This is a genomic window from Algoriphagus sp. AGSA1 (assembly GCF_021390545.1).
GTDB lineage: Bacteria > Bacteroidota > Bacteroidia > Cytophagales > Cyclobacteriaceae > Algoriphagus.
The window spans coordinates 1-52,680 of record NZ_JAJUWR010000034.1; the positions used below are offsets into that span (position 1 = coordinate 1).

General features: G+C 43.7%; 45 protein-coding genes and 1 tRNA gene. 18 read left to right on the top strand and 28 right to left on the bottom strand.

Annotated elements, in window-relative coordinates; genetic code table 11:
• Positions 1 to 345 precede the first annotated feature (345 nt).
• From LZF95_RS21640 to LZF95_RS21680, 9 genes are all read right to left on the bottom strand, one after another.
• On the bottom strand, positions 346 to 1,956 hold the full coding sequence (locus LZF95_RS21640; RefSeq protein ID WP_233757328.1) for a hypothetical protein: 1,611 nt from the start codon (positions 1,954 to 1,956) through the stop codon (positions 346 to 348).
• Complete coding sequence (locus tag LZF95_RS21645) at positions 1,953 to 4,166, bottom strand: hypothetical protein (RefSeq protein ID WP_233757330.1); 2,214 nt, start codon at positions 4,164 to 4,166, stop codon at positions 1,953 to 1,955. The genes LZF95_RS21640 and LZF95_RS21645 overlap by 4 nt, the downstream gene beginning before the upstream one ends.
• Positions 4,163 to 5,338, bottom strand: a complete 1,176-nt coding sequence (locus tag LZF95_RS21650; protein WP_233757331.1) for a BatA domain-containing protein — start codon at positions 5,336 to 5,338, stop codon at positions 4,163 to 4,165. The genes LZF95_RS21645 and LZF95_RS21650 overlap by 4 nt, the downstream gene beginning before the upstream one ends.
• Complete coding sequence (locus LZF95_RS21655) at positions 5,338 to 6,207, bottom strand: DUF58 domain-containing protein (protein WP_233757333.1); 870 nt, start codon at positions 6,205 to 6,207, stop codon at positions 5,338 to 5,340. Before LZF95_RS21655 ends, LZF95_RS21650 begins: the two co-directional genes overlap by 1 nt.
• Positions 6,194 to 7,192 (bottom strand): MoxR family ATPase, encoded by a 999-nt coding sequence (locus LZF95_RS21660; RefSeq protein ID WP_233757334.1) that lies wholly within the window; start codon positions 7,190 to 7,192, stop codon positions 6,194 to 6,196. The genes LZF95_RS21655 and LZF95_RS21660 overlap by 14 nt, the downstream gene beginning before the upstream one ends.
• Before the next feature lie 2 nt (positions 7,193 to 7,194).
• Positions 7,195 to 7,812 (bottom strand): DUF4159 domain-containing protein, encoded by a 618-nt coding sequence (locus LZF95_RS21665; protein ID WP_233757335.1) that lies wholly within the window; start codon positions 7,810 to 7,812, stop codon positions 7,195 to 7,197.
• Positions 7,813 to 7,978: 166 nt separating this feature from the next.
• The gene (locus LZF95_RS21670; protein WP_233757336.1) at positions 7,979 to 9,295 is read right to left on the bottom strand and encodes a TldD/PmbA family protein; all 1,317 of its coding nucleotides are present in this window, start codon (positions 9,293 to 9,295) and stop codon (positions 7,979 to 7,981) included.
• A 16-nt stretch (positions 9,296 to 9,311) separates the two neighbouring features.
• On the bottom strand, positions 9,312 to 10,955 hold the full coding sequence (locus LZF95_RS21675; RefSeq protein ID WP_233757337.1) for a TldD/PmbA family protein: 1,644 nt from the start codon (positions 10,953 to 10,955) through the stop codon (positions 9,312 to 9,314).
• Positions 10,956 to 11,187: 232 nt separating this feature from the next.
• Positions 11,188 to 11,373: a hypothetical protein gene (locus LZF95_RS21680; RefSeq protein WP_233757338.1), complete on the bottom strand. Its 186-nt coding sequence runs from the start codon at positions 11,371 to 11,373 to the stop codon at positions 11,188 to 11,190.
• 373 nt (positions 11,374 to 11,746) lie between these two features.
• On the opposite strand from LZF95_RS21680, the gene LZF95_RS21685 reads away from it, so the two are divergent.
• Together LZF95_RS21685 and LZF95_RS21690 are read left to right on the top strand one after the other, a co-directional pair.
• Complete coding sequence (locus LZF95_RS21685; RefSeq protein ID WP_233757339.1) at positions 11,747 to 14,830, top strand: SusC/RagA family TonB-linked outer membrane protein; 3,084 nt, start codon at positions 11,747 to 11,749, stop codon at positions 14,828 to 14,830.
• A 16-nt stretch (positions 14,831 to 14,846) separates the two neighbouring features.
• Positions 14,847 to 16,355 (top strand): hypothetical protein, encoded by a 1,509-nt coding sequence (locus LZF95_RS21690; RefSeq protein ID WP_233757340.1) that lies wholly within the window; start codon positions 14,847 to 14,849, stop codon positions 16,353 to 16,355.
• 91 nt (positions 16,356 to 16,446) lie between these two features.
• On the opposite strand, the gene LZF95_RS21695 is transcribed toward LZF95_RS21690, so the two are convergent.
• Together LZF95_RS21695 and LZF95_RS21700 are read right to left on the bottom strand one after the other, a co-directional pair.
• Complete coding sequence (locus LZF95_RS21695) at positions 16,447 to 17,055, bottom strand: alpha-ketoglutarate-dependent dioxygenase AlkB (protein WP_233757341.1); 609 nt, start codon at positions 17,053 to 17,055, stop codon at positions 16,447 to 16,449.
• 9 nt (positions 17,056 to 17,064) lie between these two features.
• The gene (locus LZF95_RS21700; protein WP_233757343.1) at positions 17,065 to 17,913 is read right to left on the bottom strand and encodes a methylated-DNA--[protein]-cysteine S-methyltransferase; all 849 of its coding nucleotides are present in this window, start codon (positions 17,911 to 17,913) and stop codon (positions 17,065 to 17,067) included.
• 254 nt (positions 17,914 to 18,167) lie between these two features.
• Between LZF95_RS21700 and LZF95_RS21705 the strand changes: the two genes are divergently transcribed.
• Positions 18,168 to 19,319 carry an FAD-dependent oxidoreductase gene (locus LZF95_RS21705; protein ID WP_233757344.1) on the top strand — a complete coding sequence of 384 codons (1,152 nt, stop codon included), beginning with the start codon at positions 18,168 to 18,170 and terminating at the stop codon, positions 19,317 to 19,319.
• A gap of 340 nt (positions 19,320 to 19,659) precedes the next feature.
• Here LZF95_RS21705 and LZF95_RS21710 read toward each other — a convergent pair whose 3' ends face one another.
• A complete protein-coding gene (locus LZF95_RS21710; protein ID WP_368670796.1) occupies positions 19,660 to 20,835 on the bottom strand; it encodes a cystathionine gamma-synthase in 1,176 nt (391 codons plus the stop codon).
• A gap of 96 nt (positions 20,836 to 20,931) precedes the next feature.
• Here LZF95_RS21710 and LZF95_RS21715 point away from each other — a divergent pair, with 96 nt between their 5' ends.
• On the top strand, positions 20,932 to 21,627 hold the full coding sequence (locus LZF95_RS21715) for a TVP38/TMEM64 family protein (RefSeq protein ID WP_233757348.1): 696 nt from the start codon (positions 20,932 to 20,934) through the stop codon (positions 21,625 to 21,627).
• A gap of 45 nt (positions 21,628 to 21,672) precedes the next feature.
• Here the strand turns inward: LZF95_RS21715 and LZF95_RS21720 are convergent, their stop codons facing one another.
• The 9 genes from LZF95_RS21720 to LZF95_RS21760 all read right to left on the bottom strand — a co-directional run bounded on the left by LZF95_RS21720 (position 21,673) and on the right by LZF95_RS21760 (position 28,291).
• Positions 21,673 to 22,407 carry a DUF3667 domain-containing protein gene (locus LZF95_RS21720; RefSeq protein WP_233757350.1) on the bottom strand — a complete coding sequence of 245 codons (735 nt, stop codon included), beginning with the start codon at positions 22,405 to 22,407 and terminating at the stop codon, positions 21,673 to 21,675.
• 53 nt (positions 22,408 to 22,460) lie between these two features.
• Entirely contained in the window at positions 22,461 to 22,709 is a 249-nt protein-coding gene (locus LZF95_RS21725; protein WP_233757351.1) for an FUSC family protein, read from the bottom strand.
• Positions 22,710 to 22,975: 266 nt separating this feature from the next.
• A complete protein-coding gene (locus tag LZF95_RS21730; RefSeq protein WP_233757352.1) occupies positions 22,976 to 23,221 on the bottom strand; it encodes a DUF1016 N-terminal domain-containing protein in 246 nt (81 codons plus the stop codon).
• Between the two features lie 203 nt (positions 23,222 to 23,424).
• A complete protein-coding gene (gene arsM / locus LZF95_RS21735; RefSeq protein WP_233757353.1) occupies positions 23,425 to 24,393 on the bottom strand; it encodes an arsenosugar biosynthesis arsenite methyltransferase ArsM in 969 nt (322 codons plus the stop codon).
• Between the two features lie 17 nt (positions 24,394 to 24,410).
• The gene (locus LZF95_RS21740; protein WP_233757354.1) at positions 24,411 to 24,608 is read right to left on the bottom strand and encodes a hypothetical protein; all 198 of its coding nucleotides are present in this window, start codon (positions 24,606 to 24,608) and stop codon (positions 24,411 to 24,413) included.
• A 14-nt stretch (positions 24,609 to 24,622) separates the two neighbouring features.
• Positions 24,623 to 25,747 (bottom strand): Fic family protein, encoded by a 1,125-nt coding sequence (locus LZF95_RS21745; protein WP_233757355.1) that lies wholly within the window; start codon positions 25,745 to 25,747, stop codon positions 24,623 to 24,625.
• Positions 25,748 to 26,191: 444 nt separating this feature from the next.
• Complete coding sequence (locus tag LZF95_RS21750) at positions 26,192 to 26,758, bottom strand: dihydrofolate reductase family protein (RefSeq protein ID WP_233757356.1); 567 nt, start codon at positions 26,756 to 26,758, stop codon at positions 26,192 to 26,194.
• A gap of 113 nt (positions 26,759 to 26,871) precedes the next feature.
• Positions 26,872 to 27,402 (bottom strand): GNAT family N-acetyltransferase, encoded by a 531-nt coding sequence (locus tag LZF95_RS21755; protein ID WP_233757358.1) that lies wholly within the window; start codon positions 27,400 to 27,402, stop codon positions 26,872 to 26,874.
• A 73-nt stretch (positions 27,403 to 27,475) separates the two neighbouring features.
• A complete protein-coding gene (locus LZF95_RS21760; protein ID WP_306422391.1) occupies positions 27,476 to 28,291 on the bottom strand; it encodes a helix-turn-helix domain-containing protein in 816 nt (271 codons plus the stop codon).
• A 64-nt stretch (positions 28,292 to 28,355) separates the two neighbouring features.
• On the opposite strand from LZF95_RS21760, the gene LZF95_RS21765 reads away from it, so the two are divergent.
• Positions 28,356 to 28,580, top strand: coding sequence for a hypothetical protein (locus LZF95_RS21765; RefSeq protein WP_233757361.1), 225 nt, complete (start codon positions 28,356 to 28,358; stop codon positions 28,578 to 28,580).
• Between the two features lie 4 nt (positions 28,581 to 28,584).
• Here LZF95_RS21765 and LZF95_RS21770 read toward each other — a convergent pair whose 3' ends face one another.
• The 3 genes from LZF95_RS21770 to LZF95_RS21780 all read right to left on the bottom strand — a co-directional run bounded on the left by LZF95_RS21770 (position 28,585) and on the right by LZF95_RS21780 (position 35,466).
• Positions 28,585 to 29,052: a YdeI/OmpD-associated family protein gene (locus LZF95_RS21770; RefSeq protein WP_233757363.1), complete on the bottom strand. Its 468-nt coding sequence runs from the start codon at positions 29,050 to 29,052 to the stop codon at positions 28,585 to 28,587.
• 304 nt (positions 29,053 to 29,356) lie between these two features.
• Positions 29,357 to 34,378 carry a C25 family cysteine peptidase gene (locus LZF95_RS21775; RefSeq protein WP_233757364.1) on the bottom strand — a complete coding sequence of 1,674 codons (5,022 nt, stop codon included), beginning with the start codon at positions 34,376 to 34,378 and terminating at the stop codon, positions 29,357 to 29,359.
• The gene (locus tag LZF95_RS21780) at positions 34,378 to 35,466 is read right to left on the bottom strand and encodes a PorV/PorQ family protein (protein WP_233757388.1); all 1,089 of its coding nucleotides are present in this window, start codon (positions 35,464 to 35,466) and stop codon (positions 34,378 to 34,380) included. The genes LZF95_RS21775 and LZF95_RS21780 overlap by 1 nt, the downstream gene beginning before the upstream one ends.
• A gap of 395 nt (positions 35,467 to 35,861) precedes the next feature.
• Here LZF95_RS21780 and LZF95_RS21785 point away from each other — a divergent pair, with 395 nt between their 5' ends.
• The 10 genes from LZF95_RS21785 (at position 35,862) to LZF95_RS21825 (ending at position 45,090) form a co-directional block, all read left to right on the top strand.
• Positions 35,862 to 36,191, top strand: coding sequence for a PadR family transcriptional regulator (locus LZF95_RS21785; protein WP_233757366.1), 330 nt, complete (start codon positions 35,862 to 35,864; stop codon positions 36,189 to 36,191).
• A gap of 14 nt (positions 36,192 to 36,205) precedes the next feature.
• Positions 36,206 to 36,337, top strand: coding sequence for a hypothetical protein (locus tag LZF95_RS27620; RefSeq protein WP_262912304.1), 132 nt, complete (start codon positions 36,206 to 36,208; stop codon positions 36,335 to 36,337).
• Positions 36,334 to 38,325, top strand: a complete 1,992-nt coding sequence (locus LZF95_RS21790) for a PspC domain-containing protein (protein ID WP_233757367.1) — start codon at positions 36,334 to 36,336, stop codon at positions 38,323 to 38,325. The genes LZF95_RS27620 and LZF95_RS21790 overlap by 4 nt, the downstream gene beginning before the upstream one ends.
• A gap of 61 nt (positions 38,326 to 38,386) precedes the next feature.
• Complete coding sequence (locus LZF95_RS21795) at positions 38,387 to 39,787, top strand: MBL fold metallo-hydrolase RNA specificity domain-containing protein (RefSeq protein ID WP_233757368.1); 1,401 nt, start codon at positions 38,387 to 38,389, stop codon at positions 39,785 to 39,787.
• A 48-nt stretch (positions 39,788 to 39,835) separates the two neighbouring features.
• Positions 39,836 to 40,303, top strand: coding sequence for a carboxypeptidase regulatory-like domain-containing protein (locus tag LZF95_RS21800; protein ID WP_233757369.1), 468 nt, complete (start codon positions 39,836 to 39,838; stop codon positions 40,301 to 40,303).
• Positions 40,304 to 40,589: 286 nt separating this feature from the next.
• On the top strand, positions 40,590 to 41,159 hold the full coding sequence (locus LZF95_RS21805; RefSeq protein ID WP_233757370.1) for an RNA polymerase sigma factor: 570 nt from the start codon (positions 40,590 to 40,592) through the stop codon (positions 41,157 to 41,159).
• A complete protein-coding gene (locus LZF95_RS21810; protein ID WP_233757371.1) occupies positions 41,152 to 41,952 on the top strand; it encodes a hypothetical protein in 801 nt (266 codons plus the stop codon). Before LZF95_RS21805 ends, LZF95_RS21810 begins: the two co-directional genes overlap by 8 nt.
• 119 nt (positions 41,953 to 42,071) lie before the next feature.
• Positions 42,072 to 43,103, top strand: coding sequence for an outer membrane beta-barrel protein (locus LZF95_RS21815; RefSeq protein ID WP_233757372.1), 1,032 nt, complete (start codon positions 42,072 to 42,074; stop codon positions 43,101 to 43,103).
• A 129-nt stretch (positions 43,104 to 43,232) separates the two neighbouring features.
• A complete protein-coding gene (locus LZF95_RS21820) occupies positions 43,233 to 44,033 on the top strand; it encodes a hypothetical protein (RefSeq protein WP_233757373.1) in 801 nt (266 codons plus the stop codon).
• Positions 44,034 to 44,160: 127 nt separating this feature from the next.
• Positions 44,161 to 45,090 carry a DUF4097 family beta strand repeat-containing protein gene (locus LZF95_RS21825; RefSeq protein WP_233757375.1) on the top strand — a complete coding sequence of 310 codons (930 nt, stop codon included), beginning with the start codon at positions 44,161 to 44,163 and terminating at the stop codon, positions 45,088 to 45,090.
• An 849-nt stretch (positions 45,091 to 45,939) separates the two neighbouring features.
• On the opposite strand, the gene LZF95_RS21830 is transcribed toward LZF95_RS21825, so the two are convergent.
• Positions 45,940 to 46,428, bottom strand: a complete 489-nt coding sequence (locus LZF95_RS21830) for a hypothetical protein (protein WP_233757377.1) — start codon at positions 46,426 to 46,428, stop codon at positions 45,940 to 45,942.
• 28 nt (positions 46,429 to 46,456) lie between these two features.
• Positions 46,457 to 47,560: a ferredoxin--NADP reductase gene (locus tag LZF95_RS21835; protein ID WP_233757379.1), complete on the bottom strand. Its 1,104-nt coding sequence runs from the start codon at positions 47,558 to 47,560 to the stop codon at positions 46,457 to 46,459.
• Between the two features lie 216 nt (positions 47,561 to 47,776).
• Here LZF95_RS21835 and purB point away from each other — a divergent pair, with 216 nt between their 5' ends.
• Positions 47,777 to 49,120 (top strand): adenylosuccinate lyase, encoded by a 1,344-nt coding sequence (gene purB / locus LZF95_RS21840; RefSeq protein WP_233757380.1) that lies wholly within the window; start codon positions 47,777 to 47,779, stop codon positions 49,118 to 49,120.
• Between the two features lie 422 nt (positions 49,121 to 49,542).
• On the opposite strand, the gene ctlX is transcribed toward purB, so the two are convergent.
• Positions 49,543 to 50,475, bottom strand: a complete 933-nt coding sequence (gene ctlX / locus LZF95_RS21845; RefSeq protein WP_233757382.1) for a citrulline utilization hydrolase CtlX — start codon at positions 50,473 to 50,475, stop codon at positions 49,543 to 49,545.
• The gene (locus LZF95_RS21850) at positions 50,475 to 51,338 is read right to left on the bottom strand and encodes a hypothetical protein (protein WP_233757384.1); all 864 of its coding nucleotides are present in this window, start codon (positions 51,336 to 51,338) and stop codon (positions 50,475 to 50,477) included. Before LZF95_RS21850 ends, ctlX begins: the two co-directional genes overlap by 1 nt.
• Before the next feature lie 374 nt (positions 51,339 to 51,712).
• On the opposite strand from LZF95_RS21850, the gene LZF95_RS21855 reads away from it, so the two are divergent.
• Positions 51,713 to 52,135: a hypothetical protein gene (locus LZF95_RS21855; protein WP_233757386.1), complete on the top strand. Its 423-nt coding sequence runs from the start codon at positions 51,713 to 51,715 to the stop codon at positions 52,133 to 52,135.
• Positions 52,136 to 52,421: 286 nt separating this feature from the next.
• Positions 52,422 to 52,495 (top strand) — tRNA-Asn (locus LZF95_RS21860).
• Positions 52,496 to 52,680: the final 185 nt, after the last annotated feature.

The following is a 52,680-nucleotide window of genomic DNA, read 5'->3' on the forward strand; positions in this document are numbered from 1 at the left end:
TCAGCTTCCTTCAGATTCCATCTCGCAATAGACACCCTTGCTTTCGACTATAGGATTCCGATCATTACGGCTCCTTAGGGACTCTCACCCTTTGGCACTGGCACATGCCCGGCACACTGAATAGTTTAGCTCCTTTGGAGCTGGCTTAAAAATAGAGTTAAGGATTTGTAGTTATAGATCGGGTAATTTAGCAAGAAAAGTTTACACCCTTAGTGCAGGTTTAATTGCCTATTCCTTCTCCCTAAAAAGCCCGCAATAAAGTGTCAACCCTTTGAAGCAAACCAATTAGCCGTTTTTTAAGGTCGAACTCAGGTTATCTAAATTTATTAAGAACGCCCAGCGGGTTCAAATTTTAGGCTCAATCCAAATCAGGGTCAGAAGTACCAAAAATATCCCATACCAGAGCCAATCGGCAACCCTTCCTTTATCAGGAATTGAATTAGGTTCAACAAATGGGCGTGATTTTAGAAAATCAGCACGGAACTTCACCGCATGTAAGTCTGGCCATTCTTCGGGTGTGTAGGTATAAAATTCCAGACTGTCCCCTAGCGCAATCCACCCCGAGTCAAGATTTATAAAATTTCCCGTTTTGTAAAATGGATTAACCAGTGACTGCTGAAAGAATATTGAATCAGAGTCAATACCTATGGATTTTTCTTCGAACTGATCTTTGATAACATGTACTTCGCTATGCAGTCCTCTGAATATAGGCTGGTCCATTTCAATAACCACAGGTTCATCAGGAAGCAAAGTAGCCAGCATTTTATCCCAAAGCTCTTTATAGAGAAGACTGTCTCCGGCAAGCATTATCGGAAAAGTGCTCCCTAGCATACTCACCCCTATTTTAGTTTTGCCTGCCTGCTGCACCGCAAAAGCATTGTCAAAGTGAGTCTTTTGGCCCATACCTCTTTCGATCTCAAATGGGCTGGCCTCAATCCCAGGTTCTATCTCCCTCCGCTCTTCATCCGTAGTACGCCTTACTTTGAAATTTGTACCGAAGGCCTTGTTGACCGCCGGAATGTCAGTGGTAGCATCCTCCATATTCATTACCAAAACAGACGCCCCATTCTCTACAGCCTGTTGGGTTGATTTTTTGGAGAGTTGGGCCGGATCAATGATCAGAAATTGCAAGGAATCCGACTTACTGCTTCCCGATTGGACAACTGAGTTTTTTGATATCTCGACCTGCCCACTGACCTTTTCACCGGAACTGGTCAGAAACCGGGACAATATCCTGGTCTCTGCACTTGGAAATGAAACCAGTAATCTATAATGGATCGGCTCAGCTGCTCGGACAAAGAAATTCACATGGCCAAGAGTATTATCCCCAACCTTGAGTTCCAATGAATTTCTTCCCAAAACACTTACCGGGAATTCCAGCGAAAAAGTACCTGCATGCGAATCTGTGTAGGTTTTACTTACCACCTCTCCTTGTTGGGCAAGCAGCACTTCAAGCGAATCACTGCCTTCGATTTTACCCTCAACTACCTGGTTTCCGCCTTCCCGGAGGATACCTTTCCATTCCAAAAATGAAATTGACCCATATTCAAAGTCAGCTATCCATTCAATTTCTTTCCCTCCAAGTTTTAACAGTTCTGATACGGTGAAATCATCTCCCAGTAAGTAAACCGGATTCCCGGTGCCTTGGTATTTATCAATCGGCATGGATTTCCTGATTTGCAAACTATCCTTCCAATAACGTACTTTCTCTTTTGGAGCCTTCGGGGAATAAATGAAAATGGCTTCTTCGTCTTTGTCAGAATACCAAACAGGCTGAAAGATGTAGCTAATCAGCAGTAAGCAAAACAGGGTATTCAATGCAATTTTAACCGCTTTTCTGGAGGAAGTAAGCCCAGCCTTAAGTATCCACACAAGCTGAAGACCCAGAATAGCACAAACCACCACGGTTATGAGCCAAGCCCAATTCCAGGAAATCAAAGGTTCGAGTTGAATCATCGCAGCTTGTTCCAAAATGCTTTTTCCAGTTCTTTTTGTTTTAGAAAAGATGCGTTTGCACCTTCACTTCGGGCAATCAGAGGGTGTAGTTTCTGATACAACTCCTTTCTCCCTTCTTCGTCCAATTTTCCAGAATTCAACTCCTGCAAATGCAGTAACACTGACCAATCCTGTAAACCTGAATAATTCATTCTGGAAGTCCAGAGCTCACCAAATTGTTGTATGGTAGCCTTATCGGTCACCGAGAGATTCTCCTTGGGAAGCATACCCAGGACTTGGGCAGCCAGCGGGGCCAGCCTATTGGCCAAGGCCAGTTGGTCCATTTCAATTTGTTTTTTCACTTCTTCCAAATCCCCCGTCAAGCGTTTTTCCTCCTCCTTGATCGGAGGCGGGTCAAAGCCCGTCCTTTTCACATATACTCTTGATTTCTGCTGCACGGACTTCAGGTACTCCAGTGCTTTTTCCTGATACTGCAACGCCTGATCAGGTTCGAAAAGCCTCAAATGCAGCTCCGATTGCCACATTTGCGCCAAGGCAAGCTTAAGCGTGCTTTTAGTGGATTCCTCAAAATACGTATTGGCTTCAGCATCCTCATGATTATGAAGATAAGAGTCCAATAAACCGCCCAAACCTCCATCATCGTCCGAACTATGGGATTCAGCCGCATGGCTGGATTCATCGTCGTGGTCATGCCCGTGCACATGAACGTGTTCAGGCATAAATACATTTGCTGTGATCCCAGCTTCATGTTCCTCATCATGCCTATGCTCATAGCCCTCCAGCAGATTATCAACATCGCCCTGATCTACACTGCCTCCACCTGCGGATTCTTCAAATTCCTCGCCCAGGTATTGCCCGTATCGTAGGCGAAGCATTTTCTGGTCATGGCCTATTTCGTTTGACATGGAGTTGAATTCCTCCACAGTCATTTTCTTTTGATTCACTAAGAGCTTCTCCGTATCGATGATGATCTGTCGTTGACTTCTGAAATACTCCGGCATCACGTGGATTGCCATCCCTATCAGTGTCTCCTCAGTCATGCCTGCCGAATCCACATAATTGACAAAATAGGTGTCGCTTCTCGAAAGATTAGGTTCCGGAGTTCTATTGTCTATTGCCGCCCAGTAGTAATAAAGCTCATCTCCCGGCTTAAAATCCAAAGCCTTCAGGTCAAGTTTTACCGACAGATCCTCAGATTTGAAATTTTGTCGGGCAATCGGAATTCTGTTTTCGCGAAACTTGACATTTTCTCCTGTTCCCCTCGCCAGTGTGGCCACCAGGAATACCTCCTTAACTTTAAAATCATCGGAGACTTTGGCCCTTACATCCATGCTTTGGGGATCGCTGATAAAGTGAAAGGAATATACTTCCTTCGTCGCAGGCTGAATCACGGGAGCCAAATCCGGCACCGCTTCCAATGTATGGTAATCCGATTCAAAAACAAGCTGACCATTTTGGAATGCCCGGATGGCATAGATCCCCGAACTTTTCACCCTATCCCGCAAAACAAAACGATCCCCTATGTGCGTAAATTCTAAACCATCTCCACTGGAATTGACCAATTCTACAGTGATATCTTTACCTGTAGAAAAAGTAATATCCCATTCTATATCAGAGCTTATGATAGCTTTTACATCAAGTGCTGATTGAGTTACATTTGGCAACCCAGTATAGGCAGGCGGGGTAATAGAAATTGCCATGGAACTCATCTGTACAGGCAGATATTCGGCAGGAATAGCTAGAGTTTCAGTCTCGCTGCTTGTCTGCACACTTGATGGATTTTCAGCAGGTTGGTTCAAAAGTGACAGGCCATAAATCCCAATTGAAAGAAGTAGGCCGACCGCATACCCCCCTGTATTTTGGTACCAAAGCCGGACTCCCCCTCCCTGAAAAGAAGCATTTATGCGCTCCCACTGTAGTTGCTCTGCTACGTTCCTGGACCGTTTATCGAGTAGTTGCAGACTGAATTCCAAATCTGAAAAACGCTCATGAAGCACTTGGATCGCACTGTTCCGCTTATCTCCATACAAACCGATGAAATACCCTGAAACTATGAAACCTACCGTAAAGACTGTCAACAAGGACATCAAGGAAGAATAGAAAATGAGGGAAAATACCCCAACGGCCAACCCTGCGCCCAAGGATTTCAATCCAGCCTGCAGTGTCAGTTGCCGTTCAACTTTGGCGATATAGCGTTCTATTCTGCTCATACCTTTTGCCTATGTGAAAAGTACCGCTCCAGGCCTAAGCAAAGCACTAAGAGGATCAAAAACAGCAAATCAAGGTTTGCCTTCTTCATTTTTTCTCTCTCTGTATCCACCACAAATCTACGCTCAACCTGAGCCCGGCTCATCTGTACATCCTGCTTTTCCAGACCGGAGAAATCAAGGAATTTTTCCAGTATCACTTCCGGCAACATGCCCTTTTGCACCAGCTCCGAATGCTCAAAATCCAAGGTATCTTGGATGAAAACCATATTTGCCTGATCCGAAAAGGAGAAGGAATTCCTTATGAAATAAAGCTTATCAGAAGAGGTTTCCGAAGGGATGTCGGAATCAAAGATCAAAGCCGCCTGCCCAATATCCTCCGTTTCTTGAAACTCCACGCCGTACACATCCCCTATAGCTTCAAGCCCAGCTTTGACATAAACCCTTTCCGAAGGTAATATTTCACCTAGGTAGTAGCGTAAATCCTCATCTTTTAGCTGGATAGATCTCCCCCCCGATTTTTTCCCGACGGATACAGTATCCAGAATGCCCCTATCGTTCCTTTGAAAGGAAACCCCATTGGGAGACGTAAGTAGAGGGTTTGATTGTTCTGCAAGATCAGGGTTCCCCATGAGCAGATCCGGCTTGATTTTACTAAGGTACTTTCCCGTCCCAAGCCTAATCAGGGAATTACCCATGTATAGATTAAGGGAGGAAATATCTTCAGGCAATTTATCAAGTGAAGCTTGAAGTGAAAATTCATTAGCAATTGGTTCTAATCTTTTTAAGTCTTCCATTTTATTCATCTTACCGTCAGCCCAATAGACCTCTTCTCCATTTTCCATCGCCTGCTGTATCTCAAATCTAAACTCCTCCAGGATTTCTTTGCTTGGCTCCACCAAGTGGATGCTACGCCCAGGAGAGACTTTATCCAGCTTGGGGACAAATACCTTGCTCAGCAGTAGAACCAGCAAAAGCAAGATCGCCATGCGCAGCAAAAGCACCAGTATATTATCCAATTGAAAGCCTTTGGACACCGAGCTTTCATGGATAGGTAGCCAGTGCATGGCCGCCCACGACATTTCCCTGCCTTTTTTGCCTCTCCAAAGATGAACCAGGATAGGAATACTGATTCCAAGCATCCCCCAGAGCAATATGGGCTGTAGAATCTGCATCAGTAAAGGGATCTTTCCGTAAGAAATCTATTGATGACTCCTGCGATAGGGTCTGAAAATTGCACCTGAAACAGATGAACCTTTGGTAAAATCAAAGATTTCTTAAATCCTGATAAATAATCATTTATAGAAACATTATAGTTTTTCTCTATCGCTTTTCCATCGAGAATTACGGAACGATTTGACTCCAGATCATGAAACTTGAAATTCCCTTTCAGGTCAAATTTCACTTCTTGATCTCCCAAAATCTGGAACAGCACTATTTCCTTTTTGGGATGCCGCATCTGCTCCACGATATCCAACCATTCGTTTTCCTTTTGCAGAAAATCGGAAACCAGAATTACCAGTTCTTTCTGCCTGCTTTTCAAAACAGGAAAGTCTTTCTTTACAACCGGCATGGTCCCCGCTGCCTTCTCCCCTTCCAAAAAATATAAAATACGCTGGAATGCCTTAGGTGAGGCTGCTACCTTTTGATCTACATTCCCATCCTGACAGGTAAAATAACTCAGGGAATCTCCCTGCTGATGCGCCAGATAGGAAAGAGAAGCAAGGAGGTTTTTAGCGTATTCCAGGCGTATGATTCCATTTTCCCTGTAGTTCATCGATCCGGACAGATCGAGCATCATACGGACGTGCAAATGGCTCTCAGAGGGGGATTCCTTGATCATGTACTTTCCGGAGCGGGAGAAGTACTTCCAGTCAATCCGTTTGGGGTCATCCCCGGGCTCATAATACCTGTACTGCTCAAACTCAGAACCCACTCCCACCCGTTTGCCAAGGTGTACTCCATTCTTAAGCTGCTCGCTGATGATCTTGGCCGCCAGCTTCAGGTTGCTGAGTTTGATGATTTCCAGATTACTTGCTTGCATGGATAGGCAATGCTTCTAGGATTCGGGAGATGACTGTGTCAGGTCGCACATTCTCCGCTTCCGCCCGAAAGTGCAAAGAGAGTCTATGTCTCAATACCGGGAAGGCAAGCGTCCTGATATCTTCGGGAGTGACCGCATAGCGTCCTTTCACCAATGCCCGAGCCTTGGCACAAAGAATCAAAGCCTGGCCTGCACGGGTGCCTGCCCCCCATTCCACATAATCTATAACAGCTTGGATTTCCGAATTGTCAGGACGGGTAGCCCGAATCAATTTATTGATGTAAACGAGCAATTGAGAATCAATGTGAACCTCTCTGGTTAGTTTCTGTAAGCTCAATATATCCATAGCAGAGAAAACAGCCTCGGGCTTGCCTTGGTAAGTCCCGGTAGTTTTTTCCAAGACATCCAGCTCTTCCCGCTCGGATGGATAGCCTAATTTGATATACAAAAGAAAGCGGTCAAGCTGGGCTTCAGGCAGCGGATAGGTTCCCGATTGCTCAATGGGGTTCTGCGTGGCAATAATCAAAAAAGGAGATGGAAGTGGATGGTGCTGCCCACCGTAAGTCACTACTTTCTCCTGCATGGCTTCCAGCAATGCCGCCTGGGTCTTGGGCGGAGTCCGGTTGATTTCATCCGCCAAAACCATATTGGCGAAAATCGGGCCTCTGTTGAACTGAAAAAACTTCTTGCCTGTCTCATGGTCTTCTTCCAGAATCTCCGTCCCCAGGATATCTCCAGGCATCAGATCCGGCGTGAATTGAATCCGCTTGAACCCCATCTCCATCCCCTGAGAAAGAGAATTTACCATCAGCGTCTTTGCCAGCCCCGGCACACCTTCCAACAGGCAATGGCCTCCAGCCAGCAGCGTGATAATAATCTCTTCAATCACAGACTCCTGACCGACTATGACTTTCGCAATCTCTTTCTTGAGCTGGGGAATTTTTGTGACCAACTCTTTGAATGCCGTTAATTCTGTGTTTTCCAATATCATTGTGTTAATGCATAAACCACTATGTTGACACCAAATCTGGTATTGTCAACCTTTAAGAAGCGTTTGTTTCTGAAGTCATAATCCCACTCACAACCATAATCCTTATTACTATAAAGCACTCCTATTCTACCGTTTACGACAATCGCTTTCAAGTAATCATGGATCAGGTCATCCCCCCAGCCATTGAGCTCAAAGGAGGTTGCGGGCGGACCGTCTTCAAACTCGAAGAAGGCCGAATAAATTGGGTGGTTATTGGGTATTTTTTGGAGCGCATCATCTCCAAAGGTCTTGGCCATTTCGGCCTCAAAGGATTTGGCAAAAAGCCCGTCGATGTCATGGTTGCAATCATCGGCAAAGACAAAGCCTCCATTTGCTACATAAGTTTTAAAATTCTGCCTCTCTGCCGAGGAGAACTCCACCAGCTTATGTCCACTGATATAGCAAAAGGGACTCTTGAAAATCTCCTTGTTGCTCAATTCTACTACTCTTTCCTTCTCGTCCACGGGAATGGTGGTGTATTCCACCAGAGAATTGAGCAAGTTGACAGGCATGCGCTGATCAGTGTCCCAATTTCCGGAGTTGTATTTTATTCTGGTGAAGAAGAAGGGATTCATCAAATGAAATCTAATTTAATCTCGGGAACATTATGTCCACAGACGACAGTCCACTGACCACGGCAGTTCAAGAGACAGTAACGAAAGGAGTCCACAGAACTATTGTTCAGCAAAAACTTATGAGTCAGGAAGTCTGCTGTTGACTGTAGTCTGTGGACTGTTGACTTTAAACTGCGTCAGACAAACTGGTAAAGGTGAAATCGCGGATTTTCATAGCCGGAATCAAATCACCTCCCACCCGCTGCTGCTGTCCCAGTGCCTCGATATTATTCAGCATAATGATGGGACTTTCGTTGAAGCGGAAGTTTTTCACCGGGAATTTGATCTGGCCGTTTTCTATATAGAAAGTTCCATCTCTGGTCAAGCCTGTATAGAGTAAGGTTTGGGGATCTACTGCCCTGATGTACCAGAATCTGGTAACCAGAATGCCTCTTTCTGTGTTTTTCACCATGTCGGCTATTGATTGGTCACCCCCGGCGATAATCATCCCGCTGGGTCTTCCGGTAGGTTCCACGCCTTGCTTCTCCGCCCAGTAGCGGGAATAGAACATGTTTTTGACCACACCGTTTTCCACCCATTTCATAGGTTTCTGAGGGAATCCTTCATTATCCCATGGTGAACCCGGAATCTGCGGACTTAATGGATCAGAGTAGATGTGTACACGCTCATCGAATAGCTTTTCGCCGAGTCGGGTTCCTCCACCCTTTTTACTCAAAAAGCTTCTGCCCTCATCCGCACTTCTGGCATCCAGACTTCTGGTCAATAAGCCCATCAGGTTCCCGGCCGCAGTAGGCTCAAGGATCACGGTATATTTACCGGGCTCTATGGCCTGGGCATTCTGCGATGCCTGGGCTTTTTGCATGGCGATGTTTGTGACATCTTTGGAATTCAACAGACTCACGTCGTTGAAATCGCGAATGGCATATCCTGAGCCCGTTCCATCGGCAGTACGCACCGTAATGGAGAAATCCACGGATGTTCTCTTGTTGTAACCAAAAAGGCCTTTGCTATTTCCCTGAGCCACAAATCCCGAAAAATCCTCCAGGTATCCTGCTGCGGTAAGGTCTTTCTCACTGGTTGGCCCAATGCTGTCCGCTGCTATCTGGGCACGCTGGTCAGGGCTGATCTGATCCGTGGAGCTCGCGAATGTCTTACTCTCCAAATACTCCTGTGGACCAAGCATAGGCATGTATTCTGGATTTTCCGGTGCCAGCTGTGCGATTTCCTCTGCTCTGGCAACCGCCTTTTTGAGTGATTCATCATCTAACTCATTGATACTGGATGAACCCGATTTTTTACCGTAAACTGAGGTAACGTTTAATCCTATTTCATTAGTCTCCCCGCTGGTACTTACGGAATTCCTTGCATAACGAATATTCCCGGTTCTGCCACCGAAAATCGTCACCTCGGTCTCATCCGCTTTTGCGTGGGAAAGCACTTTATCTATTATCTGTTTTGCTTCTTCTTTAGTCAAAATGGCCATAATTCTCGTGTTGAGGTTAAATATTTCTTCCCGTATTGATCACATTCACCCCGTCAAAACGGGTGGTCGCACTACCATGTGATACCGCTGATGCCTGCGATGGCTGCCCTTTTCCATCGAAAAAAGAACCGAAGAACCTATAGTCGTCCTTGTCGCAAATCTGGGAACAGGAATTCCAGAACTCCTGGGTATTGGACTGATAAGCCACATCCTCAAGCATACCTACGATTTCGCCATTTTTGATTTCGTAGAACAACTGACCTCCAAACTGGAAGTTGTACCGCTGTTGATCTATGGAATAAGATCCGCGCCCAAGGATATAAATGCCTTTTTCCACATTCTTGATCATTTCCGCAGGACTGAGTTTCTCTGTACCTGGACGCAAAGAAACATTTGGCATACGCTGGAACTGCACGGAACTCCAGTTGTCCGCAAAGCAGCAACCATGAGATTCATTTTCTCCCAAAATCCCCACCTGGTCACGGATAGCCTGATAGTTTACCAAAACCCCGTTTTTGATCAAATCCCACTCTTTTGTCTTGACTCCCTCATCATCATATCCCGTGTTTCCGAGAGTGAGTGGCTGGGTCTTGTCAGCGAAGATATTGACTTTGTCAGAACCGTATTTGAAATCACCTGATTTCCACTTGTCCAAGGTAGCGAAGCTGGTTCCGGCATAATTAGCCTCATAGCCCAGAACCCGATCCAGCTCCAGTGGGTGGCCTACAGATTCGTGGATAGTCAATCCCAAGTGATCAGGATCCAGCACCAAATCATATTTGCCCGGCACCACAGACTTTGCGGAGATTTTCTCCTGGGCCTGTTTGGCAGCTTCGGTGGCATCTTCAACGATGTCATAGGTGTTTTTGTAGCTGTTAAACCCAGCCGGGTTCATGATTTTGTCTTCTGCCAGACCATCCATATACTCATATCCCATCCCCATAGGTGCACTAAGCGCCTGCCTGGTCCGGAATCCTCCGGATTCTTTATTTACCGCAGTAACGGTGAAAGTCGGCCAGATCCTATGGATATCCTGATCGATGTACGAGCCATCCGAGGAAGCAAAATACTTCTGTTCATTGATCATAAACAGCGCGGAATTGACGAAAGCCGCTCCGTTGTCTATTGCGGCATTGTTTGCCTTCAGCAGGAGATCAATTTTGTCCTTTACAGGAATCTCCAAAGCGTTTTTCTTAATTGGAGTACTCCAGGTCACCTCCCCATGGCCTGGCTCTGGGGCAAGCTCTACGGGTTCTTTCTGAAGTTTGGAATTTGCTTTGGCAATAGAAACTGCCGTTTCGGCACATTTCTTAATCCCATCAGGTGAGACATCAGAGGTGGACGAGAAACCCCATGTACCATTGGCTATCACCCGGATCCCTACGCCAAAGGTCTCCCCATTGGAGATATTTTGGACGTTTTTGTCCCGGGTAAACACATTCTGCCTCAGGTATCTTCCTATTCTTACGTCGGTGTAAGTCGCTCCTTTTGCTTTGGCCGCATTCAGTGCTATATCTGCCAGGACTTTTTTGGCTGCGGTATCGATCCCCGGCACAAGCAATTGCTCTGCCGAGACAGGATTCCCCATCATAAAAAGCCCGGAGGTAGCAAGGGCTCCTAGCCCCATTCCGGAAAGGTGGATAAAATCTCTTCTTTTCATGTGATTATAATTGATTTTTTAACGGACACATGGAATCTCGCAGGATTACAACCATCCCGCTGTGTGTAGTTTTTCGTCATGCTTGATTTCAATTTATCTCTTGGTTAAAGTTTAAGGTTTATACTAATGATATTCATTTTGGGTTAAATAGTCCGTTCAAAGTACTGCTATCCTTGGATTAAGCAAAGAAAAAATACAGGCTCGGTGATTTGGAGGGGTATGAATCGCAATTTCAACGGACAAGGAGGGAATAAACCTGATTTTCGGAACCATAATCCGTATATCCCGCAATAAGCAAAAATGAATAAAAGGTGTGTTTTTCATTGTTTTCATTGACCGATTCATAATTGGTTTTTCTTACTGCGATTACCCGCAATGAGTCCAAACGGAAAGTTTGGACATCACCCAAACCCTCCATAGCTAATCCCCTTGATACATATAAAAACAAAATGAATCATATTTTCAATAAAAAACAAAAAAATACTAAAATCACATTTAATTTTAAACCTGATTTTCCAATAAAAACATAAAAAACATCAAGAATAATTGTTTTTTAACCCTATTACAAATTTTCACACAAACCATTCATGTAAATAGCGAAATTAGCCGCCACTTAAAGACGAAATTATAATTCGTTAAAAATCATTTCATTTCTAAGAAATACTGTAAAAACCACCCTCTTGAAATATAGTATTTAAACCCCTTTTTAGTTGTCATTTCTGTAAAATAAACCTGATATGGCTATCATTTTTTCAATAGAATTAGTGACTTATCAACCAAATCTCAACTAAATGAAAAAACTTAGACTAATTATCTTGTTGACATTTCTGTCAATAGGAAACCTCCTGGCCCAGTCCCTGACCGTGACAGGAAAGGTAGAATCCTCAGAAGACGGGCTCCCCATCCCAGGAGCCAGTATTCAGATCAAAGGTACCACCAATGGAGTGATCACTGACATGGATGGCAACTACACGATCACGGTACCTAGTACAGAATCTGTTTTGATATTCTCGTTCGTTGGTCACAGTACCCAAGAGGAGGCAGTCGGAAATCGATCAACTATCGATGTCATGCTGAAATCTTCAATAAGCGACTTGGGGGAAGTGGTCGTAACGGGAGTTGCAGTAGGCACACCCACTAAAAAACTCGGCTTTGCCATAGGAAAAGTGGACAAGGAACTGCTTCAGGAAGCTCCGGCCACAGATCCCGGAAACGCTATCCGCGGGAAGGTCTCAGGTGTCCAGATCGTACAAGGGACCGGAAGGCCGGGAACAGCCCCTACGATCAGACTTAGAGGGGTGACGGCCATATCCGGAGATCAGCAACCATTGATCATAGTGGATGGTGTAATCACCCAGGGAAGCTTGGCAGATATCAATATGAATGATGTGGAAAGTATAGAAGTGCTTAAAGGAGCGGCGGCCTCTTCTCTTTATGGATCACTGGCCGGAAACGGTGTGATTCAGATCATTACCAAAAGAGGAGCCGACAGAGATGGGGTGACAAGGGTGACGGTACGTCAGGAATTGGGAAACAGCTACCTGGCGAATCAGGTACCCCTATCCTATCACCATAGGTATCAGTTGAACCCTGACGGCAGCTATGTATTGACTAATCCCAACAACCCAAATACCCGGGTGGAAGAGGAAGACGGAATTATGGACAATGAGTATCCCCAGGTATTCAATAATCAGGAATTGCTATTTAAAGCACAGCCATTCTATACCACAAATGTCTCTGTTGCCAACACAGGCGCAAAGACAAATTTCTTTCTGGGATTTGAAAATCTGAATCAGGGAGGGATCGTAGTGGATATGCCCGCTTACAAAAGACAAAGTCTGCGTCTCAATGTAGATCACCAGCTTACAGAAAAAATCAAACTGACCAGCAGCACACTTTATGTCAATACCGATAGTCCAAACAACGGTGAAAACGGACAGAGCGGCTTGTTTTACCCAGTTCTTGCCCACGAACCAGACCAGGATTTATTCGCCAACAGGGACGGAGGGATTTTGCCAAGGTCTCAAAGTAATCTCCAAAATCCTTTATACGAGGTACGAAACAGGTTTTTCAGAAGAGATAGGAGAAGACTGCTTCAGAATATCCAGGCAAATTACAAAATCCTAAGCTGGCTAACTGTAGAGGGGCAATATTCCATGGACAGAGAATGGAACACCAATGAAAACTATACCCCAAAGGGATATATCACCCAAAACAGACCTGAGGGAGGACTAGGCTCACTCTATCAGGATTGGAGAAACAAGAGTGCGGAAGTGGCAACTGCCTCAATCTATGCCCAAAAGAAATTTGGAGATTGGAATTCACTGGTGACGCTCAGATATCAATTTGAGAAATATACTGACGAAAGAACCGAAATATCAGGTTCCAATTTTGCAGTAATTGACATCCCTAGATTCAATAATGTAGATCCCACCACATTAGACATAACTAACTATATAACAGATGTTCGAGCAGAAAACCTCTTCTTGAACATGGGATTTGATTACAAGGACAAGTATATCATTGAAGGGTTAATCCGCCGTGATGGATCCTCATTGTTTGGTGAAGATGAGCGCTATCAACTATTCTACAGGGGCACAGCTGCCTACCGGGTATCGGAAGATCTACAAATACCAGGATTTCAGGAATTAAAACTTAGAGCATCTTATGGAACATCAGGAGCCAGACCCCGGTTCGAAGCTCAATACGAAACGTTTGACCTGGATAGAGGAGTCGCTTCCAAGGATGTACTTGGCAACAAAGACCTCAAACCATCCAAAATCGGAGAATTTGAGGTAGGAATAAATGCAAATTTCCTAAAGAAGTGGTCTTTTGAGTTTAATTACGCCAACATCAAAGCAGATGATCAGATTCTTTTGGTACCTCTTTCCAGTGTGGCAGGATTTGGCTACCAATGGAGAAATGCGGGAACAGTACGGACCCATGCTTATGAACTGAGCTTGGGGTCGTTTTTGATAGAAAAGAAAGACTTTTCCTGGAACTTTAATATCGTAGCCAGTAATTCAAAATCAACTGTCGAATACTTAGGAGTACCTACCATTTTACGTGGAGACGGAATTACAAGCGGTATGTTCAGAATTGCCGAAGGCGAGCAATTCGGGGTCATGTACGGGAATGTGTTTGCTCAATCAGCTAATGATTTTATTCTGGACGATAACGGATACATAACCAATATCTCAGGGTACTTGCCCAACTCAGAATCCAATAAGACACCTGCTGATTTTGAACAGAATTCAGATGGATATATGGTACCAGCAGGGACAGAAAACACAAAAGATGAGACGGCTGTCATTTTATATGATCCGACCACCGGTCAAAAACTTGATGCCAAAATCGGAAACAGCGCACCTGACTTGATCATGGGGCTAAACAATACACTACGATATAAGAACTTATCGCTATTTGTACTCTTGGATGCCCAGATAGGTGGAGACATTTACAACTCATCCAAGCAAAACCTATACTTCCAGGAACGTCATGGTGATCTCGATCAGTTCGACAAACCAGAGGGCCAGCGTAAATCCGTTCCGTATTACTCCGGTGCCACAAGTCTATATAACGGTGCTGCGCCTGCCAAGCATTTTGTGGAGAAAGCCACCTACATGAAATTACGTGAGGTTGCTCTGACTTATAGAATAGATGAGGCTATGATGAATTCCATTGGAATAGGGAAATTATTTTATGACGCCAAGTTATCTCTTATCGGCAGAAATCTGCTGACGTTCACCGACTACTCCGGATTTGATCCTGAAGTAGCCTCCTTAAGTGCTGGGGACCCCACCACCTTCAGGTCTGATTCTTATGTGTATCCCATGTTTAGAACATTCACAGCAGCAATTGAATTAAGATTCTAATTCTAAAATTACCATTATGAAAAAATCACTGAATATATACTTGGGAGCAATCCTTTCCGGCATCATGTTCCTATCAGCCTGCGCAGATCTTGACGTAGAGAATCTGAACAATCCCGATACCGATAAAGTACTAGCCACACCGGATGACCTCAAGGGAGTGGTAGCTGGAGCATTTTCCAACTTATACGGCTTATTTACTGCCTATAGAGGTCAGGTAAATCTGGAGCATACCGCTGATCATACTACCATGACCAACAATGTGAGCAATTGGTGGTCTGAGTTCAAGGTAGAGCCCAGACCACAGTTTGCAAACAGCCTGGCTAATTCCAATCGGGCTGGAATAATTGACAATCCGTTTAGACTAACCAACTCTGCTATTTCCTCAGCTGTGGATGTCATCAGGCTGATCGAAAATGAAGGCGTAGAAATCGGCACCAATGGAGCGGATACTGAAATGGTATTAGCAGCTGCATACTTTGCCAAAGGAATGGCTGAAGGATACCTTGCTTCCACCTATGATCAAGGATATGTCGTGGACAAGGATACGGATCTTACTACCATAGAACTGCAGCCATACGATGCTGTAATGGATATCGCTTTGGCGGATCTAGGCAAAGTGATTGAGCTGGCCACTTCTTCCTCGTTCCAGCTAGACCCTACCTTTATCAATACCCCTTCTCCTATGGGAGATGCTGAACTTGCACGATTGGCAAGTACCTATTCAGCTCATTTTATGATGACCAGAAGTAGGACTAAGGCTCAAAATGATGCAAATGACTGGGCCAAAATCAAAGAATTGGCCAAAGGGGGCATTACTGATGATTATATCATTGTGCAGGATGGCTCAAATTGGAGCAACTCTTTTATCAACATTTCCGGATTGGATTGGTATTTCAGAATTGACCACCGAATCATCAGGATTTTTGACCCTTCTTTTCCAAAAAGGTACCCACTCGAAGCCACAGCCTTACTCCCTCCTGCCACTTCGGACGACAAAAGATTAGAGCTGTATTATTTCTATGAGGAAGATATGTCCCGTTTCAATCTTACCCGAGGGGCACAGTTAAGAAGCAACTACCGCATAGGCAGATGGGATGAATTCTATAGAGGAGGCGGGATAGGGCCTATCCCTTATTTCTTTGACTATATCAATCAATTGATCATAGCCGAGGCAGAGGTGATGACTGGCAATACCCAAGCTGCTATTGATATCCTAAATGAAGGAAACAGAATAACTGTCGGCGGATTAGCCCCCCTACCGAATAGCCTCTCTGCCCAAGAAGTGCTTCAAACGATCTGGGACGAGCGGGATATAGAAGTCTGTAGAACCGATTGGGCGATTCCGTTCATGGATGCCAGAAGAAGAGGGATTCTCCAGCGAGGTGTGCTACTACATTTCCCCGTTCCTATCACTGAGATGCTGGTGTTGGGCTTGCCAGAATATACTTTCGGTGGTCAATCAGCAGCAGATGGAGTAAATACATCAGATGGTGAGGGAGCTTGGTACACGCCACCAGGCTTATAAGCTATCAATGGGTTCCAGAAACCTTGAAAATAAAAGCTGATCAAAAATTATATGCGTTGTGCCTCCGCTGGTACAACGCATTTTTTGTGCATTACCTCACAATCGTCCGAAAAGTCAGATTAATTCTTGGCTTTGACACCAGCTTTGTCGGGGGCAATCGGTGTAGCCAATGTGTCTGCGTAGTATCCTTCATCACCAGTAGGCTACCATGCTCCAGTACTTTTGACACCGTTTCTTTGGTGGTTTTATGCTTGAAGGAAAACTTGCGCTCCGCCCCAAAACTCACCGAAGCAATGGCGCCGTCTTTTTTCAGATCGGTCTCCCCATCGCTATGCCAGGCCATTCCCTCACTCCCATTGTGGTAGAGATTCAGCAGGCAGGAATTGAAGGTCTCTCCTGTTTTCTTTTCTACCAGACCCTTCAGCTCCAGCAATTCTTTGGTCCAGGGTAGAGCTGTTTTGGTATGATTGGAATAGGTGTATTCAAAGGACTTCTCTGCATACCAAGCTACTTTCCGCTTGGTTTCTATGCGTTTTCCAAAAATTATAGCCACATCGTTCTCCCATTGAATCCGATTCAACAAGTAATCAAGGTAACTCAATGCCTGATTCGCAGGCATAATTTTGCCATAGTAATTCACTGTCCCGTCTTTGGGCAGTAAGTTTACGCTTTCGTAAGAAGTCTGATTGAACAAATCCATATCACTAGCTTATACCTTTGCATTCAGCTGGGCAGCTTCCCAACCTATAATTGCTGACTTTCGGGTATTCCCCCACATGTAGCCGCCGATTTTTCCGCTGGACTGGATCACACGATGACAGGGAATCAGGAAAGCAACAGGGTTACTGCCTATGGCAGTTCCAATAGCGCGGGAAGCTTTCGGTTTTTCTATTTCCTCAGCAATGGCACCATAGGTGGTAAGATTTCCCTGCGGTATCTTCAGCAGCGCCTCCCAGACTTTTAATTGGAAAGGGGTGCCGTGCAAATGCAGTTTGATCCGGTTGAGCTTGCTCCAATCGTGCTGAAATATAAACAGTGCTTCCTGCTGAATTTCATCTACCAATTGATTGTACCGGGCATTTGGAAAGCGGGATTTCAACGTCTCTTCCCCTTCCTCCTTGTCTGGGAAAAAAGCTAAGTGACAAATGCCCTTTCCCGTAGAAGCCACAATGATTTCTCCAAAAGGGCTTTCTGCAAAGCTGTAATTGATCTGGAGATTTTCTCCTCCATTTTTGAATTCGCCCGGAGTCATTCCTTCTATTTTCACAAATAAATCATGAAGCCTTCCCGTACCGGATAGTCCTGTTTCTTGCGCAGCATCAAAGAGCGTAGCTTCTCTTCCCTGCAAAAGTTGCTTGGCGTATTCCACACTCACATACTGCATGAATTTCTTCGGGCTCACTCCTGCCCACTCGCTGAACATGCGCTGGAAATGAAAAGGGCTCAGGTGTACCTGGGCTGCAATTTCATCCAGAGAGGGCTGGCTTTTAAAGTTGGCCTGTATGTAGGCTATAGCTTCGGCAATCCGATTGTAATTGAGGACTTGACTTTCGTTCATTTTTCTGAATGCTAGATTACCCAAAAGTAGAACGATTCATACTATACCAAAACCCAAATCTTGCTAATCTCTTTCTTATTTTATGTGCAAATACTCGCCTTGTATTTTTTAATAAACCCATTTTTGCTAAATTTCTTTATAACCAAAAAAGGATCTGTTCCTCTTTTTATCCAATCCAGCCCAAGATTTCCTACCGGATCTATTTTCTCTATCGATCCATGTTTTAGTTAAACCATCAACTTATTGTAAACATCATGGAAACAAACCGCAGGGATTTTATCAAAAAACTTTCCGTAGCTGCCTTGGGGACTGGACTGGTTGCAACCGGAGCAACGGCGGCAACAGGAATAGCAACCAATGTCAATTTCATTTCCAGACCAAAACTTCCAAAAGTCAACGTTTCATCTTCCAGGGTGATAAAGGAGACAGTCGGATTAAGGCCTTTTAGAAAAAACGGACCCAGAATAGAAAAACAAGACTTGGGTGACAAAACTATTGTCCACAACTACGGACACGGTGGCTCGGGATGGTCTCTTTCATGGGGCACATCTCTGATTGCTTCTGAATTGGTGGATCAAACCCAGGAGAAGAAAATTGCTGTTATAGGATGCGGAGTGATCGGATTAACTACAGCAATAACCCTTCAGCAAAAGGGATATGAGGTAGTCATATATACCAAAGACTCTTATCCAAATATCACCTCTGCGATGGCAACTGGGACATGGTCTCCTACCTCAAGATTAATATTACCGCAACATGTTACTCCCGAGTTTGCCTCTATGTATCAAAAAGCTTGTACACACTCCTATCGAACTTTTCAACGGCTATTGGGAATAAACCAAGTAGTAGAATGGATGGATAATTACAGCATACATACTGGAAAGGAGCAACGTGCCGACTACTCTAACGAGCTGATGAGCAAGCTGGGAACACCGTCATTCATTTATCCCAAAGGTGTCCCGCTTAACAGAAGGGAAAATCCTTTCAAATTCGATAATGTGAGTAAAAATCCGACAACGATCTTCAACATACCCGCATACTTAAAAATGATGAAGTCTGATTTTTTAATTGCAGGTGGAAAGGTGGAAATCAAAAATTTTAAAAGCCCGGAAGATATCGATGCCTTACCTCAAAAGTGTGTGGTAAACTGTACGGGCTTGGGATCTCAAGAGATATTTGGAGATAATGATCTGATGCCGGTATCCGGACAACTGTGCTTCTTAATTCCACAGCCAGAGCTCACCTATAGAGCCAGTATGGAAGGAGTGTACTTCATCCCCCGAAAAGACGGCATTATGATTGGCGGCAATGGAATAGACAACAATTGGGATCTCACACCCGATCCCGCCGTTAAAGACAAATACTTGTCAGGAGTAGAGGAAATGATGAAAAGATTACGGAGTTAAGCCATCTATTTTTTCCGTATTAAAATGATATTCAAATTTCATAGAACTTAAGCTTGCCCTTATGGTATAAAAATGACAAAGTGTGGGTGCTTTGCGAAAAGCAGAAGATACATTGGATCCTGCTTCTGGCGAATCAGGATTACAATCATTTGCGAAAATATTCGTGTCACGTTCTATTCCGATAAACCAATCTAATTATTTAATCATTCGCGGAAATCAGCGTCCTTTTCTGCAAGAATCCGCGGGAAATATCAATAGCAAATCTGCGGGAAATAACATATGGACTTAAAAAAAGCCGCCCATGTGACATGAACGGCTCAATTATACTTAATCTAAAACCTTAAATTTTCTCCAACGCATTGGCAAGATCTTTCTTCAGATCCTCGGCATCCTCCACTCCCACACTCAGTCTGATCAGAGACTCCACCAGCCCTACTTTCTCCCGTTCTTCCTTAGGGATACTGGCGTGTGTCATGGAAGCGGGGTGTCCACATAGTGACTCCACTCCTCCCAAGGATTCTGCAAGAGCAAACAAATGGAAGTTCTCCATCACTTTCCGCGCATCAGCTTCTTTATTACCGATTAAAGTAAATGAAATCATTCCCCCAAAATCACGCATCTGCTTTTTGGCGATGTCATGATTAGGATGATCTTCGAAACCCGGCCAATAGACCTTTTCTACTTTGGGATGATTTTTCAGGTAAGCTGCTACGGTTTTACCATTTTGTGAATGACGCTCCATTCTCAAATGAAGGGTTTTGATACCTCTCAGCACCAAGAAACAATCCTGCGGCCCGGGGGTAGCACCAGATGCATTTTGAATAAACACGAGTTTTTCGGCCAACTCATCATCATTTACTACCAAAGCTCCCATCACCACATCGGAGTGTCCCCCAAGGTATTTGGTCACCGAATGCATCACGATATCCGCTCCGAGGTCCAGCGGGTTTTGGAGGTATGGGGAAGCAAAAGTATTATCTACAGCAACCAGAATCTTGTTTCCTTTTCCCAACTTGGCCACTGCGGCTATGTCGATGATATTCATCATCGGGTTGGTAGGGGTTTCTACCCAGATCATTTTGGTTTTTTCAGTAATATGCTCCGCTATGCCAGCAGGATCGGACATAGGCACAAATTTGAATTTGATTCCGTAGCGTTCATACACTTTGGTAAAAAGCCTATATGTTCCCCCATACAGGTCGTTGGTACTGATGATCTCATCACCGGGATTAAACAATTTGATCACGGCGTCGATAGCTCCCAATCCTGAGGAGAAACAGATCCCGTGTTTGCCGTTTTCCAATGCTGCCAGATTATTCTGCAAAGCAGTACGGGTAGGATTGTGTGTTCTTGAATATTCATAGCCTTTATGATCACCAGGTGATGTCTGCACGTAAGTGGAGGTCTGGTAAATAGGCGTCATAATCGCACCTGTGGCAGAATCCGGCTCTATTCCGGCATGTATGGCTTTTGTTCCAAATTTCATTCTATATTGGTTTAGCTTGTTCTGGTTTATGGAAAATGAAAACCTTTTGAGTTTTTCAGGGTGATTATGGCTTCAGCATAGTAAACTTGCAGAATTCCCAGCGAATCAACGTATGATTAACCAAATATGACAAAAAAGGGCAGGATTTTCAAAACTATCCGCTCGTACTTCGGAAAGCACCCGTCGGGGATTTTCGCTTGGCTATGGGTCACTGTAGTACCCTTTGTCGGAAGTGCTGTTTTTGCGGTAAATTATCATTTGGTCGGGCAACTCGAACTACAGACCTACTTAGACTATTTCTCCTACACTGTGATCGGTGCGTTGCTGATGGGCTTGGCACTCCTGCCCACTACTCTGATCGCCTTAGCTTCCGGCTTTTATTACGGATGGATTTCCTTACCTTTTTTGATTTTGGGATACTCTCTGGCTTCCGTGCTAGGCTATGTGCTGGGCAAAGTCAGTAATATGGGTTTGACAGAAAAGCTGTTCCGTAAAAACCCAAAATTCCAGGCAGCTCTCGATTCGAGGAAAGAAAAAGAAGGGTCACTGGTGTTTTTTGTAAGGATTTCCCCTGTAGTACCTTTTGCAGTATCCAACTTCCTTTTTGCCAACCTGAATATCAAATTATGGAAAGTATTGGTGTATGGAATTCCCGGTATGCTTACCCGTACAGTCCTAGCTTTTGCCGCGGGAGTGGCCGCCAGCTCCTATATGGAAGCAAAGCAATCTATGAATACGCCGCTGCAATGGGGAATAGGATTGGCGCTGCTGATTATCGGGGTCGCAGGGATTTATAGCTATGTGAAAAAATCAAGGAAATAAACCAACTCAAACTCAGCTTATAACCTCGTGTTGTCAGCACAATCTCTATTTTATCACCAAATCAATCAAATAGCCAATCAACAACACCGAAATGGCAAATGTAATAATACCTAATAGGTAGGAAAACAGTGCTTTGAAGTAGTTGGCAACTCTCTTTTTATCGAAAAATCGCCCAATTGCCCAGCAACTGTAAACTATAAAAAGCACCCCTCCATAATCTAAAGCCTTAAGATCTGTCAACCCCTGAATTATTCCAAACACAGCCAGAATAATCATCCCTATGCCCATTACATAGCATAGAAGAATCAGTATTTCATAGAAGTTATAGCCATATTTTTTAAAAAGCAACTTAGTCCAAAAGGCTATAAATACCCCCATTATCAAATTCCCATAGCCATAGTTGTTTTGTAACCATTTAAAAATGACCGTTACCGTTGTAAAATTGGACTCATCGTATTTGAAATATCCATCTTCAAAGTGTAAGAATCCTCTTAAAACTGAATAAATCAATGAACTGATTATGATAAAAATCACCGGTTTTACCAATCGGCTCCTATCTTCAGCCATATAACTTCTGACAGCTGCCCCGGGTCTGATCAATAATTCCCTGATCGTATATAATATTCCCTTATCAAAGTTTAGAACACCGCTGATCTCTTTGGCTATATATCTCCCATCAATCCGTAGCAATTCTTTGGCATTGCCACAGCCCACACAATAATTCCCAGTGATTTCCAGTGCACACTTTTTACAATATTCCAAAGGATTCTGATTTTCCATAGGGATTAATAGGATGAGGTAGGTTTGACGACTACTAAAGGTATCACCATTCCCTATTTTAAGTTTCTCTCTTGTAAAGCTTTTTCCAACTCTGATTTTTTGAGCTTGTTCTTAGCAGCAATAGGCAAATAGACCACAGGAAGAAAAGTCAACAAGCCAAAGCCATTGCTAACGGTGCTATAAATTGCAATGCCGATCAGCACACCGAAAATCACGGCATCATAAATCTTTGTGGTCTTACTTTTTTTTGCTTCTTCCAGCAATTCTTGGTCAGTGAAAGCAGCTAATTTTTCTTGGTTCATTTTCTTGAGTTGGGGGTTTGGTTGGATTAAAGTCTAACTACAATTCATCAGTTTAAACCTAGCTCTATACCTAGATTACGCTAAAGTGGGAGATTTATAATTATGTCGGGGAAAATAAAAAAAAATCACATACGATATCCCAATAGCTATTTTCATTGTTTAACTAGAAGGAAGATCTTAAAATGTGACCAGGATAATTGTCTCCACAGTGCGGAGACAATTGCTTCATCCGGAAAAGTCTCTGCAAAGCGGAGACAATGTTGCAATTATTTCGTACTCCATCCCTTTCCATATTCTTGTGTGAGCTGTTGGGAAAGTTTTTTAATTACTTCTTCACCATAGACAGCTCTTTTGTTATCAAGCACTTCTTCCATAATTACTTTTCCTACATTCCAATAGGAGGCCGTAATGGTTGAATTAATGGTTTGCGCAATATGGGCACGACCTGTTTCAACAATTTCCTTGATGCGATCAATAAGGTAATTAAGGGTAGTTTTACTTATTTCTTCCATTATATTATCAGCTAAAACACTCTTCCGTGAAATTCCTCACCTATAATTACACATTCGAATGGCTTTCGGTAATCAGTCTAGTTGATCCTCTGCCCTTTACCAATGTTGAGAGTCTTGAAAAGCCCTTAAATATCTCACTTGTAGGAACGTTTTATAAGATTACAATATATTTTTTCCTCTGGATTTGGTTTTCAATCGTATACTTAACAACAGCCTCCACCATCGTAATGAAAGGTGGATTCAGAAATATAAATATCATCCCTGCCCAACTCTTTAAACTGCCTAGCTGTTTTATCACAAATAGCCAAGGGTTGGTTTTTCATTAAAACATGTCCTTTTTTATCATCGAAGTATTCTTCATCTCCGTAATAAATTGCCGCTTTTCCGGTAAATACACAAGCACCGTCTGGCAGCACCGGGTCTTTAATGGCTGCAACTTCAATGCTTTCAATATATATCAATTCCTCTGTTGGGTAATTTTTAGGGTCAAGTATCCTATAGGGTTTGCGAGCCCTAATCTCAATGGTACCAAAGCCAGCATCGGTCAAGGCTTTTACATAGTCATTTATTGGAAGGCTTCCGCTCAAGCAAAGCGCACGTAGGCGTTCATCATTTCTTAGTGTTTCGTTCATAGGTTGCTCACAAGTCGGGTCACTCATTACCAACCTCCCGTGTGGCTTCAACACACGATACATCTCATCTAATGCCCGTTTGAGATCAGCTTCTTTGAAGATATTAAACAGGCAGTTCTGCGCAGCAACATCAATAGAATTATCGGCTACAGGTAAGTTTAATGCATCTCCCTTCTTGAGTTCAACGAATTCACTATTAAACCAAGGGTTCATTTCTTCGGCCTCTACAAGATTTTTACGAGATGCTTCCAGCATTTCATCTACCACATCAATACCCACCACTCCTCCTCTCTGACGAGAGAAGTAAGAAAATTGTAATAATTCCATCCCACCACCAACGCCAACATATAGGATTTTTGGGTTGTTCGTTAAATCACGCGCATTTATAGTACTCCCGCAACCATAATTCATTTGTTGCATTATTTTCGGAATCTTTAAGCCTGGCAATTCCCAAATTGGATTGGTGGTACAGCAAAGCCCAATATTTGGTGTTAAGGCTGCGTCTTTATATAAGTCATGGGTTGCTTCTAAGTAGCTCATAAAGTTTTTGATAATTATTAAAATAAAGTAAGCATATTATATCCAAGGTTGTGTTTGGGATACGTTTTTTTATTTAATATGTATATCCGCTTTTCTGCCAGTAAAACAATAAAAGCATCATAGGATTCGGAAAACACCAGCGTCAAGGCCACTTCGGTCACCCGTCTTCGGTCTTCCGTCCAGTAAAGCAAAGAGAATAGGGTTACTGGCATCATTGCGGATAATCACATTATTTAAATAGCCCGATATATTCATCAAACCAATATTGTTTCCCTCTTTTCGCTCCTGTAATTTCCTTAAGAATTCCGAGATGTTCAAGTTCACTCACTAGCTTGTAAGCCGATGGAAGTGAAAGTTCTGTTAGGTCAGCGACTTTTTGAACGGTGATAAGTGGTCGTAAATAGAGTTGATTGATAACCGCCCTTGCGTTGCTTGTTCTTGCACCTAAACCTTGAATTTTCATGTCCACTTCTTTTTGAAGTTTCATGATGCTATCGAAAGTCACTATACTTCCCTTAGCAGTTTCAATAATTCCTACGAGAAAGAATTTAAACCATTGTTTGATATCGTTTGAGGATCTTACTTTCATTAAGTTGTCGTAATACAATTGTCTGTTCCTCTCGAAGAAGTCGGACAAGTAAAGGACTGGTTTCTTTAAAATCCCTTTTTCAACTAAGTAGAGAGTGATTAAAAGACGACCAACACGCCCATTGCCATCTAAAAAGGGATGAATCGTTTCAAACTGATAATGTATTATGGCAATTCTTAATAAATGAGGCAACCTAATTTCTGTGTTGTGCGAAAATTTTTCCAAATCCCCCATTAATCGAGCGACCTCTTGGTGAGGTGGTGGGATAAATGTGGCATCAGCAATTGATGCTCCTCCTATCCAGTTTTGACTTGTTCTGAATTGTCCGGGTATTTTGTGTTTTCCACGAACTCCTTGAAGAAGGACTTTATGGGCCATTTTGATAAGCCTGGATGATATGGGCAATTCATCAAGTGACTTGATTGCTGAATTGAGGGCATTAATGTAATTCTGAACTTCTTCCCAATCGTCCCGTTGTTCTTCCCTAATTTCTTCTCTTTCTTGCAGTGCTTCTTCAATATTGGTTTTTGTGCCTTCAATTTTACTTGATTTGATGGCTTCCTTTGCAACGTGCATTGAAATGAACAAATCAATATTTGGAGTGTGCTCGGAGTACATGTCAAGCCGTCCAAGTTGTCTATCTGCCTGACTTAATAGGGCTATCACTTCCATGTCATCAAGCACCCAATCCCGATTTATCTCTTCAGGAATCAAGCTTTTAAAGGTTCCTTGATTGATATAGCTGCCCGCTTTAAAGTTTTTCATGATTTCATAATTAACCTATCTTCTAATTTAAGAAAAACTTCAAAAATTTAAATAAAGATAATTCATTTTAAATATTTAGACAAATTACTTTAATAAGAGAGTTTGTTTTTAAATGCATCCCACGGCTCAGAGAAGGGAATTGCACCTCACCCTCGCACAGAACTCCCGTAAAAACGAGCACTGGATGTGCTAGAGACTCAAGCGCAGGAGTTGCCTATAAAAATCGGGACAGGCTGTCCCGAAGCCATGCAAGTGTGCCAATAGCGGCATGGTTTGCCCTGAGGAATGCACTGAAGTAAACCAGACTGAGGTGTCTGCGCCCACTGCATATGGTTTCCCGCTTAGGCGGGAAACCATATGCAGTGGGGCTATGAAGTCGGATAAGAGGGCTGGGCACAAGGAAAATATCCGGCAGATAGGAATGTTTGTATCCACATACCTCCATTATCTTTTAGTTTCATATTCCAAAAGCAATACTCCGGAACCGGCTGTTGAATTCTTCAAGGTCAACCCAACCCTGTTCTTGATATTTGTAAATAATGGTTTTCCCTCACCCAAAATCACCGGGAATACGGCAAGCAGGTAGCTATCCACAAGCCCCAGGTTCATGAAGGTGGTGATTAAGCTTGAGCCACCGTACAACCAGATGTCTTTACCAGGCTGGTTCTTGATCTCCTGAACTTTGGTTAGCACATCCGAGCTTATCAGTTCTGCCTTTACTTCATTGGTTTTCAATAAGTTGGAAAACACGTATTTCTTTTTGCTATGAACTCCTTCCCACAATTTCGTTTCAGACGGTGATGCATTTTCTCCAGGTTGATACTCTCCCCACTTTTCATAGCTTACCCTTCCGAAAAATATCGTGTCAATTGATGCGAGGAACTTATCGAAGTGAGATTCCGCTCCGGAATCATCAGGGGCTCCACCTATTCCCAGCCAGTCAATTTCGCCGTTTGGACCCTCTATATAGCCGTCTAGTGTTACGGCAAGATTTAATATTATTTTTCTCATGTGAACCTATTTTGATACCAGTTTTACAGCATTTGATTGTGTTTGTAGCAGCATGTTCCTTCTCCTCCCAATGAAGTATCTTCCTTCCACTGCCACCTGCTCCCGGCCATGCGTTAAATTGCTTCAGTCTCTGGCCATTTATGATTTACCCATTCAGCTTCCCCAAAGGTCATATTAAGTGTCGCCCAGATCCCGTCGTCCACTCGAAAAGTTGACTTCTTATCTGGATTTAACTTGAATCCGCACTTTTCGTAACATCGAATTCCGCCTATGTTCCAGTCAAACACATTGAGTTCAACAACTTTGGCATTCAGTATGGTGAAGCAATAGGCAAGTAGTTCCCGGATCACCTGCTGGCCAATTCCCTTTCCCCGGTTTGACACCTCTCCAATAATGAACTTGTCAATTTTATACATGTCGTCTCCAGACAACAGGATTTCGGCATGGCCGATGGTGGCGTTACTCGATGCATCTACAACTTTGAATGAGCGGCTATTTTCGTCTTTCAGGTAGCTCTTCAGTTGGTCTTCGGTTAAGGGAAATGAAAAAGCATCGCCCGCTATGGTAACCAGTAGCTCCCTGCTGTGAATCCATGAAATCAGCGTAGCAAAATCTTCCTGACCGAATGATTCTAATCTAGTCATAGTAGTTTTTTCAGTTTCTATATGACAAAGTTCGAAAGAGTGGAATTCAGGAAATTGGAAAAACCCGAACTAGTCAGTCACCCAGGAAGTGTTCATTGATTTGATCAGAATTGGAGAAAAGATCCTTTGGAGATTTGCCTGTTATCAGGTGTGATTGACGGATAAGATGGGACTGATCATAGAACTCTGCCTGATAGGCACACTCGGTAAGCTGCATATCGGGATGTTTTTTCCGGATCTGGACAAAATGATTGAACCTCACCATGTTGCAGAACTGCTTTGGGCTTAAGCCGACATATTTTTTAAAAGTCTTTTCAAGATACCTATCGGACACACCCGTGATTTTTTCAAGAGATGAAATCCTTATGTTTCCTTTTTGCTCAAATATTTTCTTGATCACAGTATCTACATATTGAAAAGGCGCATTAGCACCCTGAATTCGGGAAGCCTTTTTAATGAGTTCCTTTTCGAAGTTCGCAAATGTTTTTTCAGGAGATTCTGCGATACACCCTGGTAGAATGTCCCCACTTGTGACATCGGCAATAGAAATTGGATTGTCCGTATTCAGGACAGCCGGGAAACTATAAAACAAGGCCTGCGTATGAGGGTGGAATCTGATTCCATAGATCACAGCCCCAGGGGAAAATTTGTTTTTATAACTTTTACTGTTTTGACCTGCAAAGTATGTTTCCGGATCCTTAACCCAATCTGAGCTACCTGCCTTTTTTCTTGTTTGTGCAGCGTTCAACTGAAATACCATCTCATGATGGAGGTCAGGGAGAATCTCTTCGATATAGGGCTGTCGTAAATCTTCTGAAACTTTTAGATACCAGAATGATTTGATCAAGGGTGAAAGGGCCTTTGGCCAATATGTGCGAACGGTAAGCATCTTCCTGACGGATTTCCCTTGTACATCTTTTTCATGAAGATAGTATTTAAGGGATTATTTACCAATGAGCGAAGAGATTTCCTTAGCGGGAGGCCCGCTTACAGGAGTTTCAGGTTTGTTGAAGAAAGGCCGGCATATAGGGGAGCTACAGCCTTCCCGATTCATCGGGAAGACCCGTACATACGATGTTGTAAGACTTGTGTGCCGTGGCGTAGTCGCACCTCGCCAACTTAAAAGTTGGCAAGGCTGTCTAGTCGGTTGGCGCCATGTCCCCATTCAGCTTTCCTGATCTATCATTTTTCAGATAAGTTAGCGATCACCTTCACCACATTTCTCTCTATGCTTGCATTGGTTTTCAGGTAAGACATGTACTTCAGGATCTCCATTCGTTTCGATGGGATAAGTTGGTCAAAGGCCAGTTTGGCTGCCGGGTTTTCATCCAATGCTCGCTTGAGTTTGGGGTGCATGGGAACTTCTCGTTTTTCTGGATCGAAGCGGATACTAACTTCTATGGTTTCCCCTATTCTTTTTGGGGAATTTTCCAACATGACCAGGTTGACGTACAACCGCCAATGGCCTTGGTATTTCATTAAGGTCTGAAGGTAAGGTCTCCCATTGATAGAGCTGCAAACAGGAATGGGACTTTTATCACGACCTGCCTGCATGAAAATATCCTGCAAGATTTCATCCGGTACAAAGACAAAAGGATTGATGCCGATGATGTCTAGCCGTGCTTCAAAGGTATGTGTTGGGCAATTCATAGCGTGATGCAATATATTATGCAACAAAGATCATCATATTACCAAACCACCAAGGATAAGGGCATCTTTGAAAGATAATTATATGCAGTTAATGATATACTAACTTTGAATATTATAGGCTATGCCCTGCGGGTCAATAGGACTATGTACGACAAACGCTTTTAAGTCATCCTTTGACATGACAGGGTTAAACTTATCATTGTTCAGGTGAATGAGGTCAACTTCATGACCTCTTAACCGGCCATCATCCTTCAGTCAATTTACATCTGTCTGCTTAATAGGGAGCATGTGGAAATGATATCTCCTACCTCAACAAATACATCTTCCCATAGCCCTTCTTGAATGCCTTGTCCCCTGCAGTTGGCCTATGCTCCATAAACTGGCCGTTTTTGCGTACCATCACACGGTAGATATAGACCCCGTTCGCGAGCTGGTCGCCAAATTCATCCTTGCCATCCCAGGCGTATTCGGTCAGGTTGTTTCCTATGCGTATAGGACCTAGCTCATACTGCAAGATCTCCCGAACAATCTTCCCAGTCACAGTCATGATCTGGATCTTGATCTCATCCGGCACTTCCATTCCCGTCACCGTAAAGACAAAGCGAACAGCCGTACTGAAGGGATTCGGGTAAGGGTAGAAATTGGTGATCTGGGACTCATTGATCACTTCAAAGGTAATCTCATACGGCTCGGAAGAATCTTCATTTGCCACACGAAGGGTATAAATCCCATCTTCCAATGGCCCGGGAACCAGGGAAACCTTAAAGTCCTCGTCTTCCGAAGCGGGAGTCCAAGTCAGGTTTGGATTGGAAAAACTCACGCGCTCGAAGTCACAGGTTTCACAGTTTTGCTTCAGGTACAAATCCAATCCCACCGTGTCTTTTTTATACAGCAGTGTCTGTTCATTTTTCAGCAATGCGGTAATCATCACATTGGGTGAGACTATATCCCCATCCATGATGTATAATCCGTCAAAGCTCACATCCAGCAAGGCAGTGGAATTATCCCCTTCGACCAAAAAGTAAGTACCCATATCCACCTGATTGTTGCGGAACGTCTGCTCCCGCTGAATTCTGGGGTTGGCGAAAATCTCTAAACTATTTTCCCCGGTTTTGCCAATGGAATTGAACTCAACAGTAAAATCAAATGACTCACCGGCTTTCAACGCAGGAAATTTCTTTGAAAACTCCTCCACCTTCTTGCTGCTCAGATTGGTCATTTTCCAATCCACCTGAATCGAATCCAGGAAATTATATTTGGAAATATTCTTGAACTGTAGCTCCAAAAGTCCAGCTTCCCCTTCCCGGAGATTGACCTGATCTTTAGCTGATTTCAGGATCAACACTCCCTCCGGCACCCCGGTATAATTCACCTGCCACCTGTCCAGCTGTGCAGGAGCTGTGGACTCAGGGTCATCCATGCTGTAGCGCAGTTTCAAGTAAGGGTAAGTCGCTGTGTTGATAAAGGACAGATCAAGTTCCTTATCGTAGGTATTCCCTATCAGCAGGTCTTCCTCCCCATTCTCTTTTACACCAATGACATCAAAGTAAGTTCTCTCCTCTTCATTGATCCAGTCCCTTGTATTCACATGCTGGAAAAACCGCTCCCAAGAGGAGGCCGGGCCTACTCTAGGCGTCAGAATCATCCCAGAGGTGAAATACCCTGTAAGCTCCGTGTCAAATGAAAGTGTCTGCTGGGAAGCCGGGACTTCCATGGTTTTGTCCCCTACTATTTCTATAGCCTCCCCAGGACGCATGCCTTTTTTACCATATAGAATGTAGGGATCCCCCGTCTTCAGCGCTCTCAAGGTAGCTTCACTGGCGCCAAATTCCTTCAATTTCTCTATTGCAATATCCGGCCAGGCTTCAAATGTCACATTGCCCACTGAGAAAATCACCACATAATCCCCTTCTGGGACATTATTGACATACTCTACCAGCATGGTCTGCCCGGGTGTGGTAATCCGGGAATTTTGAATGCTCTGGATCATTTGTGGTACTCGTCCACAGGCTCTGGAATCCAGAATATCAAAACCCGGAACCGGAATCGCCAGATAAGGCATCAGGCTTTTTTGCTCAAAAGCTACCAGACCAAGTGAACCATTTGGACACAAGCGGCTATTGGCATTGTTCACATTATCGATAATTTGGGGGATCTGGTTGAGATAAAACTGGGTGTTGCGGAATGAAAGCGAATCCACTCCTGCCCCCACAATAAATACTTCCACATTTTCCTGGATTTCTGTGTACTTCCAGCTCCTGTCCGACTCCCTGATTTCCAGATTTGTCAGTTGATCTTCCCCCAGCTGATAGCTGGTTCGCTGCGTCCATCCATCCGGGCCGGAGGAGATAAAGGAAAAGCTGGAATTCGTCCAGGCATCCGTTTCACCGGGCTTGGCTTCCTGATATTTAGATCGCCAGTAAAAGGTGGTGCTGTCTGTAAATGCTGTGAGAGGCAGCTTCATCTCAGCCAATCCCCGGGTAGTGACCCGCACTTCCCTGCGGTAGGAAGAATTGAAAGATGCTGTCGTGTCCAGCTGGATAATTACCGTGCGGTCTTCGGTGCTTTTGCCTGGAATCTGAGCCATTAATATAGTCTCAGCCCCATTTACTATTCCATATTCCAGAGGATAAAGGTTCAAAGTGCCACTCAATGGGACAAACTTGGTATAAGTCACCGAATTATTGGCAAAAGTCATTTCCTTCACCGCCTTGGTAGGGTTCACCTCTATGGTAAAGGTGTTTTCCCCGGCAGAATTACGTCCTGTATTTGGGATGGTGAAAAATAGTGAATCTAATCGGGCAATGTATGGGATTTTCACCGGAGGTAAAGATTCTGATGTACCATCAGCAAATCTTCGCGTCACTTTATATTCTATAGAGTCTGTATCTACCCTGCCAATATTTCTCAGGACAAAACTTAATTTCAAACTGTCAGAAAGCACGGAAACAGGCACTTCATCAAAACTGTCCAGCGAGACTTCTTCTGCTTTAATGGCATAATCGGCCTTGTCCGCAGGGAAAATCCGCACTCCCGGATCCCCATAATTGATCATCTGCTCCATGTGGGAAAATGACAGTGGGCTAGTTCCGTACGCTTCCACATATTCTTCCTCAGCTTCTCGCTTCACTTCTCCCAGCGTGCGGTAAATCAGCGTGCTGTCGGCAAAGGCATTTCTATAAAACATATCAGAGTACCTACGCAGATATACATCTACCCCTATCGCCGAATTGGCAAGGACTGAGACGGCTCCTTTATCCGGAGTGATCACCCAGTCTTCGCCTTGGGTATAACTATTGCCAAAGGCACTTCCGTAGTCACAACCATTAAAGAGCATGACGGGGTATTTCCCTTTGTTTTGGTAATTCAGCGTAGGATCCGAAGCAAAACCGATCTCGATATCGATTACCGTAGGGGCTCCATGCCCAAAAAAAGTAAGCATGGATCTTCCCTCATTCAGATCTCCCGTGATATCGATTACTTCCACGGTTGAATTTGACCTTTTTCTATAAGTATTCACTTTTCCACCAAGATATAGGCCCTCGGCAATGGTCTTGAAACCATTCATGAAATTAAAATAGCGCTCCAGTTCGAATTCGGATACACCTCCACTGAGATGGATGATTTCCTTTTGCCAGGAGTCCGATATTCCAACAGCGTCTTTTTCTATAGCCTTGCTTAGGTAGTCCGCCAGATGCTGTGAATTTTTGGCAGGAATTCTACCGACAGCCAAGGCAGGAACTGCAGGTTTGGAAGGATCAAGGCCGATAGTATAACTATTGTCAGAGAAGGGAAATCCCCCTGCAGGAATCAAATCCCTAAAACCGAAAGCATCCGGATTGTTTCTATAAAAATACGTTATGCCGCTCACCCGGGAGGTGGAATACATCGCCAATGACCTTGCCGCTAAAAGTAGATGTGTGGGTTTGTGAACCGGATAATATGCCCTCAAAAATTCATAGATAGCCAAGGGTGTATATTCTCCATACGAAAATTGATTGTACAAATCCTCTACCTTCACACTCAAGGTATCAAAACCACCGCCCAGCGGGGAAGCCCTATGTGCCGCATAGGCTTTCAGCGGGTTGTCAAACTTGTCGGTAGATTGCTCCAGCACCTGATGTCCTACAATGAGGTAGTTGGCAGGCTGCGCCAGGTAATTTCTGAATCTCACCGGCTCAAGCGACAAAACCGAAATCACCTCTGCCTCATTTTGAACCCAGATTTTGCTGGAGTCACCGGGAACCGCAGACCTGAAAGAGCGGGTTTGGTCGGTACCACTCAGCTGGACTTTTTGTGGATTGACTGTATCAGAAACTTCAATCGCAGTATAACTGTCCGTCAATTGGGAAAGCTGGATTCTCTGATTGCCCGGAGGAGAAATAAACAGCTCTGAGCTGAAATCCCCGGGACTAAATGTTTTCTGAAATGTAACCCTTGCGAAAGCGACAGATATATTATCCGTGGATTCCGGGCCTGCAGAATTCACGCCGATTACAATACTCCCATCGGCATTGAAATCATTCATATTCAGATCCAACGATAGCTGGGGATATTCAAAGTCCTTACTGGAAACTGTCGTAATCAGACGCTGGTTTGCAGCAGTAGGCCCAGCCAGAATCCTGGTGTCATGTGCATTAAAAGACCGGCCTACCAGCCCGATTTCAAGTTTTGCCTGACCGGAATTTGCTTTTGCACCCAAGTTTTCGAAAGTCAACTGTCTCGTATTCCCCTTTGAAACCACTGAAGACATCCAGCCCTGTCCCTGATCATATTTAGAAAGTCTAAAACCCAAGGCATAGGAAATTCCCAAAGAGTACTGTTCCCCTAGGGCCAGTAATTTTTCTGATGCATAAGTAGTTGTCAATAGCAAAGATGGCTCAGGAGCAGTACGTAGGTTCATACGCTTGCCTCCCCCGCCATTTGAGATGGTCAGAAAAAAAGCCGTGGTGTCCGAGGTAGTGTTGAAATAGGGATTGGGAATCTGATCAAAGTCAGTATAGAGTAGCTTATCCAGCGTCCCGTCATTCCGCCTTCCGAAGAATTCTATGTAATCTTCCGGATCCAGCCTTCCGTCAGTCTCTCCTTCTACATGGATAGCGACTTCTACGCCTCGATGATAGAGACGGATATTTCGAGGATCTATGGTGCTCAAATTGATTCCGGAGCTACTAAGAGATGCTGCAGGAATGCGGTGGATGCCATCTGTGGCTGTGGGGATTTTGTAATAGGTCTGGTTGTAATTATACCAAACAGGCTGCTGGCCTAGTATCAATCCGGTAGAGGACAGGAATATCAGAAAAGCGAAGAGTAGATTTTTTATCATTAGTCTGTCCAGCTTTTATATTTCCTAAAATCAGCTTCCAGTTTCTCCAAACTTACTTTTACACTGAATACATGGGAATAGGGTGTTTCCGAGACATTTCCGATGTCGGTGAGTGCATAGTCGATCTGAAAGCGCTCACTGATGAATACACCGATCCCCATGCTGGGTTGCATGTTCAGGCTTTCCTTTCCTTGAAAATCCTTGATGTATTGAAAATTGCCGATTCCAGCCCGAAGAAAAGCTATATTCTGAAAACCTGCTTCCAGGCCTATCCTTGGATCTATGCTTACTAAAGGGGTACTGATCACTGTATTTCTCTGCCCATCAAAGGTCATTTCCAAGTCCAAGGTGGTCAGAAGACTAAACTGTTTCCCGAACTGAAAACTATAAGCCATACTTGGAATAGCTCTGGGAAGGGTAAGTTCTACAGAATTGACGGGAATTTCATTGTCGGTCTGTGCATAGATATCCCTGACCAGTTCGGCATTGTGTGACCAGGCATTGAAGGTGGTCGTAATATCCCTTAGCATCAGCCCGATCGTCAGTTTATCTTTGATGTAAATCCCCCCCACATCCAGCCCAAATCCCCATGCCTGAGCGAATTTTCCCACATTCCGGTGAATGACTTTGGCGTTCATCCCCACTTTGAATTTGTCAGAAAGGTCACGTGCATAGCTCAAAAGCAATGCATAGTCCGCAGCATTGAAGAACTGGATATTGTTATAATTCAAAGCTCCATTGGCATCATACAGAAATCTTGTATCAGGAATATCATCCACTCCAAAACGTATCAAGGAAACTGCTACCTGGCTTTGATCTTTGATAGGAGTGGTAAAAGACAAGTAATCGTATTGGGCCACCCCGGCGAAATACTCCGAGTGCATAAGGCTAAATTCGTATTTATGCTGTACCCCCATCAGCGCAGCGGGATTCCAGTAGGCAGCGGTAACATCACGTACCGCAGACACCTGTGCTCCTCCCATCCCTAAAGCTTTTGCCCCTACCCCAATGCTTAAAAATTCATTGGAATACTTGGGTGCTAGATCCTGCGCAAAGAGTCGCTCTGCCCAACTAAACAGCAGAACAATACAAATAAAAAATCGGCCACTGATTCTATATTTCACAATCCAAAATAAACCATTTTATCAAACCTATATATAATGAAGGGGAAATTACTTACACAACCCCCCTGTTCCATGTCCGCCATCGTACACAAACATGTTCAGTAATTTAACATTTTCCTGTATCCAAAAATTAAGCAATAGGACAGGATTTATTTTTTCTCTTTATGTCCAGCCCCCAAAATCACGTCCAATGATGAATCAAGGAGGTTTTTCTTTTGATTTTATATTACCTACTACCTGTTTATCGCATGGAATTAGGTTATACAAGGTAGCTTGGAAAAGATTGGTATAATTTTTCTCTGATAAAGGAGGAAGGGAAGTCATATTCCTTAAGAAAAAAACACCTAATCACCTAAGAAATGAATGTCGCCAACACACAGATTCAAATGCGCAAAGGGCTCCTGGAGTTTTGCGTTTTGCATATCATATCCCGGGGCGAAGTTTATACCTCTGATCTGATCGAAGAGCTCACCCAGGCGCAGATGATCGTGGTAGAAGGCACACTGTATCCCCTACTCAACCGTCTGAAGTCTGCCTCCTTGGTAGAATACCGTTGGGTGGAATCTGAATCCGGCCCTCCCAGGAAGTACTACTCAATTACTGAAGCAGGCAAGGATTTTCTAAGTACGCTTTCCACCACATGGAAATCATTGGTCAATTCCACCCTTCTAATCACCTCAAAGAATTGATCATGAAATCGGGCATGCTACAGACAATACACGTGGGGAAGATTATTGGAAATGCGACCTGCCTGCGGCAGGCAGGGATTTTCCGATCCGCCGCGGTGGACGGGACAGGCTATGTGGCCTTTGAACAGAAAATTAAAACCAGATGAAAAAGACGATAAGCATAAACATCAGTGGGATTCTTTTCCACATCGAAGAAGACGGGTATGACACGCTCCGCAAATACTTGGATGCGATCAACCGGCACTTTTCTTCCTATAAAGACAACCAGGAAATCATTTCTGATATAGAAAACCGTATTGCGGAGATTTTCCTTAGCAACCTGAAAAACAACAAGCAGGTGATCACAGCAGAAAACGTGGACAAGCTCATTGAGAAAATGGGCACAATTGCGGATTTTGCCTCTGTGGAAGAGGAAAAGGCAATATTGGAGGATGAGGAGGAAAACACTGCCCATGAGCAGGACTTCTATAAATATGTGACACCTCCGGATGCGGGCAAAAAAGGCTATAAAAAGCTAATGCGCCTCGAAAACCGAAAAATCCTCGGAGGGGTATGCGCTGGTATAGCGCATTACTTCACCATAGATCCCTTATGGACCAGGCTGATAGCTATCCTATTGCTGTTTTCCGGCAACCTTAGGTTCAATTTTGGATTTATGGACATCTGGCCATTCGACAACTTTAGACTCAACCTGAGTTTTGGGCTATTTGCCGCAGTGGCTTACATTGTCCTGTGGATAATACTGCCTGTATCTTATGAAATCGAAGAGGATAAAAACATTAAAAAACTATACCGCAATCCTGACGATAAAGTAATAGGTGGGGTAGCAAGTGGTTTGGCGGCATATTTCGGCGTGGAGGTGATCTATACCCGGTTGGCCTTAGTGCTATTGATTTTGGCCGGAGGATCAGGGTTTCTAATCTATCTGATCCTCTGGATCATCACTCCGGTAGCAAGCTCTATCACTGAGCGTATCCGAATGAAAGGCGGGGAAATCACCTTAGATAATATTGATTCTACGATCAAGGAAAATATCAATCCCATTCCAAAAGCCCCTGAGTCCAAGACCAGACAGATCCTCCTCACTCCGTTTCGGGTAATCGGCCAGATAATCGAAGCAATAGGGAGTGCATTGGGGCCGTTGGGAAGACTATTTCTAAACGTGATCCGTGTGATTTTCGGCTTATTCGTTTTCTTTATCGGTTTGGGACTCACCATTACCCCTATCTTCAGTCTGGCTATATACATGGGCATATTTACCAACGATGATTACAGGATACTGATGGACAATTTCCCAGTGGAGCTCTTCTCCAACCTAGTATCTATATGGTTGGTAGTCGGCGCCTCATTTCTGCTGATCATACCGGGGATCATTATCATCTTGCTTGGGTTGAGCGTGTTGATGCAAAAAAACCTTATCGGAGCAAGATTCGGTTTTGTAGCACTGGGATTATGGTTATTGTGCGTTGGTATAAGTGCCTTCCAGATTCCACTGATTGTGGCTCAGTTCAAAGAAGAAAACTGGCATAAAATAGAACAAACTCTGCCCGTCTCTAAGGGCATAATGACCCTGAGGCTTAACCCTGTCGGGGAAGAATCCACCTTTAACCATGTCAATCTTAAACTAGAAGGCACTTCGGATTCATTGGTGACGCTCCGTGAGGAATTCTTCTCCAGAGGAAAAACCAAGGCAGAAGCAATGAACAATGCCAAAATGATAGGATATAATTATTCAGTATTGGATTCCGTAATCATCTTTGATGAAGGATATGACATCTCCAACATTGATAAATTCCGGGATCAAAAGCTGAATCTTTTCCTTCAGGTTCCTTACGAGAAGCCCTTTATCATGGAACGTTCCCTTCTTGAAATTCTAAGAAACACGATTTACAGAAATGGATATAAATCCAGTGACCTATCCCAAAATACGATCTGGACATTCAACAGACAAGGTTTGGTATGTTTGACATGTAAGGATGAAGTAAAGAAAGGGGCGGAAGAAGGGCTATCCGAGGGAGTTAATTTTGAAGTGGAGGCGCCCGATACCGGAGAATACAACAGGGAACAGCTCGACAGTATCAGCAGAGTAAAGTTTAATGAAAACAAACAAGACTCATCAGCTGTATTGGACTAAAACTTGAAGGCATCCGAAAGGGTGCCTTTTTTTTGTATCTTTTGGGCTAAACCAAAAGCGTATGGACGTTAGAGTGAAATTTTTAGGAGCTGCAGGATCTGTGACAGGTTCCCGCTATTTATTGGACTTGGGAGATTTTGAATTCCTTATCGATTGTGGGCTTTTTCAGGGGAAAAAAGAACTTCGCCGCAGAAACTGGGATAAATTCCCCATGGCTCCCCAAGATATAGAAGCGGTTGTTCTCACCCATGCACATATGGATCATATCGGCTATCTTCCCAAGTTGGTCAAAGATGGATTTTCGGGACCAATTTACTGTACAGCAGCAACGGCAGAAATTGCAAAAATCCTACTCCTTGACGCTGGAAAACTTCAGGAGGAAGAAGCAGAATACGCCAAGAAAAAAGGCTATTCCAGGCACGAAAATCCTGAACCACTTTATACCGTGGAAGATGCAGAAGCGGTTTTTCCCCTTTTTCAGCCTCAGGAATTCAAAACCCCTTTTGCTATACATCCCTCGGTAGAAGTGACCTATTATCATGCCGGTCATATCTTGGGCGCGGCCATTACTAAGGTAGTGATCAAGGGAGAACTTCAGACCAAGAAACTGGTATTCTCAGGCGATTTGGGTAGGCATCATGATCCCCTACTGTACCCACCTACCCTCATCCCGGGAGCGGATGTGGTTTGGATTGAGTCCACCTACGGAGACCGGATTTCACCTACAGTCAAGCCTGAAGAAGAGCTGGCAAGCGCAATAAATGATATTTTTTCCAGGGATGGACTGGCGATCATTCCAGCGTTTGCCGTTGGCCGCACCCAGCTGGTCATGTATTATCTCTACCAGCTGATAAAAAAAGGAAAAATACCGAATGTGCCTATTTACCTGGATTCACCCATGGCTATAAACGTGTCCCAACTCTACAGGGAATTTCATCAGGACCACCAATTGATAGCTGTATTAGAGGATACTGACCAGCATCCATTTCAGCATTCTGGGCTCCACTATGTCCGCAAACAGGAGCAGTCCCGCATGCTGAATGACCTTCAAGAAAAGGCTATAATTATCTCAGCCAGCGGAATGGCCACAGGTGGTCGTGTACTTCATCATTTGATGCATCACCTGCCGAATGAAAGAAACGGGGTTGTTTTCGTAGGATATCAGGCGGAAGGGACGAGGGGCAGACGAATTGTAAACGGCGAATCTGAAATAAGGATTTTTGGCCAGGAGGTTCCCGTGAAAGCAAAAGTTTACAATGTGGAGGGTTTATCAGCCCATGCTGATCAAAATGAACTGATAGAATGGGCCGAGGGATTCACAGAAAAGCCAAAGCTGGCCTTTATGATCCATGGAGAAGAGAAGAGTTCCTCAGTGCTTGCAGAAAAACTTAAAAAGGAATTGGGATGGAATACAGTCATCCCAAATTATTTGGAATCATTTATGCTGTTTGAAGGAATTTAGTAATAAATGAATCCAACATTGCATCACTTCGCCTTAAACCATCTATCCATGAACAAACTAGTACTAGTATTTGTAGCCGCTGCTTTCACCTTATTTCTTACTCATTGTGCCCCTTACCAACCTGAGGGTCAAGGCGTAGTAGGAAAAGTAACTTGGCTCGAAGGCAACCAAATGCCTACGATTTTAGAAGAGGGAAAAAAAAATAAAAGAACTATTGTAGGAGAACCCGTGAAAAGAACGGTCAGGGTATATCCCCTGATAACAATCTCTGATGTCACCTTGGAAGATGGGCTTTTCAAATCCGTGGCGGCGAAGCCTATTACAGAGACTGAAACTGATGAGAACGGGGAATACTCCCTCAACTTAAATCCCGGGAGATATTCCCTGCTGACAGTAGAAGAAGGCGGTCTTTTTGCAAGTGTCTTCGACGGGGACGGAAATATACAGCCGGTCACGGTGAAAGAGAAGGAATGGACATTGTTGGACATCGTCGTGAATTATAAGGCAGCATACTAATTAAAGATTTTCATCATTTCTTACACTTGCGTAAGGACAGAAGGTCTCCGCATGACAATAAGTATGTTCATGTGGAGACCTTTTCTTTTTAATTCATAATTTGGCTACAATATAAAAGTCTCTTTAACGTAACGTACCCTAAGCACACAAAACACTTGTTTATAACAAGTTACAAAAACACCCGGCCTTTAATCGATACATTATAAAAAAATAATTAACTTTTTTTCACCAAGCCACGCAACCATTTTTTACAGAGGGGCATCTACCTAATTGAAAGCTAATTCAAATGTTCAGCAGAGTCAATTTTTCTACCGAGTCAGGATTAATACAAGGATGCCTCAAAGGCGACCGGATGGCACAGCGCCACCTGTATGACCAGTATTCGGGAAAATTCTTGGCCATCTGCATCCGGTACTTAAAAGACCGGGAACATGCCGAAGATGTGATGATAGAGGGATTTATGAAAATCTTTGAAAAACTCCCTCAATTTCAGGCCAAGGGCAGTTTCGAAGGATGGATGAAACGCATCATCGTGACCCAAGCGCTCATGACATTAAGAAGTCACCGTCACCTGATGATGGAAATCAACATGGAAAATGAGACGGAATATAAGGATCACAACTATGAGCTCAATCATATGGAAACCGAGGATCTGATGAGAATGGTAGAAAGCCTCCCTGTGGGATACAGGACAGTCTTCAATCTCTATGCAATCGAAGGTTTCTCTCACCAAGAGATAGCGGATCTCTTGGGGATAACAGAAAGCACTTCTAAATCCCAGCTCAATCGGGCGAGGAATACGCTGAAGGAAAAAATCGCCAGTCAAACACCAAAAGAAAGGAGAATCAATGGCTAAGGAAAAAAATAATCTGGATCAGTTTTTCAAAGAAAAATTGGAAAACCATACAGAAAAACCAAGCACACTGGCCTGGGAAAGATTGGAATCTCAGTTGCCACAAAAATCCAAATCCAACAAGGGGTTCTGGTGGGCAGCCGCTGCCTCCCTCACCATCCTTTTCACCGTGGGATACTTGGTTTTGAAAGAAGGAGAGGTATCTGTGGAAAAGCCAATTCTGGCGGACAATAAAACTGAAGGACTGTCAGAACCTTCTACCCAAACTGAAACTACACCAATAGAACAATCTGAAAAGCAATTAAAGGGAACTGAAGATCAGCCAGAAACTGAGGAATTGAAAACTAAACCAATTACTACAACGCCTTCAGTAAAACCAGCAGATACTACTTCCAAGAGCCTACTACCTCAGTCAACCACCCCCAACAATCTGGTCGCAATGAATGAAGTGAAGAAAGACCTGAAACAGGAAACAACTGAAAAGACAGACCTGCCAAAAATAGAAGTGCTGGCGCCGGAAATCGGTGAATTGGAATTACCTGACTTGGCCATGGAAAAAGCAGTAGCCGAAGTAGTTCAGCCCACTGATCCAGAGCCAGGTTATACAGTAAAAATCTACTCCAATGGGCTAAAAGAAGAACCGAAAGATAAAAACATCATCGCCGAAATCGGCAAAACTGTTAACGAAGTGGAAGGATTATTAGGCAAAGTAGATCAGGGATTTGCAGACCTGCAGGATGCAAAGAACAATCTATTTGCCAGCATTACCACACGAAAATCCAAAGCCGGGAAATAAATCCCAATTCCTTTAAATCGAACCTACAATGAAATCGAGCATGTCGCAGGCGACACACATAGAGATGATCATCTACTATGCGAGATTCCATGTGACCATTGAAAAACAATTATAAACACATGAAAAAATACCTTCTATTATTTTGCCTGATGGCTATCGTGCAACTTGGGTTTGCCGGGAATATGCCATCCATCGGCCACACCGTATCCAGTGATAGCGTGGTGGTAGAATTCGGAAAATCCGGAAAAATAGTCATCAAAGTGGACAGCAAAGAAGACTTTGAAAAACTAAAGCTGATGAATATCAATCAGATCATCCGTGAACTAGACTTGGAAGAGGATGCAGATAGCGGTGAAACAACCATAGTGGAGATAAAAAGAAAGGACGGGAGTTCCAAGCAGGTGGTAAAAGTAACCGAAAACGGAGCGGAAACAGAAGTGTACATAGGTGGCATGCGTCTCTTGGTGGACGAAACCGGTGAAAACACCAAAGTCCGTTTCGAACCAGGACTAAAAAGACGGAGTGATCCTCCCTTCAGAACCTACTTCAACCTTGATCTGGGGGTAAACAATTACCTTGAAAACGGCAAATTCCCGACTTCCAACGAGCCTTATGCGGTGAAAGGATGGGGAAGCTGGAATGTAGGGGTCAATTGGATGGCCGCACAACGGATCTCCAAAGGCTTCTACTGGGACTTTGGACTTGGTTTCCAATTCTACAACTTCAAATTTGAAAACCGGGACTTTCAGGCCATAAGAGGTGATGAAGCTATAGACTTTATCCAACGCACTGACGTGGATGGATTCAAAAGTAAAATATCCGCTTCTTACCTCACCGCGATAACCATGCTGGAACTTGACTTTGGCAAAATGAATGACAATGGCCGCCGTGGGGTACGCCTAGCGGCAGGGCCGTATGCGGGGTATAGACTTGGAGGCCAGTCAAAGTATGTGTATCGTGAACTGAACGGGTCAGGACGCCAAAAAGACAAGCAAGACACAGGACTTTACCTACAAAATTTCAGGTACGGGATCAGGGGAGAACTGGGAATAGGAAGAGTGAAATTCTTTACCACCTATGACTTGAACGAGCTGTTTCAGGAGGGCAAAGGACCGGAACTCAATCCTATCACATTTGGGATAGTATTTTAAAAAACATCATCACTAGTCGTGTCATAGGAGCACAGAATACCTCAGCGTGGCGGGAAGCCGAAATGGACCTCGACTTCCCTCACACCTGTAGATGGACGCCCAGCATGACTCAATCAAAACTTTTACACCATGAAGACGATACTACTACCGCTACTGTTGTTTGTCCTTACGCTGAGCCAGGCTTTCGCTCAGGGCGAACCCGACACAGTAATTTACACCAAAACCAAAGTGATCAAGGTCTTTGGAAACACCTGGTCTTATCAGCAGAAAGAAGATGGAAAATGGATCTTAGACATCGAGCAAGCTGATGAAGTGAAAATCAAAGACATTCATCAAAGACAAAGATTTACTGCAGGCTTGGACACAGAACTTGGTATCAACCAGGTCACTCCCACGGATCGTATGCCTTCTGTAAAACCATGGGGATCCTGGTATTATGCGATCAATATTTTAGGCACCACCAAAGTCTCCAAAAACTTCCATCTCTATTCAAGTTTAGGGGTAAACTGGTACAATTTCAAACTAGAAGACAGAAGCCTGATCGCTGTAAAAACCCCAGATGGAATAGTCTGGGATGAGTTTACCGGTGCAGGAACAGGTACCAAATCCAAAATCTCTGCTTCTTATCTAAACTTCACCCTAGTCCCTACTCTACTATCCAATAATCAGAAATTACGCTTTGGTGTGGGAGGCTATGCGGGAGTGAGGATAGGTGGACGTGGCAAATTCGTCTATGACGATGAAAACGGCAAAAAACAGAAACAGTTTGAGAAGTCCAACATGTATGTGGAAAACTTCCGCTACGGTGCAAGAGCAGAGATTGGAGTCAGTGACGTCACTCTTTTCTTCAACTACGATCTAAACAATCTTTTCCAAGAAAACCTAGGCCCTAAAGTACAAGCTATAAGCTTCGGAGTCACTATCAGATAAATAACTCCTCTATGAAATCGAGCATTTCGAGAGCGACACACACAGAGATGATTATCAGCCATGCGAGATTCTCCCGAAGAAAAATCGGGACAGGCTATCTGACCATTAAAAACTAAAATATAAACAGATGAAAAAATTATTCAAATTATCAACCTTGGCTTTGGCCATGATGCTGATCTCAGTTGTCAGCTTTGCACAGAAAGTATTGGTAGATGCCAATAAGAACTACTCAAATATCAAAGCCGTGGAGGTGAGCGGTGGCTGGCTGGATGTCTCCTATGTAGGAGGTGCGGGTCAGGATGTGAATGTAGAAGCATATCTGGAGTCAAATGACGAAAACCAGGACATTATTTTTGTGACCGTAGGAGATGTTTTGAAAATATCCTACGAACACAGTTCTAGAAATTCTTCTTGGGGAAATACCAGGAACAAGGGATATATCAAAATCACCGGCCCAATGAATATGGATCTGGACATGAAGAATTCCTCAGGCAAAATAAGTGTGGACAAAGTAGTCGGGGACAAAACGAACCTAAGGGTTTCTTCCGGCAAAGTCAGCGCCACCAATATCTCAGGGGACTTGACCATCAAAGCGACTTCAGGTTCACTTTATATCGATAAAGTATCAGGAGATGTCATAGCAGGGGTCACCTCTGGCAATGCAGACATCAATAATGTAGGAGGCAATGTGGATTACAAGTCCACCAGCGGATCTCTTTCTGGCGACCGAATCAAGGGACAGCTTAATGTAGCCTTGACCTCGGGAAATGCCAAGCTTAGCAACATAGGTTCCCTGGGAGAGATGAAATTCACTTCTGGAAATATCCGGGCTTCCAATGCAGGATTGAGCGGGAACACCAATTTCAACGGAACTTCAGGCAACTTTAAAATCCAGACCCCATCCAATCTGAAAGACTTCAACTTCTCCCTGAGAGCGTCTTCAGGCAATCTGAAAGTAGGGGGAATCAACACAGGAAAAAACCTAGAAATCAACAACGATGCTTCAGCATGGGTAAAAGGGTCTATTTCTTCCGGAAATATCACCATTGAGAATTAATTAGCTATAATTATCCGAAAAGGCCAATCCTGAAGGGTTGGCTTTTTTTGTACTTTAAAACCACGGGGAGCACGAAGGAATACACAGAGAGCGCAGTAAATCATACCTTCTAACATCCTGTAAAACAATTACCCTGCCCTATCGAGCTGGGCCAAAGTACCTAGGGCTTCCAGCTCTTTTAGAAGAAGAAATTATAAAAACCTGAGTTCGATTTGAAAAAAACAACTAATTGGTTTATTTAAAAGGATCCAAATTTTATCGCGGATTTTTTAGGTAAAAGGAATAGGCAAATAAAGCTGCAATAAGGTGATATTACTGTCTAAATCTCCTCTCGCTCTGTAAATTACGAAGCAACTCTATTTCTAAACCAGCTCCGAAGGAGCCAAACTATTCATGACCCTGTACGAAGTGCAGGGCACTGGAAATAAAGCAGTTGACTAGCCCTGAAAGGGCGATATTTTTATTAAGAAAGATTTTTTGAAGTAGAACCTGATTTCGCCCCTCGCTGGGCTGTAAAGTTTGTTGTTATCTGCCTGCCCCCGGCTTTGCCGAGGGTTATGAATAGTTGCAACCCTTCGGGTTTTTCATCATTTGTGTGGCATTAAAAACACAAATTGCGATCACGTGAAAAACAAAATTGGTTTCAGATGATTACATATTCAAGCACACTGGTTCTCTAAACCGCAATAATTCTACACATTTATTAATCGAACTCAGGTTAAGAAACATGATTACATTTCTAAATCAAACATTACCGTCAGATTCTAATAACCACTAGCCTCTTAGATCCAATTTCTTGATTCCAAAACCTTTGACTCTAGACTCTCGGTTCTTGATACTAGCTACTTACTACTCCGGCCTTGACGCCAATCTTATAATCTCTGCATCTTCAGCAGTCAGTTTCAGTAGTTTTTTGATCCGGTCAGGGGTTGGTTTGGCTATAGAAAAAAAGAACAGGGCCAATGCGAAAATCACATTGAAAATAGCAGTCCCGAAAAAAAGCAAACCTGCAGAGCATATCAGCCCCACTACAAAAAGAATCAAATATCGCTCCCGGGTGGCCTGTGCATAGATTTTCAATTTTGCCAACAAATCCTCGGTCAGGAATACCGCTTTCACTTTTTTTCTGAAGAGCAGATACTGGGCCAGGATCAACCCGATACCCGCACCTGATAAAACCTGTCCAAAGACCAGAGGTAAATCCGGAAGATCCTGTGAAATATTACCACTGGATTGGTAGAGATAAATTAGCCCAAAGATGGGCAATATTAAAATCAATAAGATCAATATCAGTTGATCTAGGTTTTTATACACCTTCCTGTATTCCTGAATATCCAAAATAGAGTTTTAATCAGTAGGTGACTACTTATTCAATACTGATCTTCACATCGTCGGTGAGCGGATGCCCCACACAGCACAATACATAGCCCGCTTCAATTTCATTGGGACTCAAGCCGGCATCTTCGTCCATTTTCACCTTTCCGCTCAGCAGTCTGCCTCTACATGCAGTACAAAGTCCACTCTGGCAGCTATATGGCATGTTCAAGTCCTGCTCAAGTCCCGATTCAAGTATGGTTTTATCTGGATCCACTGTGACGGAATGCTCCTCTCCTTCCAGCAGTATCATTACATCTCTGGTCAAAAGTCCACCTGTTACCCCATGGGCGGCATCCTCATGTGCTTTGTCCGCAGCAGCGGAGTAAAAGCTCTCCCTGTGCACTTTTTCCTGTGCAACTCCCAATTCCTCCAGCACGGCAACAAAATTATCCATGATGCCTTCCGGGCCACAGGCAAAGTACTCCTTGTCAAAATCAGCTTCAGCCTCAGCCTTTTGGGCAAATTCATGCAGTTTATCCTTAGATAATCTTCCGGACAAGCCAATCCAAGCCTCACTAGGTTGGCTTAGATTATGGATTACTTCCAATCGCGTACCATACTTCTCCACCAAAGCGTCCAATTCCTTCTTGAAGATAATCTGAGACTCATTTCTGCTACAGTAAAGTAGGGAAACTTTAGAATTGGGCTCATTCACTAAGACCGATTTCAAAATGCCCATAATGGGTGTGATCCCACTTCCGGCAGCTACCAAGAAGAAATGTTTCTTGTTCTTGGAGTGAAAATCAGTGGTAAAATTCCCCAAAGGCTTGAGTACATTGATTGTCTTGCCCGGAAACACCCGTTCATTCAGGAAATTTGAAAATCTCCCCTTAGGAACACGCTTTACCGTAATACCGGGAAAAGGATCTACAAAAGGTGAGGTGCAAAGACTGTAGGACCTACGTTGTTCTTTTCCCTCAAACTCCATTACCAAAGTCAAAAACTGGCCAGGCTTATAATCCAAAAACGGCTCGGGCTGTTCAAAATACAAGGTTACTGTGTCTTCCGTTTCCCTTACTACCTCCCTCACTTTCAGTGGCAAAAACTGTTGTGTCTTCACCTCTGTCTTCTTTTTCTTAAATAAATTGAACATTCCTGATCTGAGCTTTTATCTGTTTAATCGGGTGCAAAATTAACCGGCAAAGCCAAATATTCCGGCTTGGGACTGATTATTTGCAAGCTTAACTGATTTATTCCTGTGTCAGTTCGGTTTTTTTAAAGGATAATTACCGAAATAGCTAATGTAAACCCCGACTTTTGGCTGCAAAAAATTAACTTTGAAGCTCCAAAAACCAATTGATCAAACGCTATGGATTTAAACGCATTGACCGCAGTGACCTCAGTCGATGGACGCTATGCCGGCAAAACAGCCCCTTTGAGAGCTTACTTTTCTGAATTTGCCCTTATCAAATACCGTGTTCATATAGAGGTAGAATACTTCATTGCTCTTTGCGAACTTCCTTTACCTCAATTGAAGGATTTTGATCAAAGCCTTTTTGAGAACCTGAGAGCAATAGCTTCTGATTTTTCTCTGAATGACGCAGATACCATCAAAGCAACCGAGAAAATCACAAACCATGATGTGAAAGCTGTGGAATATTTCCTAAAGGAGAAATTCGATGCATTGGACCTTGAAGCATATAAGGAATTTATCCACTTTGGGCTCACATCCCAGGATATTAACAATACCGCTACTCCTCTGATGCTGAAGGAAGGCTTAAATGAGGTGATATTACCGCAGCTGGATGCGATAATCGACCGGTTAAAGAGTTTGGCCGGGGACTGGAAAGACATCCCGATGTTGGCCAAAACCCATGGGCAACCCGCCTCTCCTACCCGTCTGGGCAAGGAAATCGACGTATTTGTAGTACGTCTGCAAAAGCAGCTCGAATTGCTTCACCATGTTCCTTACTCAGCAAAATTCGGTGGGGCCACAGGCAACATGAATGCACATCATGTTGCTTATCCTGACTTCAAATGGAATGAATTCGCTTTCAAGTTTGTGGGAGACTATTTAGGTCTGGAGCGAAGCTACCCTACCACCCAGATTGAGCACTATGACAATCTTGCTGCGGTATTTGATGGCCTAAAGCGTATCAATACCATCCTTTTGGATCTTTCCAAAGATGTATGGCAGTATGTGGCCATGAATTACTTCAAGCAGAAAATCAAAGCCGGTGAAATCGGCTCCTCCGCCATGCCTCATAAGGTAAACCCGATTGATTTTGAAAACGCTGAAGGAAACTTAGGTATCGCAAATGCACTTTTGGAGCACCTTTCGGCAAAACTCCCAATTTCACGTTTGCAACGCGATCTGACTGATAGCACAGTATTGAGAATTATTGGTGTGCCACTGGCCCACATGTTGATTTCTTTTGAGTCTTTGCTAAAAGGTCTGGGCAAACTGGAACTGAATGAAGCAGCCATCCATGCTGATCTGGAAGAAAACTGGGCGGTCGTAGCCGAGGCTATACAGACAGTGCTGAGAAGAGAGGGCTTCCCAAAACCGTATGAGGCACTGAAAGACCTTACCCGGACCAATACTAAAATCACAGAAAAATCCATTTCAGAATTTATTAACAACCTTCCTATTTCAGATAAATTGAAGGCGGAATTACGGGTAATTTCTCCTTTCAATTATACAGGGATCTGATAAAAATGAGCGGGCGTGAACCTCGCTTGATCAAAAACTTCTTTGCCAACGCTCGTGTCTCAAATGGCATCCCAGAATCTTGCCACCGCTCGTGTCTCACGAGCGGTTTTTATTTTAATCTTCCTTGATGTCTCTTTACCAAACACAGACTTCTATCTTACTATTATAAGAAAAGAGGGGTAAAACGAGAGTGAGAAGCGTGAGGGCATTTTTTTTTAAATTCGTGAGTGAGCCACTCACGCGGGCTGGGAGTTTTTAATCCCTGAGTGAGACAGTCATGGGAGCGATGAGGAGTTGAGTTTTCAAAATCCGTGAGTGAGACACTCACGGGAGCGATGAACCCCCCAATCTTTGCCCCCGCTCGTGTCTCACGAGCGGCCTTTTAGTTTTTACTATCCCCGTGTAATTTTTTTATAGATGTATTATCTAGGAAGAAATATTTCAGCCATCATGCAGCGGGCACTTCCTCCACCAAGTTTTTCAATGGTAGGAATTGAGGGACTGATAATGGTTGTGTATTTTTCTATCAGCTGGATCTGCCCGATAGTCAGGGAGTCCAGTGCGGATTCAGACATTACCGTGAATTTTTCTCCTCCATCATTCCCTACTTCCAGCATGTTCCCTGCAAACTGAAACTTTTGTTTTGGCGTGATCGGAACCAGCTTTTTACCTGATTGGGTCAGACTTTTTTGTACAAGTTGCCTCTCTGAGGCTTTGGTAATAGCGTCTAGGCAAACCACAGCCACATCAGTACCTATATGCATCATTACATTGGTATGGTAAATCGGACTGATTGCTCCCTTTATCTCCTGAACAGCATGAAACCCCACTACTTTATATTCCAGAATCTTCCCTAGATAATCAAGTGGAACAGGGTGAGTACGCTCAGAATAGCAGGCAAAAATCAGTTTGGACTGATGATCCATCACCATACTTCCGGTGCCCTCAAGAAACTGTCCATCCTCCTCAAAAAAACTTAAATCTATGATTTCATCCACACTAAACGCTAGGTTCATCAGCTCTTCTATAAACTCCTTTCTCCGTTCCAATCTCCGATTGGGAGAATACATGGGATACAAAATCACTTTCCCGTCACTGTGGGTACTGAACCAGTTGTTGGGAAAAACCGCATCAGGCTTCACCGGTATCGGGGTATCTTCTTCCACGATGACCTGGACTCCCTGATCTCTCAGCATAGCCACAAAGCCATCAAACTCCAGTTGCGCCAGTGTATTGATTTCATCTCCGGACCGTGCGTCTGATTTTTGATAGAAGTTGTTCCCGGCGGTCTCAGGATTGAAGCCGAAGTTGGCCGGTCGAACCATCAGAATATTGGAGGAAATCTGCATAGACATTATTTGGAGGAATACTTGTAAAGAACGGGATCTATATCGAATCGTTTTTCACTCAGGGTATAGAATGCGTTTCCTTCTGGATTAAAACCAATAGCCTCGCCTTGCGGCTCAGGAGAATAAGGCAGTTCCAAAGGTTGCCTACTCATAGCCTGAACTACAGTCTCTCCCTGGTTCCTAATCCAATAGTAAATGGCAAAATAATTCTTGACCAGAATCTGACTGCCATCCGATGAAATATCCGCAGCAGTAGAACTGGTAAATGGTAATTTAATCAGCTCTTCAAGTTCAAAACTCTCATCTCCGAATTTGTCAGCTGGTAGGCGGTATAACGTATTCAGGCTATCACGCTTTGAGATGATAAAGAGATCGCCGGTAACCGGGTCCACCATGAGAGATTCTGCATCTCTGGCACCTCCAGGATAGGTCACCCTAGTTTTTTCAGGCTGCACCTTACTGGATAGGTTGCCATCAATAGGTTCAGGTATTCTATATAGGGTGATATCCTTATGAACAGCGTTGTTATCTCCGATTTCCCCAATGTAGATATAGCTTAGTCCATCTGGTCCCGGACCTACGGCTATATCCTCCCAGTCTCTGTTTTTAGTTTCCAATAATTCTACTTTCCCCACGGTATTTCCTAGAGTATCCAAGAGATATACTGCGGCCTCTCCTCCGCTATCGTTATGAACGTAAATAAGACCGGGGATAGTACGGCTACATGCCAAGCCTGATATTTCATCCAATTTATTGTCAGTCAAGGTCGCAATGGGCACACCCTCTCCGAAAGGTCTGCTTGGTTCCTCCTGAGCTTTGACACAGGAAAAAGTGAAAAACAAGACGGCAATTCCTATAGTTATCTTCATGTTTACTGATTGTCTTTTTAAATTGGCAGTCCCGCTGATACACGACAACAACTCTCCCAATTGGTTAAAACCCACAAGGCGACAGGTAATTCCTTGCTTGGTTTCTTATCTTGTATAGGTATATATATAATAAAAGTATGTGATTATCCGCAATGATGCCAGTAACCATATTCTCTTTGCTTTACTGGACGGAAGACCGAAGACGGGTGACCGAAGTGGCCCTTGACGCTAGTGTTTTCCGAATCCTATGATGCTTTTATTGTTTTACCGGCAGAAAAGCGGATATGCATATAAAAGTAAATAAAATGATGAGTTGCTCACTATATGCACAACTCTTTACCGCTAAAAAAAACAGGAAACCAAAAAGCTAAAAAATGGATCCACTATTGAAGAAAATGACATGGAAGGAAGGAATGAATATTCAAATCTGGAATGCCCCTTCTGAATTAAGCGGGTTGATTGATTCTTGGGAAGCTGAAGGTCTTATCCATCGCGACGACCGTCCTGATTTCATGCTGGCATTTGTCCAGACGGAAGATGATGTGATAAAATACTTTTCGGAAATGCGAAGCCTCGCTCCGGAAGATCAGCAAATTTGGATTGCCTATCCTAAAGGAACTTCCAAGCGATATAAAGCAAAAATCAACAGGGATTCAGGTTGGGCTTATTTAGGACAGTTTGATTATGAGGGTGTACGGCAAATAGCAATCAATGAAGACTGGTCCGCACTTCGATTTCGAAAGATTGGCTACATCAAGACTATGACACGAAAGTTTAGTGTGAAAGACCAAAAATAGTTAGACTATGGAACAATCCTCTGAAAGTGACTTGAAATGGCCAGTATCATATGATTTTAGTTCTAAAAAGAACTTAAAGTTTTTTATAATGTTAGAATCCCCCTTTGGACGTTTCGCATCTTCTAATAGGTATAAAAACAATAAAAAATTAAGTCTCTGATTTTGAAGCCTGAATGGATTTATTGTAAAAAAGCACAAGTTTTTTTACAGGACTCACTTGGAATAAATGACATAGCCTCCTACATTTGCATCACCAATCCGGAACAAGCCCGGGTAAAATCAAAATTCCTCCTTAGCTCAGTTGGTTAGAGCATTTGACTGTTAATCAAAGGGTCCTTGGTTCGAGCCCAAGAGGAGGAGCACTAAAGCCTCATTTCGAAAGATTTGAGGCTTTTTTTTGTTTTTAAGGAGGTATGGGAGGATCAGCCGGAATAGCTGGGGAGCTGGTTATTTTAAGCATAGATATTTGATAGTCTGAACAGGAAGAATTCAATGTTGGTGACACCTCTGAACTGAGCCCTGAATGCCTTGATTTTTGCATTGAA

Coding starts and splice junctions, on each gene's coding strand:
- LZF95_RS21725 (WP_233757351.1), bottom strand. CDS start 22,709: ATGAACCAAGAAAAATTAGCTGCTTTCACTGACCAAGAATTGCTGGAA.
- LZF95_RS27620 (WP_262912304.1), top strand. CDS start 36,206: ATGCTACAGACAATACACGTGGGGAAGATTATTGGAAATGCGACCTGC.
- LZF95_RS21805 (WP_233757370.1), top strand. CDS start 40,590: ATGTTCAGCAGAGTCAATTTTTCTACCGAGTCAGGATTAATACAAGGA.
- LZF95_RS21720 (WP_233757350.1), bottom strand. CDS start 22,407: ATGGAAAATCAGAATCCTTTGGAATATTGTAAAAAGTGTGCACTGGAA.
- LZF95_RS21680 (WP_233757338.1), bottom strand. CDS start 11,373: ATGGAGGGTTTGGGTGATGTCCAAACTTTCCGTTTGGACTCATTGCGG.
- LZF95_RS21775 (WP_233757364.1), bottom strand. CDS start 34,378: ATGATAAAAAATCTACTCTTCGCTTTTCTGATATTCCTGTCCTCTACC.
- LZF95_RS21650 (WP_233757331.1), bottom strand. CDS start 5,338: ATGCAGATTCTACAGCCCATATTGCTCTGGGGGATGCTTGGAATCAGT.
- LZF95_RS21730 (WP_233757352.1), bottom strand. CDS start 23,221: ATGGAAGAAATAAGTAAAACTACCCTTAATTACCTTATTGATCGCATC.
- LZF95_RS21825 (WP_233757375.1), top strand. CDS start 44,161: ATGAAAAAATTATTCAAATTATCAACCTTGGCTTTGGCCATGATGCTG.
- LZF95_RS21760 (WP_306422391.1), bottom strand. CDS start 28,291: ATGCTTACCGTTCGCACATATTGGCCAAAGGCCCTTTCACCCTTGATC.
- LZF95_RS21765 (WP_233757361.1), top strand. CDS start 28,356: ATGAGCGAAGAGATTTCCTTAGCGGGAGGCCCGCTTACAGGAGTTTCA.
- LZF95_RS21740 (WP_233757354.1), bottom strand. CDS start 24,608: ATGATGCCAGTAACCCTATTCTCTTTGCTTTACTGGACGGAAGACCGA.
- LZF95_RS21815 (WP_233757372.1), top strand. CDS start 42,072: ATGAAAAAATACCTTCTATTATTTTGCCTGATGGCTATCGTGCAACTT.
- LZF95_RS21855 (WP_233757386.1), top strand. CDS start 51,713: ATGGATCCACTATTGAAGAAAATGACATGGAAGGAAGGAATGAATATT.
- LZF95_RS21670 (WP_233757336.1), bottom strand. CDS start 9,295: ATGGCCATTTTGACTAAAGAAGAAGCAAAACAGATAATAGATAAAGTG.
- LZF95_RS21820 (WP_233757373.1), top strand. CDS start 43,233: ATGAAGACGATACTACTACCGCTACTGTTGTTTGTCCTTACGCTGAGC.
- LZF95_RS21770 (WP_233757363.1), bottom strand. CDS start 29,052: ATGAATTGCCCAACACATACCTTTGAAGCACGGCTAGACATCATCGGC.
- LZF95_RS21705 (WP_233757344.1), top strand. CDS start 18,168: ATGGAAACAAACCGCAGGGATTTTATCAAAAAACTTTCCGTAGCTGCC.
- LZF95_RS21690 (WP_233757340.1), top strand. CDS start 14,847: ATGAAAAAATCACTGAATATATACTTGGGAGCAATCCTTTCCGGCATC.
- LZF95_RS21695 (WP_233757341.1), bottom strand. CDS start 17,055: ATGGATTTGTTCAATCAGACTTCTTACGAAAGCGTAAACTTACTGCCC.
- LZF95_RS21665 (WP_233757335.1), bottom strand. CDS start 7,812: ATGAATCCCTTCTTCTTCACCAGAATAAAATACAACTCCGGAAATTGG.
- LZF95_RS21810 (WP_233757371.1), top strand. CDS start 41,152: ATGGCTAAGGAAAAAAATAATCTGGATCAGTTTTTCAAAGAAAAATTG.
- LZF95_RS21785 (WP_233757366.1), top strand. CDS start 35,862: ATGAATGTCGCCAACACACAGATTCAAATGCGCAAAGGGCTCCTGGAG.
- purB (WP_233757380.1), top strand. CDS start 47,777: ATGGATTTAAACGCATTGACCGCAGTGACCTCAGTCGATGGACGCTAT.
- LZF95_RS21715 (WP_233757348.1), top strand. CDS start 20,932: ATGACAAAAAAGGGCAGGATTTTCAAAACTATCCGCTCGTACTTCGGA.
- LZF95_RS21655 (WP_233757333.1), bottom strand. CDS start 6,207: ATGCAAGCAAGTAATCTGGAAATCATCAAACTCAGCAACCTGAAGCTG.
- LZF95_RS21675 (WP_233757337.1), bottom strand. CDS start 10,955: ATGAAAAGAAGAGATTTTATCCACCTTTCCGGAATGGGGCTAGGAGCC.
- arsM (WP_233757353.1), bottom strand. CDS start 24,393: ATGAGCTACTTAGAAGCAACCCATGACTTATATAAAGACGCAGCCTTA.
- LZF95_RS21685 (WP_233757339.1), top strand. CDS start 11,747: ATGAAAAAACTTAGACTAATTATCTTGTTGACATTTCTGTCAATAGGA.
- LZF95_RS21745 (WP_233757355.1), bottom strand. CDS start 25,747: ATGAAAAACTTTAAAGCGGGCAGCTATATCAATCAAGGAACCTTTAAA.
- LZF95_RS21835 (WP_233757379.1), bottom strand. CDS start 47,560: ATGTTCAATTTATTTAAGAAAAAGAAGACAGAGGTGAAGACACAACAG.
- LZF95_RS21800 (WP_233757369.1), top strand. CDS start 39,836: ATGAACAAACTAGTACTAGTATTTGTAGCCGCTGCTTTCACCTTATTT.
- LZF95_RS21750 (WP_233757356.1), bottom strand. CDS start 26,758: ATGAGAAAAATAATATTAAATCTTGCCGTAACACTAGACGGCTATATA.
- LZF95_RS21850 (WP_233757384.1), bottom strand. CDS start 51,338: ATGAAGATAACTATAGGAATTGCCGTCTTGTTTTTCACTTTTTCCTGT.
- LZF95_RS21795 (WP_233757368.1), top strand. CDS start 38,387: ATGGACGTTAGAGTGAAATTTTTAGGAGCTGCAGGATCTGTGACAGGT.
- LZF95_RS21700 (WP_233757343.1), bottom strand. CDS start 17,913: ATGAACGAAAGTCAAGTCCTCAATTACAATCGGATTGCCGAAGCTATA.
- LZF95_RS21755 (WP_233757358.1), bottom strand. CDS start 27,402: ATGACTAGATTAGAATCATTCGGTCAGGAAGATTTTGCTACGCTGATT.
- LZF95_RS21790 (WP_233757367.1), top strand. CDS start 36,334: ATGAAAAAGACGATAAGCATAAACATCAGTGGGATTCTTTTCCACATC.
- LZF95_RS21640 (WP_233757328.1), bottom strand. CDS start 1,956: ATGATTCAACTCGAACCTTTGATTTCCTGGAATTGGGCTTGGCTCATA.
- LZF95_RS21645 (WP_233757330.1), bottom strand. CDS start 4,166: ATGAGCAGAATAGAACGCTATATCGCCAAAGTTGAACGGCAACTGACA.
- ctlX (WP_233757382.1), bottom strand. CDS start 50,475: ATGTCTATGCAGATTTCCTCCAATATTCTGATGGTTCGACCGGCCAAC.